Below are 57,133 nucleotides of genomic sequence, written 5' to 3' on the forward strand. Positions count from 1 at the left end.
ACATCTGGTGATATTGATGTTCTTACACATGAAGCTGGTCATGCATTCCAAGTATATTCAAGCCGTCATTTTGATATTCCTGAGTACTATTGGCCTACATATGAGGCATGTGAAATTCATTCGATGAGTATGGAGTTTTTTACATGGCCATGGATGGATAAGTTTTTCCAAGAAAATACGGATAAATATAAATTTGCCCATTTAGGTGGAGCATTGTTATTTCTTCCATATGGAGTTTCAGTTGATGAGTTCCAGCATTGGGTTTATGAGAATCCTACGGCAACACCTGCAGAACGAAAGAAAGCTTGGAGAGAAATCGAAAAGAAATATTTGCCTCATAAAGATTATGATGGCAATGAATATTTAGAAAATGGTGGCTTTTGGCAGCGTCAAGCACATATTTACAATTCACCTTTCTATTACATTGATTATACGTTAGCACAAATTTGTGCATTTCAATTTTGGAAACGTTCAAGAGAAAATCATGAAGAAGCATGGAAGGACTATGTTCATCTTTGTGAATTAGGCGGAAGTCAAGCATTTACTAGTTTAGTTGCTGAAGCAAACTTAATTTCTCCATTTGAAGATGGCTGTGTTCAGTCTGTAGTAGGTGAAATTGAAAACTGGCTAAATTCGGTTGATGACAAAAGTCTTTAATGTGAAAAGTTTATAAAAGCAAAAAATGGACTGAATCCAGTCCATTTTTTTTGTGCTTAATAATTTTGTGTGCAAGGCGCTTACGCTTTTCTAACGATAATTTGTTCATTTTCTAAATTTGCTTGAAGTTTTGTTTCGCCTGTATGGTCAATAATGAAGTCAGCTAATTTATCTTCAAGCTGATCTTGAATGACTCTTCTTAATGGACGAGCTCCGAAAGCAGGATGGTAACCAAGTTCAGCTAATTTTTCTTTTACTTGCTGAGATACAGTAAGCTCCATGTTTTGTTCAGATAATGAATTTTGCAACTCTTCAAGCATGATATGAACGATATTTAATAAATGAGTTTTTTCAAGTGATTTAAACTCAATAATGCTATCAAAGCGGTTTAAGAATTCAGGCTTAAAGAAAGAGCCGAGAGAATCCAATATACTAGCTTCCTTCAATCCTTCATTTGTTCCGAAGCCAACATGAATTTCTTTATGCTGTACACCTGCATTACTTGTCATAATGATAACTGTATCTTTAAAGCTAACTGTTCTTCCTTGACTATCTGTCAAACGGCCATCTTCAAGAATTTGTAAAAACATATGCTGAACATCAGGATGAGCCTTTTCAATTTCATCAAGCAAGATAATGCTATAAGGATTGCGGCGCACCTTTTCTGTTAACTGCCCAGCCTCCTCATGGCCAACATATCCTGGAGGTGAGCCGATAATTTTGGAAACACTGTGTTTTTCCATATATTCACTCATATCGAGTCTTAGCATTGCCTCTTTAGACCCGAATAATTCTTCAGCAAGATTTTTGGCAAGCTCGGTTTTTCCAACACCTGTAGGACCCACGAAAAGGAAGGAACCAATTGGGCGATTTTTCGCTTTTAATCCTGCTCGACTTCTACGAATGGCTTTAGCAACTTTTTTTACAGCTTCTTCTTGTCCAATTACCTTTTGTGAAAGATTAAACTCAAGGTTTTTCATCTTTTCCTGTTCATTTTCCATAAGCTTTCCGACAGGAATTCCCGTTTTCTTTTCAATGATTTCTTGAATATGACGAACCTCAACAACAGGTTTTACAGTGCGATCCTGTTTGTTTGTATTCAATGCTTTTTCTAATTTTAGTTCTTCTTCGCGAAGCTTTGCAGCTGCTTCATAATTTTCTTCTTTTAATACTTTTTCTTTCTCTTTGTTTATTTCAGCTAAACGCTCTTCAATTTGTTCAGAAGGTGTATAGTCTGAAGTAAGGTTCATTTTTGAACCCGCCTCATCCATTAAATCAATTGCTTTATCTGGAAGGAAGCGATCTTGTATATACCGATTAGATAAATGGACACAGGCCTTTAATGTATCATCTGAAAAGGAAACTTCATGGAAAGCCTCATATTTCTCCTTAAGACCTTTTAAAATTTCGAAAGCTTCATCCTCGTTCGGTTCTTGAACATAAATGGGTTGAAAACGTCTTTCAAGGGCTGAATCTTTTTCAATTTGGCGATATTCCTTTAATGTTGTAGCCCCAACTAATTGAAGTTCTCCTCTTGCTAAAGCTGGTTTTAATATATTGCCAGCATCCATTGATCCTTCTGCAGAACCAGCTCCTACTAATAAATGAATTTCATCAATGAAAAGAATGATATTTTTTCTCTCTTGTAATTCTTTAATTAGTTGTTTCATTCTTTCCTCGAATTGACCTCGAATACCTGTATTGGCTACTAATGAAGCTACATCAAGTAAGTAAACTTCTTTGTGTAGCAGCTTTTTTGGAACTCTTCCTTCAGAAATCATTGCTGCTAGACCTTCAGCAATAGCTGTTTTCCCAACACCAGGCTCCCCGATTAAGACAGGATTGTTTTTGTTTCTACGGTTCAGAATTTCAATGACACGGTTTACTTCCTCGTCTCGCCCAATTACTGGATCGATGAGGCCAGCTTTTCCGAGTTGTGTTAAGTTTCTACCGAATTGATCGATAAATCCACTATGTTTTTTGTTTTGGCTTTTGTTTTGCAATTTTTGCTGTTCAAATGCTCCATTAGCAGAGTTCATTTGTTGAAAAAACTCATTGAATGGAAGTGAATTGAAACCTGATAGACCACTGCTTAGATCAGGGTGTAAGGAGGAACTAATTTTCGCTTTTTCTTCCTGATAGCAACTTTGGCAGAGAATAAACTGTTTTTCACTTCCGTTAATATTTAGTCTAAATTGAACATTTGCTTCTTTTTCTTGGCATTTTTGACAAAGCATATTGTTACCTCCCTAAATAAATAGTTTTTGACTTTGACTATATTTGACTTTCGTAAACTTATTATACTTTGACCTTTTTTGACTTTCAAGTATTTTGTTTGAAAGATGATTGTGAATTATTGGATACTCGTCTTAGTTTGTCCACTGGTTCATATATTGATAGAAAGGGGGAGAGGTTTAAGTGAAAACAAACTGGGGAGCAGCATTGCAAATTGCTGCTGTTTATGTAGGAACGGTAGTTGGAGCAGGGTTCGCAACTGGAAAAGAAATCGTGGAGTTTTTTTCTCGCTTCGGCTTTATCGGTTTAGTTTCGATTTTGATGAGCGGCTATATTTTTATTTTTTTGGGAGCAAAATTAATGATCATTGCGGCAAGAATTCAAGCTTCCTCCTATCAAGAATTGAATGAGTACTTGTTCGGAAGGCTTTTAGGTACGGCGATAAATATATTAATGTTAGTCATGCTTCTTGGTGTATGTGCAGTTATGCTTTCTGGAGCAGGGGCAGTTTTTGAAGAGCAAATTGAAACTTCAAAGTATATTGGAATTTTCTTTACAATTGGTTTATCAATTGCAGTTATGATCATGGGAACGAAAGGAATATTTGCAGTTAATACTTTCATTGTGCCTATGATGATTGCATTTAGTTTTCTATTATTAATTTTATCGATCAAGCTTCCTAATTTTGCAGAGCAGGCATTATTTATTCCTTTTGTAGAAGATGGCTGGAAAGTTGTTGTCACACCATTTTCATACTCGGCAATGAATTTGACTTTAGCACAGGCAGTTCTAGTGCCAATTGCCTCAGAGGTAAAGGATGTACAAACGATTAAATGGGGAGGATTTATTGGAGGGGCTGCTTTAACAATTATACTAATATCTAGTCATCTAACACTTGTCATGCTTCCTGAGCTGGAAACTTACTCTATCCCAATGGCTGTCATTATGAAAACAACTGCATCTTCATTTTTCTGGGTTTATGTATTTGTTATTTATGGTGAAATTTTTACGTCTGTGATTGGAAATGTTTATGGGATTGAACGACAAGCGAGGAAATACCTATCCATTCCAAGTGTAATCATTGTTAGTGCCGTTTTTTCGGTTTGTTCTCTAATTAGCTTAATTGATTATGGGGTATTACTATCTTATTTGTATCCCTTTTTTGGATATGTAAGTATTATTTTTATTGTGTTGCTTTGGATGAAACGAAGCGAAGAAATATAGAGTATGTTTTTTAATAAGGCACTTTTAGCATATATTGTTGTTTTTGCTTTCAAATTTTGCCCGTTGATTTCCGCTGCGGGCACGCAGCGATCGCGGGGAGGGACGTGAGCCTCCTCGGCGCTTACGCCTGTGGGGTCTCACGTTTCCCTCCATTCCCGCAGAACATTAAAAAAACATCATTGAATGAACATCGCACGAAGGAAATACTAATGTATTTTCGAGGAGTCAAGTACCCTTCGCTCCAATCAACTCAGATAACTAAACAAAAATTGCACTAAAAAGCAATAAACTTTACTAATACAGCCTTCTATAAAAATATGCCAAGCCTTTATTTCCTAAGGGGTTTACAGTAAAAGGATGGGGCTATTAAGCCCCATCCTTTTATTAATACTTATTGTTCATTTTTCACAATCGTTTTTGCCATTTGTAAAAAAGCATCCTTATATTCCGCATCTTTTTGAGAGAAAATGGTTAATTTCAGCTGTTGCTCTTGATTTTTTACTAAGTAGGAAGTGACGACATCATTATCTGATTGTACTTCCATTGCGACAGCATCTTTAAAAAATTCATCCTTCGGCGTTTCTATTGTTTGAACATTTTCGTTTACAGCTTCAAGCTGTGCTTTCGTATTTTCCTGTAATGAATTCCAGTCATTATCTTTAGGAATGAGCTCGATTCGCATAAAGTGATGTCCATCCTTAGAAAGCATTACAACATCCTTATTAGGTTCTTCAGCTGTTAATTCAAAATCTGGAAGGACATACATGGAATAATGTTGGTTATCACTTAGTTGTAATAAAGCAGTTTCTTCTTTTGCTTCGCCGTTTACATTATATTTGATTGTTTGCTCTTCAGCTCGTACTGTTTCTTCTTGGCTACCTTCATTATTTTGTTCATCCACTTTTCCATCATCTGTAGTCTGTTCATTTCCGTTTTGAGTTGTCTGTTCATTATTTTGGGTAGCATCTGTACCATTCGCTTTATTTCCAGCTTCATTACTTGTGCCGCAGCCAGACAAAATAAATCCGAATAATCCAAAGAGTAAAATCCATTTAGAAAGTAATTTCATTTTGTATTCCTCCTGTAGTTACGATAGGATTTTAAGTAAATAGACGTAATTTTGCATAATTATGTTACATTTTGTACCTCTTTATCTATACATTAACATTACTCATTTCATCAGACAACTTATAAAAGGTGGATAAAAAATTAATAAAAAGGAAGCAAGACAAATAAAAATAGGTCAAAAGTTAGGTGAGATACAATAACAAGAGGCATGCTCTTTTTCCACCTATACAGGAATCCCCAAAACAGTCCTGCAACGAAAGCAGCGAAAGCAAGTATCCACTGTGATGAATAAAAATGAACAGACGTATACAAAATGGCAGAAAAAATAATTCCGACAGGAGCATTCATAAACTTTAGTATTCTCTTTTGGACAAAGCCACGCCAAAAAATCTCTTCTCCGGGAACAATAATCAAGATAAGGACGATATAATGCCATAGCTGTGATGGCGAAAATCGACCATATAACCTAGAAATTTGTTTCGTGAATGGAAGATTTAACATTTCAATGATACTATGTCCGATCCAAAATACTCCGAATAGGATTATACCAGAGATGACCCCATATGTAATATATTTAATAAATGATTCATTATCATCTAACTCTTCATTTAATATTGAATAGCTTATCAGAAATAATAGTGTTGCTGAAAAGATATACCAAAAAACGGCTTTATCTTGAAAAGTAAAGTACATTAAAATATGTGCAATGAATAATCCGATAATAAGTCGATAATCGGATGCAAGATTCTTCAATCGTACAAACCCCTTTCTAAAATCTTAGATGTCATTTGAACCTGATGATATGCAATCTACCAAACAAACCCTATTTTAACAAAAATCATCCCCTAAATGTATTAAAAAGATTACATTCTGTCGTTTTAAGATAAAAAATGTAATTTTGTTCATTCTAAATAAGGAAAGGAGGGGTCAAGTTGACGAAATCAAAACGAGAAAAAGAGCGTAATTGGACAGTGAGAAAGCAAGACCAACACCCACATGGAAAAATAAAATCACTGAAAGAACTTTCTAATGAGAAGGGATAGGAAGCTAAAACATAATAAAAAGCAGCAATTTTTGCTGCTTTTTATTAACTATTTATTGAAGGCGTTTTCAAATCGTAATATTAAAACGCGGAATCTTTAATAATGGTATAGTTTTTATGATTAACGACAGTTCTTTGTTCAAGATCAAGGTCTCTGTAGTTTAGCATATATGATAAATCTACAATAACAGAGTTTTCATTTACTTTTTCAACGATTCCTTGTAATCCTTCACGAAATTCAATAATATTCCCGACCTCTGCTTTTTTCATAAGCCTCTCTCCTTATCTAGATTATAAATTACAGTTTGCACTAAATTTTAACTCTCGTAAAGAATTATCTCTCTATTTAGCCTATTTTTTTTAATTTTATAATTAAAAAGGACTGTAATAGAAAAAACACTCGCAAAAAACTAGTGCAAGTGTTTTTAAAGAGGGAAATGAGAAGCATAAGCTGGGAGAAAAGTCGGATTCTTTTTCTCTGCACTATAAGTTTTGATTTCTTTTTATTTTTTTTGAGTAATCTTTTAATGTTTCAATGATTTCTTGTTTCGTTCCTTTATTGTCCATCCCTTCAAAGCCGTAGAAAAAATCAACTCCCATTGTTTTTTTCCATATGGGTTGCCCAAGTATATGAAGATTTCTATTATCTATTTCAAGGGAAATTTCTAATAAATAGCTTTTTTCATGTATGGCTAGGTTAAGTGATGATTTAAATCTTAGCCCGTTCGGACTAATATCCATAATATCAATAGGAGTTTCAGGAGTGTCGACATTTGCTCCATTTTCTTTTAATACTTTAATCATCCCTTGAATCGGTTTTTGAAATTGAAAGCGGAAGGCCTCTTCACGTTTGTATCTCACGACAATTCTCCCCAATAAGATAATCTATCATTACAGGCAAAACTAAAAATATCAGCAATTTGCGAACTTTTTAGTAAATTGAAACATTTATTTTTTCAATAAGTAGAAATTTACTATATATTAATTATAATAGAAAAAAATTGAAATACAATCATTACAAGGAGGCCATATGGAGGATTTAAAGAATATTCAAACAGAAATAAGTAATGTTATGGTAGGAAAAGAAAAAGAGGTTGAACTTTTATTCATATCACTTTTGTTTAATGGTCATGTTTTACTAGAAAGTGTTCCAGGAACAGGGAAAACAATGCTAGCAAAATCTTTTGCAAAAGCAATAAACGGCAAGTTTTCACGAATTCAATTTACACCAGATGTATTGCCGAGTGACGTAACTGGGATTCAATTTTTTAATCCAAAAAAGCAGGAGTTTGAGATTAAGCCTGGCCCCATAATGGCCAATATCGTTTTAGCAGACGAAATAAATCGGGCTACACCCAGGACGCAATCAAGTTTGCTTGAAGTCATGGAGGAGAGTCAAGTGACGATTGATGGTGTGACGGTTTCAGTTGATAATCCCTTTATGGTTATTGCAACGCAAAACCCTGTTGAATCACAGCAAGGTACATTCCCATTGCCAGTCGCACAAATGGACCGCTTTTTTATGAAATTGACAATGGACTATCCAACGTTACGAGAAGAAAGGGAAATCATGCAAATTTCGCGTGGTGAGAAGAAAAAGAGAGTGTGTGAAGCGGTTTTTACATTGACTGATTTCCAAAGAATAAGAGGTTTAGTTGAAGCTGTTAAGTTTACGGAGGATGTTGAAACATATCTACTAAATATCGCTAGAGAAACACGTAATCATCCATTGATTGAACTAGGGGTTAGTCCGAGAGGGACTATCGCCTTAATGAGAGCCGCACAAGGGAAGGCTTTTTTAGAAGGAAGAGAATTCGTTGTACCTAATGATATTAAAACAATGTTACCTTTTGTATTGGGGCATAGAATCTATTTAACAACTGAAGCTTCACTAACAAAAACGTCAGAAATTGTTCTCCAGGATGTTATTCAATCGGTCTCTCTCCCGGTAGAAGTAGAGGCATAATCATATGGAATGGAAAAAGTATTCAGTTGAAGATACATATCTTCATATTACTAGTATTTTAGCTGTTTTTTTAGGATTTGCTAGTTTTTATTTTCAATCATGGCTTATGTTTGGCTTTGCGACTCTACAATTAACGTTCCTTTTCCTTAACTCATTGTATTTAAAGTTTGTTGGTAAACGACTTCATTTTGAAAATGTGAAGGAACGAAACAGGTTTTTTCCAGAAGAAGAAGGTATGATGGTTTTACAGTTTGAAAACAATGGCCTCCCGATTATGAAGGGGACATTGAAAATTACCTTCGATGACATTATCTCTCCTGAGGACGGATTTGGGAATCATCAGTTTGGAAAGTATGAAATAAGTATCCCATTTTCTATAAACTATAATCAGAAAAATGTTGTAAAAATCCCTTTTACTGCAAGAAAAAGAGGGATTGCAAAAATTTGGTCAATGGAAATTACTATTCCACATTTCTTTGGGCTAGGAGAAACGGTTTTACAATACAAGCGATTATCCATGCAGGAAGTACTTGTATATCCCACTCCAACTAACGTAAAAAATCTAAATGCTTTTCTTTCTGAAAAGCCAGGGGATTCACTTGTTGCTCACTCTTTGTATGAAGACCATCTTTCTCCTGCTGGAACAAGGGAATATACGTATACAGACAGTTTTAATCGGATTAACTGGAAGGCTAGTGCAAGAATGCAAACATTGCAAACAAAAGTTTATGACAGAGTGGCAGAAACTGGGTGGACTTTATCGATTAACATTGCTAATGGTCATTCAATTGTAAGCCGGCTTGAAGAGCTTTTGAGCAGTGCGGCACAATTAGCTTATTTTTCAACAAAACATAGTATTCCATTTTCTTTATGTATAAATGTGAGAATAGCTGGTGCCGTTCCTTTTTATTATACTCCTATTGGAACAGGAAAGGAGCAGCTGCAGAAAGTACTTGAGGCGTTAGCAATGGTCAAATCGATTTCTTATACAATTCCATACGAGAATATGTTAGCCTTTTATGAACGTCATTTGCCTGTTCAACCTTATTTCATTCATGGAGGAAATCGTTCATATCAAGAAGAGCATATATTGAACCTTATGAGCGATAAGGGAGCAAAACTCCTAGAACTGAGACTTGAAGAAACAGGAGCGGTGCTTGACTATATGCATATGGCGAAGGAAGTGGTTATGAAATGATGAGAACAAACATGAGTATATTATATTTATTAATCATAGAGATTATTTTTGGTGGACTCATTATTTCTCCCTTCTTTTATTTTCTAGGGAAAGAAACGCCGCTTCTAGCATATCTCCTTATTATGATCAGTAGTTGTGCTGCTTTTCTTTTTCTACTTTACAAATTTAAAGATAAAGGGAAAATTCTATATTTTATCGTTATTTTCCCTGTGATATTAATGATTGGTTATTATGTAGCATTTCCGATAATCGTGAGCTTTTTAATCAATTTATTTGTATTTTGGAGAACGCTTTCAAATTATAATGAATACGAATACCAAAATGAAGGAAAGTGGATTTTTGCGACGATATTACTAGGTACCGTCGAAATTTTTGTTATCGGGTTGTCTTCAAAGGAATATTTAGTTCTTATTATAAATATAATGATTTTTCAAGTTGTCTTTATTATTATTTGTGGATTCTTCAAACGCTGGCTTGAGCTTGATTCACAAGTTAATGAGAAAAAGCAATTTATCATCCCTTATACCTTAATTATAGCGATTATAGTCGGAGCAGCAATGCTGCTTGCCTCTAGTATGAATTTAATTAAATGGCTTTTCTTCACGATTGTTAAGGCTTGTTTGACCATTGCCATTTTCTTTGCAAAACCATTTTTTGACTGGGCAGAATCACAAAACTGGACAGAACGAATAGATGAGCTCTCTATTGGACAAGGAGCGGAAGAAGAGGATGAAACTTTACTTCTAACAGAAGAGATGGAAATAAACAATATGTTTGACCCTGCGATTATTGCAGTCATTTTATTTTTATTGAGTCTTGTCTTTATGTTCATTTATATTTATAAACGCAAAAAAATTAGGGGAAAGAAGGAACAAGAAAACAATAACCGTGGTTATCTATCTGAAACTTCTTTTTTAAATCAAGGTCGCCAAATATTCAAAAAGAGGAAGTTAACGTCTCCCTCTAATTCGATTCGAAAAGAAATTTTTTATTTTGAGCGCTTCGCAATAAAACTTCATTTAGGAAGGGAGCCATATGAATCGCTTTCTGATTGGATGAATCGAATTGGGCTAAGAAATTTCGAAACGATTAATTCAGTTTATGAAAAAGTTAGGTATGGGGCTATGAATTATACAGAAAAAGAAGTTGCTGTATTAAAAAATGATCTTAAGCAGAAAAGGCTGGATTTAAAAAATATCTACAAAGAAAGAAGGCTTAAAAAGAATACAAGTCAAACTAGCAATCTAATAAAGTAAGTAGTAATTGTTAATAAATTATGAAAATGGTATTTTAAAGTTAAGGATAATTTTACTAAAAATTTTAAAAGGTGGTTGAGTTAAATTGGTTGAAAAACAATTTAAAGTTACGGCAGAAACAGGGATTCATGCTCGTCCAGCAACAATTTTGGTTCAGTCAGCTAGCAAGTTTAATGCAGAGGTCCTACTAGAGTATAAAGACAAGAGAGTAAATTTGAAATCTATTATGGGTGTTATGTCTTTAGGAATTAGTTTTGGTACTGAATTCAAAATAATTGCAGATGGAAGCGATGAACAGCTTGCACTACAGACCCTTGAAGAAACATTAATAAAAGAAGGATTGGCAGAATAATGGATATCATAAATGGAATTGCTGCATCACATGGCATTGCGATTGCTAAGGCATACCAATTGAGCGAGCCTAAATTGTCATTCGAAAAAACGATAATAGAGGATGTCGACCGAGAAATAAATCGACTTGAGGAGGCTCTTACGACTTCACAAGGTGAGCTTGAAGCGATAAGAAATCATGCTCAAGTTCAGCTTGGAGCTGATAATGCGGCTATTTTTGAGGCGCATTTGTTAGTTTTGCGTGATCCGGAGCTTATTTCTCCTGTTAAAGATAAAATTAAGAACGAGTTTGTAAATGCTGAATTTGCATTAGACGAGACTGCAAATGTATTTATAAAAATGTTTGAACAAATGGACAATGAATATATGAAAGAAAGAGCCGCTGACATTCGAGATGTAACAAAACGTGTACTTTCTCATTTACTCGGAGTTGAAATGGTAAATCCAAGTATGATCGATGAGGAAGTAATTATTATTGCAGAAGATTTAACTCCTTCAGATACCGCACAATTAAACCGCAAATTTGTTAAAGGCTTTACTACAAATATTGGTGGGAGAACATCCCACTCCGCAATTATGTCCCGATCATTAGAAATTCCAGCTGTTGTTGGAACAAAAGAAGCAACAGAGAGAATCAAAAATGGTGATCTTGTCATTGTTGATGGATTTAAAGGTATTGTCTACATTAATCCAACTATAGAAACAATTTCAGATTATAAAGAACAGCTACGTAAATTTGAAGAGCAAAAAATGGAATGGACAAAGCTTATTAAAGAAAAAACTGTCACTTCTGATGGACATACATTTGAAGTTGCTGCGAATATCGGGACACCTGATGATTTGGTCGGAGTGATAAGTAATGGTGGGGAAGGAATTGGTCTTTATCGTACCGAATTTTTGTATATGGGGAGAGATAAACTTCCATCCGAGCAAGAACAGTTTGAGTCATATAAAGCAGTTTTAGAAGGGATGGAGGGGAAGCCTGTCGTCGTTCGTACACTTGATGTTGGTGGAGATAAAGAGCTTCCATACTTAAAACTACAAAAAGAAATGAATCCTTTTTTAGGGTTGCGCGCCATTCGCTTATGCCTTAAGGAAGATGACATATTCCGAACTCAATTAAGGGCTTTAATAAGAGCGAGTTCGTTTGGAAATTTAAAAATTATGTTCCCGATGATTGCAACGATTGAGGAATTTCGTCAGGCTAAAGCGATTTTTGAGGAAGAGAAGAATAAACTGATCACTGAGAACATCTTCATCACTGACAAAATTGAACTTGGCATAATGGTTGAAATTCCGTCGACAGCTATTTTGGCTGACCAGTTTGCAAAGGAAGTTGATTTTTTTAGTATCGGAACAAATGACTTAATTCAATATTCACTGGCAGCTGATCGGATGAATGAAAATGTATCCTATTTATATCAGCCATACAATCCTGCAATTTTACGTTTAGTTAAATTAGTGATCGATGCTGCACATAAAGAAGGAAAATGGGTTGGTATGTGTGGAGAAATGGCGAGCGAAGAATTGGCTATCCCATTATTAATTGGATTAGGGCTTGATGAATTTTCTATGAGTGCGACGTCAATTTTAAAAGCACGAGCTTTAATTCGTCAATTGAATAAATCAGAAATGGAAGACTTGGCAAATGCAGCCATACAAATGAGTACGGTGAAAGAAGTCGTTCAAGCTGTAAAGAGTATAATTACAGATTAATATTTATTTCTTTTCCTTGAATGGATTTGGATATAGAACAAAGAAATCATTTAATGAAAGGAGAGATAAAATGCTTACACCCGAAAATACAGTTATTGGTTTTATTGGTACTGGTGTGATGGGAAAAAGTATGGCAAGCCATATTATGGGAGCAGGTTATCATTTAATTATTTACTCACGGACGAAATCGAAAGCAGAAGAATTACTTGCGAATGGGGCGGAGTGGACTCATTCACCGAAGGAAATCGCAGAGAAAGCCAATATTATTATTACAATGGTTGGTTACCCAGATGATGTGAAAGAAGTATATTTAGGTGAAAATGGTCTCATTCCAAATGGCAAAAAGAATACATATTTAATTGATATGACGACATCAACACCGTCACTTGCTATAGAAATAGAAGGAGAAGCAAGAAAAAGAGGCATGTATGCACTTGATGCTCCAGTATCTGGAGGGGATATTGGAGCGAAAGAGGCGAGGCTATCGATAATGGTCGGTGGTGACGAAGCTGCTTTTCATGTGATTGAGCCTATTTTCAAGTTATTAGGAACGAATATCGTTTATCAAGGAACAGCAGGCTCTGGTCAGCATACAAAAATGTGTAATCAAATTGCCATTGCGTCAAATATGATCGGAGTATGTGAGGCAGTCGTTTATGCAGAAAAAGCTGGACTTGACCCAGAAACCGTATTGAAGAGTATTTCTTCAGGGGCAGCTGGAAGCTGGTCATTATCAAATTTAGCACCAAGAATGATAAATGAGAATTTTGACCCGGGATTTTATATTAAGCACTTTATAAAGGATATGAATATCGCCTTACAAGAAGCTGAAACGATGGGAATGGAGACTCCCGGCTTAGCATTGGCCAAAACAATGTATGCGAAGCTTGCGGAAAATGGAGAAGAAAATAGCGGAACACAGGCACTTTATAAATTTTGGAGTTAATTATGAATAATTATGCCCCCTAGAACTAAAAATATCAGTGATTATAAGGGGGTATTTAAATGGCGAAAAGAACGAAAAAAAATGATCCACAGCAAAAAAATAAAAAAGGCTTTGATTCAGCTATGATAAATACGGAATTTGCTCATGAATTCGGCAGTTCTGATACGAATAAGATTCATAAGGATAAAGCCAAAAAAGAGAAGGCGCCAAAAAACAACGGCAAATACAAAGACTAATTTGTATTAATTTTTACCGTAATTGTTATCTACGAATGCTTCAAATAAAAAAAAGACGTTTCTCTCAGCGAGAAGCGTCTTTTTACAAGTCGTTTATTATTTAATATCCGTAATCCCAATCCACTTCATTTTCATGCCAGAAAACTGGAGAAACAGAACCAAAGTCAATGATTTTATTCTCTATTTTGCAGTTACACTGCTCACAACCACACTGTGCCTTCATTTCTTCAAATACTGATCGCTCGACATTTTCAATTACTGTCACTTTTTGATTTTCCTGAAAAAGGATAGCTGTCCCTTTCATCGGTTCATCGCACCTCTTTAAATTTTTGATGGAAACACCTTATCATGTTCTCCGTTTATGCTTACATTTTATCCTTGATATTTACAATTGTCTATGACTTTGTGATAATGTTCACAAAAATATCACTTTCATTGTTAGCCATATTTATTAATAAATACAAGGTATTTACATATATTTAGTAGTGCTAAATTTTTGAAAATATTGCGTATGATAGGAGAAACAATTAATATTATTAATTAGTTGGTCTTATTTTATCCAAAATATATATTGGAGGTTATGAAGTGGAAGTAAATTTACAAAAAGAGCAATATTATGAAGAAAGGATGGAATATGGTGGATTCTGGATTCGGTTTGTGGCCTACTTTATTGATTCTATTATAATTGGGATCCCGTTAGCCATCCTAGCTTTTATTATCTTTGTCGTCTTTTTTGGGGCAAATGATAATTTAATGGCGATTATTTCAGATCCAGATTATGTTGACTATGGGGTGACTGAAGCAGAGGCACTTTCTATATTAGGGTCTTATTTTGGTGCGTTAGGTGTTATCATGATTATTAATCTAGTTGTATGGATTTCTTATTTTGCAGGTATGCATTCCTCGAAATGGCAGGCAACACTAGGCAAAAAGATGTTAGGATTGAAAGTTGCAGATTTACATGGCAATCGGATTACATTTTGGCGTGCATTAGGTAGATATTTGGCCATGTCATTTTTATCTGGAATATTATTGATCGGATATATTATTGCGGCCTTTACAGAAAAAAAGCAATCTCTTCATGATTTTATTGCAAGTACTGTAGTTATTAAAAATTCTTAAATATAGAAATTTAAAAGGGGCTGTCCGATAAGTGCCTGGCTCTCTCCTCACAACACAATATATAGAGTAGCTTTAACTGCTTTTTATCTATATAAAGTGTTGGAGGTGCCAGGCTCTTTGTTTTCGGACAGCCCCTTTTCGTTTTACTATTTTTTGAGACACATATAATTGAAAATTTTTTTATTGAAATTTATAAAAATGAATGCAAAATAAAGAATTATTCATGTTATAGTATTAGGTATAATTGACCATTTCACGTATAGGAAGGGCGAAATTGTAGTGGACCAAAAAAAAGGAATTTTATTAGAAAGCGGCACAAATGAACTAGAAATTGTTGAATTCAGTATTGGAAGAAATAAGTTTGGAATAAACGTAATAAAAGTGAAAGAAATTATTAACCCTGTTCAAATTATTCAAGTTCCTCATGCGCATCCAAATGTCGAAGGGATTATTGAATTGCGTGGCGAAGTGTTGCCAGTTGTCAATGTTGGAACTGCCTTAGGATTTCCACCATCGGAAAATCCTCAGCAAGATAAATTTATCGTTGCTGAATTTAATAAACAAAAAATCGTCTTTCATGTACATAGCGTAACACAAATTCATCGGATTTCATGGGATCAAATCGAAAAACCGTCTGAAATGTATCAAGGTCCTGAGAGTCAAATTATTGGTGTTATTAAATTGAATGGTGAAATGATATTATTATTAGATTTTGAAAAAATTGTTGTTGAAATTAACCCGGAGACTGGAATTAATATTCAACAAGTCCAAAAGCTTGGAAAGCGTGACCGTTCGAATAAACGATTAGTCGTTGCTGAAGATTCACCATTATTACGTAAATTATTGCAAGATACGTTAAAAGAAGCTGGTTTTATCAATGTTGAGTTTTTTGAGAATGGTAGTGACGCTTTAAATTATTTAGAGAGTCTTGTGCAAGAAGGAAAGAATATTGCAGATGAGATTCAATTAATTATTACTGATATTGAAATGCCGCAAATGGATGGTCATCATCTGACAAAGCGAATCAAAAATAATTCGGCACTTTCAATGCTACCAGTCATTATCTTTTCATCACTAATTACGGATGATCTTCGTCATAAAGGACAAATGGTCGGTGCTGATGCGCAGGTGAGCAAACCGGAAATTGCCGAACTTGTGTTATTAATCGATAAGTATGTTTTATAGAATGAATGAAGAAAAAACTAGGGGCTCTCTGAAGGGCTCCTAGTTTTTTTGTTAAGTATAGTTAAAAATAGCTTTCACCTAGTTTTTTAAAGATCGGTTTTTCGTATTCCCGTTTTTTATGGATTGGATAATGGCTGTTTTCCTGTAAGCCTGTGTAAGTTATTAATATTTTTTTTGCCTGATTAAGTGAAAGGTTTGTTTTGGGATTACGGACATTTTCATTTAGTTTTCCTAAATGGGGCAAATGTTCAAAGTCAGCCTTTGAAGGAGGTAAATGAAATGAATAGCTTCCACATTCAACTAATACATCTGATTGTTGCTGGCTAAATTTAGGATTACTTGAAAAATGAAGGCCGATTTTTTTTGCTTTTCCTTCATTTATTAGTTTTTGTAAGGCTTCTTGTTTAAGTTTGTAAAGAAATTTTGGGTTTGGCGCCGTTTTTGCATGGCGGTTAACGGTAAAGATTGCTTGTGAGAGGTTTTCAACCGTTGGATGCAGGTGAGGATTGTTTCTTCTTTCCGAATTCAATGATATGTCTCCTTTCAGATAAATAGGGATATATAACTATTATACCCCTTTTTATCTGAAAATGAAAAGTCATTATAAAATGAAGTCAACTTATTTTAGCCAATTGCTTTTTTTGGATTGTGGGTTTGTTTCTTTTCAATTGTTGTATTAAATTTTTTCAGCATAAAAATTAGTACGAAAATACCAAGTAAGCTTGTAGATGTGCCTGCAGCCATCATGACAGTTGGAACCCCAACAGCTTTGGCAAACAGTGCTCCAGCAGCTGGTGCAATTAACATCGATAAGGTTTGTAAAGACATGGCAGTGGATGACACTCTCCCCATCATCTCTTTAGGTGTTTCTGATTGCAATACATATCCGTACGGCACCGCCTCTCCAGAACCTAGAAATCCTAATAAAAATGCCCCAATAATCCAAAAGAATGTTGGCATGTTAATTAAGCCCATACTTCCAAGTCCAACAGCAATGATTAATCCTCCACTAAAAATAGATGCCGAGGACATTAAATGGATTGGCCTTTTTTTCCATTTCGTCCATTGGCCTAATACTAGCGAACCAATGACACTTCCAAGGCCGACACTGCTGACAAGTAAACCAAAATTAGCTTTTGAAAATCCTAAGTGCTGGGCAATAAAAACAAATAAACCATCATAAAGAAAAATGATAAAAAAGGCAATTGAAGATAAAATAATCGAAATTTTTAATAATGGGGTTTGGATGATATGCCTAATCCCTTGTGTTAAATCACGCCAATAGCTGCTTCTTTCAGGATGAACTGTTTGTTCAGAATTTTTGTCGATCGATTCTTGCTCTTCCAATGTTGGCATCATTAATAAGAAAATGATGGCAATTAGGAATCCTGCTGCTTCAAATAAAAATGGACTTTTTACGCCAAATATGGCAATGATGCCGCCACCAAGAGCGGGGCCAATTATTTTCATTGTGTTCACAGAAAGCTGGCTTAACGTTACTGCTTCCGGGAGAAGCGGCTCTGGTATTGTTAGGCGAATCGTACTTTGTCTTGCTGGATCATACAGTGCAGCAACCGTTCCTTTTAAAAATACAAATAATAAAAGGTAATAGAGATTAGGAGCAAAAAATAAACCTCCAACAAAGACGATTCGCAAAATTAAGCAAATGACCATTACTGGTTTTTTTGGCAACCGGTCAATAAAAACACTCGCAAAAGGTCCTATGATAACCCATGGAAGCCCAATAGCAATAATGACGGAAGCAATGGCTGTTTCATCAAGTCCCCAATGGTAAGCAACAATGACTTGTAAGGCAACGAAGTCGAGCCAATTACCTAAATCAGAAAATACTTGCGCTCCAAATAAAGAACGATAAGGGCGAATTTTTAATGGCTTAAATATCCCTGCTTCCATATAATTATTTCTCCTCATCAGTAGAATTCATTGCATTTCTTCTTCTTGTTAATAGTTTTGCTATATTCCCGTTTGGATCCTGTTCTTTCGGAAGATCGTGATTTTCGATAGCATTTATTGATTCTTCAATCCATTTTAATTCACCTTCCAAGCGAATTTCCTCATATCGAATACCAAGCATACCTAGATTAGTAATAAACGAATATCCATTGGTAGGCCATTCTTTAACAAAATTTAATAGATCCTCTGTTTCTGCTTTTCTTTTTTTTAAGTGACTAATTAGGATTGAGCTATCCATATCTTCGTGCCAAGTAGCTAATTTAATAAACAATTCATCTTTAATGACCGGATAAGCAGGTGGAGATTTGAGCCAATTTTCAAATTCCTCCCATCCTTTTGGTGTAAGTTCATAAAGTTTCTTTTTACGTCCTTCTTCTTCTTGTTCGACTGGATATATATAGCCTTCTTCCTCAAGTTTTTTTAATTTTGGATAAATGCTGCCATAGCTCATGCCCCAATATAGCCCTGCTGCCTTATGTTCAAATTCCCCTTTAATATTGTACCCTGTGCTAGGCCAAAAGCTTAAAATCGCCAAAATTGTGTGTTCAACAGACATTTTTATCTCCTTTCAATATATCGAAATGATATATCAATACGATATATTGGAAAATGAGGAAAGTCAATAAAAAAAACTGAGTCCAAAAGAATCTTTTTCTTTTGGACTCAGTTTTTAGTCTGAGCTTAAAGTAAACACAGTGAGTTCAGGCTTTGATAAAAATCGAAAGGGCAATCTTGTCGTACCCATTCCTCTATTTACATATAGAAGCAGAGGGGGAGAGCCGATTTCATAAAATCCTTCATGATATTTTTCGGCAAACGGAACTTTAACGAGAGCACCGAAAAACGGGATTTTGATTTGTCCACCATGGCTATGTCCACTAAGCTGTAACTGAATACGGTAAGGAGCTGCTTCGTCTGCTAAATCAGGGGCATGTGATAAGAGAATTTTATAAGCTTCGGCTGGTACACCATGCATCGCCTTCTCAATATTTGGCTTCCCAAGCATGGCATCATCAATACCAATAATATAAATACTGCTACCATTTGATTGTTTTATTTCAAGATTACTATTTAAAAGTAAAGTAAACCCAGATTCCTCAATGGCGGTTTTATAAATATTAGAGCCATAGCCACCGTGATCATGGTTTCCATAAATCGCAAATTTTCCAAATGGGGCATTAAGTTCCTTTAATATCGAGATGACCTCGTTTATACCTTTATATTTATTCGGTGTATCCATTAAGTCGCCTGTAAAAAAAATAATATCGGGCTTTTGCAAATTAATTTTTTGAACGAGTTTTCGAAGCTGTTCACTATTATATTGAAAACCTAGATGTGTGTCACTGAATTGAACAATTTTGAAGTTGTTAAAGCTCTGAGGAATGGCTTTATTTACTATTTTATAATTGGTGATTTCTAATAACTTTGGCTCAATTTCATGTGCGTAATAATATCCTCCGCCACCAACTCCAATCATCGCAAGAAAGGAGCTGAACGCTCTCTTTAAGAACGATCTACGGGTTACTTTCTTCTTTGCCATCTATAACCAACCTATCTATACAATCTATTCTTTAATACTATCAAACTATTACGTTAAAAAGAAGTTTGAAAAACAGATTTATAAATATTTGTAGATTACATTTTTCTTCAATAAGTTATTCGAAAATTCAATAATTTATGTTAAAATAGAAATGAATAACTATTCATTTTTATTAGAAAAAAGGGGGATGTAAGTTGAAAGGAAAAGTCGTGATTATAACAGGTGGTTCAAATGGAATGGGTAAATATATGGCAAAGCATTTTGCCGAAGCCAGTGCTTCTGTAGTCATTACAGGGAGATCTATTGAAAGGCTGGAAGCAGCAAAAAAAGAAATCGAAACATTTTTTGGACAAGTGTTGACGGTTCAGATGGATGTGAGAGATGTCGCGCATGTAAAGCGGATGAAGGAGGAAACGATCGAAGCTTTTGGAAAAATAGATTATTTAATAAATAATGCTGCTGGTAATTTCATTTGTCCTGCAGAGGAATTAAGTCCAAATGGCTGGAATTCTGTCATCAATATTGTCTTAAACGGGACCTTCTATTGTTCAAGTGAAATTGGAAAATATTGGATTGAAAATGGGATAAAAGGCAGTATTGTCAATATGGTTGCAACCTATGCATGGGGTGCTGGAGCAGGGGTCATTCATTCGGCGGCAGCAAAGGCAGGTGTATTGTCGATGACAAGAACACTTGCAGTTGAATGGGGAAAGAAGTATGGAATTAGAGTTAATGCAATTGCTCCTGGACCGATTGAGAGAACTGGAGGTGCAGAAAGACTTTGGGAATCTGAGGAGGCAGCAAAAAGGACATTAAATAGTGTTCCACTTGGAAGAATTGGCACCCCAGAGGAAATTGCGAGCTTGGCCTATTTCCTTCTTTCTGAAAATGCAGCATATATTAATGGAGAATGTATTACAATGGATGGAGGCCAATGGCTGAATCAATTTCCATTTTAATTTTAGAACCTGCAGTGCATGTACTGCAGGTTTTTCTATTTTTCGATATATTAAAACTTTTAATATATTTCTGAAAACTATTTATTGTGAAAAATAAAGAGAAAAAATGCCTGAATAGTAGTATACTATAGCCGTGATGAAAGTGAACAAGTTATTAGACTTCTTCAGATTAACATTAGGAATGATGAGGAGATGTGTAAAGTGAATACGTACAGAGTGGAAAAAGATTTTTTAGGAGAAAAACATGTACCAATTGAAGCATATTATGGGATCCAGACGTTAAGAGCAGTTGAGAACTTTCCAATTACGGGGTATAAATTGAATCAAGATATGATCATTGCTCTTGCAATCGTGAAAAAAGCCGCTGCTCTCGCAAATGCTGATATAGGAAGACTATATAAAGGAAAGGCAGAAGCAATCAGTCAAGCGGCTGATGAAATTATTGCAGGGCAATGGCATGATCATTTCATTGTTGATCCGATCCAAGGCGGTGCTGGTACATCTATTAATATGAATGCAAATGAAGTTATTGCCAATCGTGGTTTGGAAATTATGGGAAAAGAAAAAGGGGAATATTTCCATTTAAACCCGAATATCGACGTTAATATGGCGCAATCAACGAATGATGCTTTCCCAACAGCTATACATATCGCTGCTTATCGAGCACTTACTCCATTATTAAATACAATGAAAGAGATGAGAGATGCTTTTGATCAAAAAGCGAAAGAATTTGATTCTGTTATAAAGATGGGGAGAACTCACTTACAAGATGCTGTTCCAATTCGCTTAGGCCAAGAATTTAAAGCATATACAAATGTAATTGAACGTGATATAAAGCGTATCGAAAATTCGAGAGAAAATTTATTAGAAGTTAATATGGGAGCAACAGCAGTTGGTACAGGCTTAAATGCAGATCCACATTATATTGAAAAAGTTGTTCAATATTTAGCTGAAATTGCTGGTATGAATATCGTTCCAGCTGAAAACCTTGTTGACGCAACACAAAATACAGATACATATACACAAATTTCTTCAGCCTTGAAAATATGTATGGTGAACATGTCGAAAATAGCTAATGATCTTCGTTTAATGGCTTCCGGTCCAAGGGCGGGTTTATATGAAATTAATTTGCCTTCTCGTCAACCAGGTTCGTCCATTATGCCAGGAAAAGTGAATCCAGTTATGCCTGAAGTGATTAACCAAATTGCTTTCCAAGTAATAGGAAACGATCATACCATTTCTCTAGCTTCTGAAGCAGGTCAGTTTGAATTAAACGTAATGGAACCTGTCTTATTATTTAACTTATTACAATCTATTTCGATTATGACGAATGGCTTCCGAGTTTTCACAAGTTTCTGTGTTTCTGGAATTACGGCTAATGAAGATCATCTTAAAGAATATGTTGAGAAAAGTGTAGGGCTTTTGACAGCAGTAAATCCGCATATTGGATATAATGTGGCCTCAGAAATTGCACGTGAGTCTATTATAAATGGAAAATCAATTAGAGAACTTTGTTTACTTTATGATGTACTTAGTGAAGAAGAATTAGATATTATATTAGATCCATACGAAATGACAAAGCCTGGAATCGCTGGTGCTTCCTTGCTTGATAAATAAGAATATAAATAAAAATGCCGATTATGCATGTCGGCATTTTTATTTTTGGGCTTTTAGAAAATATGCTATAATTATACATCAATCTTATATGGAGGAAATGGAATTATGGACGCACTGGAAATCTTAACGGATTTAGATAATGCTTTTCCTGTTTTTCAACCGATATTCAGTGCTGATGAGCATCGTATTGTAGGCTATGAAATTTTCGGTAGATATAGAAGTGAAAATGAGGTAATGAGCTTAGGTCCTCTTTTCTTGGATACAAGCATACCAGAAGAATATCGATTAGAAATTGACAATACAGTATTAAAAAAGGCGCTCGATAAAGCATTAAGCTTAGAAGATGATGTTCTACTATTTATTAACAAAGATGCAGATTTACTGATGTATGATAATGCAGAATCACTTTTAGCTTTACTTTTAGCGTATGAAGAAAAAGGAATCAATCTTAATCGGATTGTTCTTGAGTCAACAGAACGAGTTTATAAAGGTGACATGGAGCATCTCGACCATCTTTTAAATTATCTTCGGACGTATGGGATTAAGATTGCCATTGATAATATGGGCAATGAGAGAAGCCATTTAGACAGAATCGGCCAACTTGCCCCGAATATATTAAAGGTGGATTTGAATGAGCTGCGTTCAGTTGCGACTGCTCAAGTTTTGCATGATATTTTATATTCCCTTTCATTATTAGCTCGGAAAATTGGCATTACTTTATTGTTTGAAAATATTGAAATGATATACCAACTCCAATTTGCTTGGAGAAATGGCGGGAGATATTTTCAAGGCTTCTATTTACATAAGCCGTCTGAAGAGTTTATTGACAGAGATGTTTTAAAGGTAAAGTTAAGGGATGAGTGGTATGGATTTATTTCATACGAGAAGAAAAAACTAGAAGCAATCTATCGAGTAACAGATGAATTTAATGACAAGCTATTGAAAATTCCTCAAATAAAAAACAGGAAATCATTAGAATATGAAGAATTATTACATATACTTGCCGCGAATTTGGATGAATTTGCTTTTCGATTGTATATTTGTGATGAAAATGGGTTTCAAAAATCTGCAAATATTTTTAAAGAAGAACAAGCATGGAAGCTTCAACAAGAATATATAAGTAAAAATTGGAGCTGGCGTCCTTATTTCTTGGAAAATATTATGAAAATGAGGATCGCTAGGAAGGGAATTTTGTCTGATTTATATAGTGACATAGAAACAGGGGAAACGATTCGAACCTTTTCATATCCATTAAGTGATAATGATTTTTTATTCGTTGATATTTCCTATAATTATCTTTATGAGCATGAAGGATTATTGTAATTTTGTCGTATAAGGGGAAATGAAGGCAAGAAACAAGTTAAACTGTCAATATGTGCAGATATTTTACGAACTTTTTTTGCTTAAAACTCGTGAATTTGTTGTTAAAATGAAAACTATTAGCCGATGTAATGAGAGAGGGAGTTGAGAATGGGTAAATTTATCCAAAAGCCTTTGTTAATCGTTGCTGCTATTTTTTTGTTTTTTCCAACAATCTCAAGTGGGAAGACACATTTTGAAAATAATGAAGATGTGTTTCATTTTACCCAAACTGCTTTTCAGGCTCAAGTCGCCATAAGTGAACAGGAAAGAAGTTTACCAGAAATTCATGAAATATTATCACCTTATTTTACTGAAAATGCCAAGGGAAAATTTTTAAAGGAAAATCTTTTTGAAGAGAACGGGAAATATTTTACCCTTGGGACGGATTTTCCAATTTACTATATTCCTTTTTTTAGTTATGAAAAAACAGAAGTCATAACAATCAATGATAAACTATATGTATTTGAATATTTTTTGAAAAATGATGAAGGCCCTGTTTCATATGATTCTCATTATGAAGGTGTGTTACTCGAAAAAGAGAATGGACATTGGAAAGTGGCTGAGTTTTTAAACAATATTTCTCCTGAGGAAATGTTAAAGCAGGATGAGGGGAATTCGGCTGTAGCAATGCCAATAATAAATGAGGCTGAGCCTTCACATGAATTAATTCTCAAATCTGCTTGTCAAATGGGCTTTTCCATGCAGCCCTTAACGGATTTCTATCTTTATGGTTTGTCTATATTGTTTGAAAAAGTAAATAACAGTTAATCAATGAATAAAAGGGGAGAGCTTAGGATGATATCATTCATGCTCTCCCTTTTTCATTCAAATTCTTCTTAATTATTCCGCAATATTTAATGCTTCTTTTAATTTTTCTAAATTGAATCCTGTAATCACAGTTTCTCCAATGACAATTGTCGGTGTTGAATATGATTCGTATTTTTGAATTAATTCCATTTTTGCTTTTTGGTTCGTTTTGATATCCTTTACTTCAAAAGAAAAACCGTAATTAGTTAAAAACATTTTTACGATTTCACAAGGAGGACAATCTGGTTGCGAGTATACTATTATTTTTTCCATTAATGAATTTTCCTTTCTTTATACATGAATGTTCAATATTATCCATTGAGGAGATTGTAGTTGGATCATAATCATTCACTTAATCATAAAAAAAGATCTCTGTATAATCAATCGAAAAAATTGGAGAAATCATAAGAAAAAATTGCATTTTCATCACTTTTTACTTGTGTTTACATATAAAATTCCTTTATTCTTTTATTATTGGTATGAAGGGCTAAAATGCTGAATATTCCGAAATTAAACTAGAAGGATAGAAACATACCAAAAGAGAAACCTAAATGTAAGATGTTTGGTTTTTGTGAAAGGAGAAGAAACATGTCACAGCTACAAGGAATATTAACACGTTTAAAGCACTTACAAGAACAATCAAACGGTGGTGAACCGACACAACGTTTTTTTGAAGTAAATGGAGAGAGGAAATGCCAAGTAACTTATCAGCCAAAAACTGAAATGTTCGAGTTGGAAGTTTATCATGATAAGGAAAAGCCAAAACGATATCAATTTGACAATATTGATATGATTACAATTGAGATTTTTGACTTGATTCAATAAGATCATATACAAAAGAGGAGCCGAATTTTAGGTTCCTTTTTCTGTGTATAGCGTAGAGACATTATGAATGTTTTTAAACTACATACATTTTGCTGTTTCCGTTTGCCAATAATAAGCAAAAAGAGGTGAAATGTATGATGCCATTAGTGAAGTGTCCAAACTGTCATAATGAGGATGATATTGAACATGTTTTAACTGCGCAGTCAAATCAAAACGTTATTTATAAATGTCCAATATGTCAGTATGAGCTTAAAAACATTCATACGAGTAAAGGCTCTAGAACTTATTAGGAGCAAGAAACGAATAATTGTGATACACTATAATAGATAATAATTACTTTGAGGAGTTTTCGGCGATGATAAGTCTTCACAGTGGGGAAAATGTAGAAAATGATATCCGTAATTTTTTAATTCCTTCAGAACGTGTTGCACATGTTCAGATTGGAAACAGTTTAGAACATGCATTACTTGTATTAACAAAAAGTGGCTATACTGCGATTCCTGTTCTTGATCCACATTATAAGCTTCATGGATTAATAAGTACCCCGATTATAATGGACTCTATTCTTGGCCTAGAAAGAATTGAATTTGAAAAACTAGAGGAAAAACGTGTGGAGGAAGTAATGAATCGAAAGATTCCAAGATTAAATATTAATACTTCCATTAATAATTCAATTGCTTTATTAATTGATAATCCATTTCTCTGTGTAGAAAATGAAGATGGTTATTTCGAAGGTATCTTTACAAGAAGAACAATATTAAAGAAATTAAATAATGTTATGCGCAACATAAATAATAAATAGCAGCGAATGGCTCCCAATAAAGGGAGCTTGCTTTTTTTTGATGAATAAATAAATGTTATTCTATGTTGTGAATCAGCTGTCTAGCACAAGCGCTAGCGCTTTTCTTAAAAGGAGGAAAATAGTTGGAACAAGTTCTAGAAAAGGATGTAACAAATAAAAGAAAAGGGCAGACGAATAGACCGCTCGTACTTGCTTCGGTCATGCTGGCTATGTTCATCGGAGCGATTGAAGCAACGATTATTTCAACGGCAATGCCTTCTATTGTTGGTGACTTAGGGGGGTTTTCACTTTATAGCTGGGTTTTTTCTGGATATTTATTAATGAATGCTGTGACAGTCCTCATTTATGGAAAGCTGTCTGATTTATTTGGAAGAAAGCCAATATTAATTTTAGGAATTTCGATATTTCTAATTGGTTCAATTCTTTGTGGCTTTGCAAACTCGATGGTTATGTTAATTATTTTTAGATTAATCCAAGGATTTGGGGCAGGGGCAGTCATGCCAATTGCGACGACGATCGTTGGTGATATTTATACGAAGGAAGAAAGAGCCAAAATCCAAGGTTATTTATCAAGTGTTTGGGGAATCTCAGCCATAATGGGTCCTGCCATAGGTGGCATGCTTGTCGAATATGCTAGCTGGCAATATGTTTTTTGGGTGAATATTCCTTTAGGCATTTTAGCAATAATCGGAGTAGGAAAATTTCTTCATGAAAATATTGAAAAGACGAAGCCGAGCATTGATTATCAAGGAGCTATTCTTTTAACAATATCCATTTCAACCATTATGTTCTTTTTAATAGAAGGTGGTACTAGATGGTCTTGGGTTTCAAAACAAGCAATTACCATCTTGGTTATAAGTTTAATTGCATTCATTTTATTTATTTTTCAAGAAAAAAAAGCTTCAGAGCCAATGATGCCTTTTAATATTTGGAAGGAACGGTCAATCCTTATTGCAAATCTTGCCTCTTTAACAACAGGTGTCATGTTAATTGGAATCACAAGCTTTCTACCAGCTTTTGTTCAAGGTGTGATGGAACGTTCACCAATAGTAGCAGGATTTACGCTAACAGCCATGTCAATTGGTTGGCCAATTGCATCTTGGTCTGCAGGCCAACTCCTGTTAAAGATTGGCTTCAGAACCACAGCTGTTTTCGGCGGCATTTCACTTGTTATAGGTAGTATTTTATTTGTTACTCTTTCACCTGAAGCAGGTCCTCTTTGGGCAGCTGCCGGATCATTTTTTGTTGGTGTAGGGATGGGGTTAACATCAACATCCTTTATAGTTTCGATTCAGAGTACGGTGAGCTGGCAGCAAAGAGGAATTGCAACAGCCTCCAATATGTTTATGAGAAATTTAGGGAATACGATTGGTGCTGCTCTACTTGGAGGTATTTTAAATAGTAATATCATGTCCTATTTTGAAAAGAATGCGAAAAATGTTAATGAAAAGTTATCAATTGATTCTGCCAATATTCTTTTGAATGCAGAAGAAAGGAATAAGTTGGCTAGTGGAGTAAAGGAAGTTCTACAGGACGGACTTACCTTCTCGTTGCATTCTGTTTATTATGCTGTTCTTATCTTCGCTATTATTAGCTTTTTGTTCATATTGCTTTTACCTAAGAAGGAGAAAAATCCTACTTAAGATGAAGCAAGAAAGACTTGTAAATGGGGGATCATATGTCATCACTTTCTGAGTTTCATTTTCTTTCAGTCTTGGCGCAAGAAATGAATATGAGAAAAGCAGCTGAAAGATTATTTGTTTCACAGCCAGCATTATCACAGCGATTGCAAACAATTGAAAAGGAATGGGGAGAAAAATTATTTGTTCGCTCTCAAAAAGGGTTGACTCTAACACCTGCTGGAGAAATAATTATAAATTTTATTAACGAAGTCATTACGAAGGAAGAAAAGGTAAGAGAATCTATTCATGCGCTTAATGCGGAAGTGTATGGTACGCTAAAAATTGCCGTTGCTTCCATCGTCGGTCAAAATTGGCTCCCACAAGTATTAAAGAAATTCGTGACACGCTATCCCCAAGCGAAAATTTCTTTAATCACTGGCTGGAGCAGTGAAATTTTGAAATCTATTTATGATGATCAAGTTCATATTGGAATAATTCGCGGAACACCTGACTGGAAGGGTTTTAAAATTCACTTATTTGAAGATTGCTTATATCTTGTTGATACGGAAATAACACGGCCTGAACAAGTATTGGAAACAGATCGTCCGTTTATCCAATTTAAAAGTGATTCAAATTATTATCAAGAAATCCAAGATTGGTGGCTTAAACATTTTAAAACAGCTCCAAAAAGAACGATCGTAGTTGATCAAATTGAAACTTGTAAACAAATGACCTTAAATGGAATCGGATATGCTATTTTGCCTGCGATTACATTGAATGGGGCAGAACAGAATATCTTTAAAATTCCTTTATTAGATGAAAATAACCTCCCTCTAAAACGAGACACATGGCTGTTAGGATATGAATCATCTTTTAAGCTTAAACAAGTTCAGGCTTTCGTTGAAATAATAAAGGAGCATATTAATGAAGAAAGACATGAGCTATGGAGGAATGAGTAAGAAATGCATATTATTTTCTTCTAAAAAGATTATTTGATAGACTTAAAATTGAAAACATTCATTGAACATGCAATGAATGTGATTAATCTGAATTGAAAAAGGGTAAACCAAATAAGAGTGTCTTCTTTTTAATTAATGATAATTGATTTTTATTTAAATTAATTACAATTTAATATTGACTTTAAAACTTCAAACGTCTATAATCATTATTGTTAGGAAGTTACTAAATGAGAATCGATACAATAAATTCTCATTTATAATATTAATGGAGGGATTACATATGGCTGAACGCATGGTAGGAAAACAGGCACCAAGATTTGAAATGGATGCAGTTTTACCAAATAAGGAGTTTGGAAAAGTAAGTCTTGAAGAAAATATGAAAAACGACAAATGGACAGTATTATTTTTCTATCCGATGGATTTCACTTTCGTATGTCCGACAGAAATTACTGCACTTTCTGACCGTTATGATGAGTTTGAAGATCTTGACGCAGAGGTTATCGGTGTATCAACAGATACAATTCATACACACTTAGCATGGATTAATACAGACCGTAAGAATAATGGTCTTGGCGATTTAAAATATCCGCTAGCTGCTGATACAAATCATATTGTATCTCGTGATTATGGTGTTCTTATTGAAGAAGAAGGTATTGCACTCCGTGGATTATACATTATCAGTCCTGAGGGTGAATTAATGTATTCTGTTGTAAACCACAATAATATTGGCCGTGATGTTGATGAAACTTTACGTGTTCTTCAAGCTCTACAAACTGGAGGACTTTGCCCAGCAAACTGGAAACCAGGACAAGAAACGCTACACGTTTAATAGATGACATAATTTAAAAGGCCTAACGTACGTTAGGTCTTTTCTTGAATGATGTGATTTAGGGGGGAAAAGGATGAAATTACGTGAACCAATGCCAGAGTTGTTAGGTGCAACAGAATGGTTAAATGGGGAAGTTACGAAGGAGCAATTAATTGGCGAAAAGCCAACATTAATTCATTTTTGGTCTGTGAGCTGCCATTTATGTAAAGAGGCAATGCCGAATGTGAACAAGTTTAGGGACGATTATCATGATAAACTTAATGTAATTGCTGTTCACATGCCTCGTTCAGAAAATGATTTAAATATTGAAGATATTAAAAAGGTTGCAGCAGAGCACGAAATTACTCAACCAATTTTTGTTGATAGTGAGCTCAAGCTTAATGAAGCTTTTGAAAATCAGTATGTTCCTGCCTATTATGTGTTTGATAAGGATGGAAATCTTCGTCACTTCCAAGCTGGTGGAAGCGGCATGAAAATGTTAGAAAAACGGGTAAATCGAGTATTAGATGAAATGGAAAAAGCAGAATAAAATGAGTGGATCAAGCTGTAGAGCTTGACCCTTTTTTTATTTTGTCTTTTTTATTTTTTTTGAAAATCTAGAAATTTCAAATAAAATAGTGGAAAAATATTTCGAAACCCGTTATATTTAGTATTACGTTCCTTTTTTGGTAAGAGCCCCCTTGAATCTTTTTTATTTTGATGCGTACAGCTTGAGTTTTTCAAATGAAAGGAGGAAGTTGTTTGGAGACGTTTAAGAAATTGAAAAAATATTATTGGCCATATAAACATTATTTTATTTTGTCAATTGGCTTCTTATTAATTGTGACAGCGATTACTGTTGTGTATCCGATCATTTTGCAAATTACTATTGATGAAGTTGTGACGAAAGAGAAATATGAATGGATTCCTTATTTATCCCTTGGTTTCATTGGAATTATGATTATTAAAGGAATAGCGACATATATTCATCAATATACAGGTGATTTGTTTGGGATAACCTCAGTTTATAAGTTAAGGAATGCTCTTTATGAAAAACTGCAATTTTTATCTTTTCGCTATTACGATAATGCGAAAACAGGGGATTTAATGTCACGTTTAACAGCTGATGTCGAAGGGTTTCGTTTTTTTCTTTCCTTTGGCTTTTCAGAGCTTATTCGTTTCATTATTTTAATCGGGATTAGTTTTTCAGTTATGCTTTATTACTCAATCCCTCTTACACTTGTCACATTAATTACTTTACCTTTTCTAGCCGTTGTGACGTTTAAATTTGATAAGGCTGTTCATCCTGCATTTCGAAATATTCGAAAATCCTTCGGAAGATTAAATACGAAAGTCCAAGAAAACATTAGTGGGATAAATACGGTGAAATCATTATCTAGGGAAACATTTGAAATTAATAAATTTAACGATTCAAATCATGATTATAAAGATAAATTTATTTTTACTTCGAATATTTGGGCGAAATATTTCCCTTTAATGGAGTTCTTGGGGAACTTAAGTGTTGTGTTTTTACTAGCATATGGAGGCTATCTCGTCATAACAGGAAGTTTACATTTAGGTGAGCTTGTTGCTTTTTATAGTTTAGTCGGATATATTATTTGGCCAATAATGAATCTTGGATTCGTTATTAACTTGTTTTCTCAGGCTAAGGCTTCAGGGGAAAGATTGTTGGAGATTCTTGAGGCTGATAATGAGATTGAAACAAAATCAACAGCTATTGTGGTAGAGAGATTTAGGGGAGAAGTCGAGTTTTGTGATGTTACATTACGTTATTCGAAAGAGGATAAAGATGCGTTATTCAATATTTCTTTTTATGCTCATCCTGGAAAGGTAATTGGTTTAATCGGCTCTACAGGTTCAGGGAAAACAAGCTTAACTCAACTAATGACAAGATTTTACGAACCTAGTGAAGGTCAAGTTTTTATTGATGGAGTCGATGTGACAGATTACTCCTTACTTTCACTGAGACGTAATATTGGTTTTGTTTTGCAGGAGTCATTTTTATTTTCTTCATCCATCAAGGCTAATATTTCATATGGAAGACCAGATGCAACGATGGAGGAAATTGTTAACGCTGCGAAAAAGGCTCAAGCTCATGACTTTATTATGGAGCTTCCAGATGGATATGACACGATGCTCGGGGAAAGAGGAATGGGTCTTTCAGGAGGGCAGAAGCAGAGAATTGCGATTGCGCGAGCTATTTGTATTAATCCAAGTATATTAATACTAGATGATGCTACAAGTGCGGTCGATATGGAGACAGAATTCCAAATTCAATTGGCATTACAAGAAGTGATGAAGGGTAGAACAACATTTATTATCGCACATCGCATATCCTCTCTCAAACATGCTGATGAAATACTAGTTCTAGAAAATGGCCGTATTGTTGAAAGAGGTGTTCACCAATCATTATTGAAACAAAAGGGACCCTATCAACGGATTTATGATATTCAGTATCAAGATTTAGAAAATGTGATGAAATCACGTATAGGCTAGGCGGTGAGAAAATGACTGAACAAAAAAAAGAAAAGAATGATAAAGTACGATCAAGATTCCAATATTCTACAGAAGAGGCGATAGAAAAACCATTTAATTGGAAACAAATGATGCGTCTGTTTAGCTATATGAAACCATATAGAAAGAACTTGCTCCCATTATCAATCTTAATGGTTTTGCTCAATACATCAGTAAGATTAATAATCCCCATTATCATTGGTGTCTATACACTTGATAAAGCATTAATCAATAAAGATAGCAAGCTTCTAATTATTCTTGTGACGATTATTATTAGCTTGTATTTAATATCTTATGTAGCAAATTATTTCCGCATTAAATGGATGAATATTCTTGGGCAAAGTATTATTTATGATTTGCGAAAACATTTATTTACCCATGTCCAGACACTATCTCATCGTTTTTTCGATCAACGATCGGCAGGTTCAATTTTAGTACGAATTATGAATGATATTAATTCTCTTCAAGAGCTTTTTACGAATGGTGTTATTAATTTATTGATGGATATTATTCTACTTTTAGGAGTTATGGTTATTCTATTTACATTAAGCCCTCAATTAGCATTAGCTATTATGGTTATATTGCCGATTATGTTTTTTATTTCCACCTCATTAAGACGAAATATTCGTAAATCTTGGCAAAATGTTCGTTTAAAACAATCTAAATTAAACTCACATTTAAATGAAAGTATCCAAGGAATTAGAATTACTCAATCCTTTACTCAAGAAAAAGAAAATATGTCTTTTTTTGATGGTGTGAATACAGAAAATTTTGAGAGCTGGAGAGAAGCTTCACAAAAAAATGCGATGTTTCGGCCGCTTGTTGAATTGACAAATGCAATAGGTTCAGCAGTATTAATTTGGTTCGGCGTTTATTTAATTCAAGGGGCAACACTTTCAATTGGTGAATTTGTTTCTTTTGCATTTTATTTAGGTATGTTTTGGGAGCCAATTTCTCGTTTAGGTATGGTTTATAATCAATTGCTAATTGGCATGGCATCATCTGAGCGAATTTTTGAATTTTTAGATGAAAAACCGAATGTTGATGAAAGAAAAAATGCCATTGAATTACGTACTATCAAAGGTCATATTCAATTCAAGGATGTTGAGTTTTCATATGATAATCGACGCTCAGCCTTACAAAAAATTAATTTAGAAATGAAGGCGGGTCAAACAGTTGCTTTAGTTGGTCATACTGGTTCTGGCAAAACAACCATAGCGAATTTAATTAGTCGTTTCTATGATCCGACAAGTGGTGCAGTAAAAATGGATGGTCACGATTTACGTGATCTAACCTTATCAAGCTTGCGTACTCAAATAAGTATTGTTCTACAGGATACATTTATCTTTTCTGGAACGATCGGTGAGAACATCCGATTCGGAAGACCTGATGCGAGTGATGAGGAGGTTATGGAAGCTGCTAAAGCTGTAGGAGCGCACACATTTATTGAGAATCTCCCAAATGGGTATGAAACAGAAGTAGAAGAAAGAGGGAATATTCTTTCGGTCGGTGAAAGGCAGCTTTTATCCTTTGCACGAACATTGCTTGCAAATCCACGCATATTAATTTTGGATGAAGCAACTGCCAGTATTGATACAGAAACAGAGATGAAGATCCAACAAGCATTAAAGACGTTATTAAACGGAAGAACCGCGATTATTATTGCTCATCGTCTCTCAACGATTCGAGAAGCTGACCATATTTTTGTGCTTGACCATGGAAATATTATCGAACAAGGAAACCACCAAACGTTAATGGATTTACGAGGCGAATATTATCAATTAGTAAAAGCACAATTTAATATGGTGAATGCAGTGTAATGAAAACCTCCTTTAAGGAGGTTTTTTCATTAACTGTAGTTCTCCTTATTCCTTTCATTGTGCTAATATAATATAATAACTTGTATCATCTTAGCTGGGGGAATAATTTATGAAAAAAGAATTTGCTGTCATTGGGCTTGGGCGCTTCGGTGGAAGCATCTGTAGAGCATTAGCAGAAGAAGGAATGGAAGTTTTAGCAATTGATAATAATGAGGACCGCGTGAATGAATTTTCAATGATTGCCTCCCATGCAGTTGTTGGTGATACAACAGATGAAACGGTTGTAAAAAGTCTTGGAATCCGTAATTTTGACCATGTCATTGTTGCCATCGGTGACAATATACAAGCTAGTATTTTGACGACATTAATTTTGAAAGAATTGGGAGTCAAAAAAATCACCGTAAAAGCGCAAAATGATTATCATGAAAAAGTATTAAGGAAAATAGGAGCAGATCAAGTAGTTCACCCTGAGCGTGATATGGGCAAAAGGATCGCCCATAATATGGTTTCAAATAATGTGCTCGATTATCTTGAGCTGTCAGATGAACATAGTATAGTTGAAATTGTTGCGAATGAGAAACTAGCTGGACATACATTAATTGATCTAGATATTCGTGCGAAATACGGGATAAACATTGTTGCTATTAAACGAAGAAATGATATTATTGTTTCTCCACTTGCACATGAAGAAATTCAAGCAAGTGATATTTTGATTGTTATCGGTGCAGATGTAGACATCAATCGATTTGAGAAAAAGGTGATGGGGTAATCAAAAACTAAAGTATGAATTAAATTAAACGAGGATGTCCCAAAGTATAACTTTTAGGGCCACCCTCTTTTTTTTATGTTTCCGCAGAAGTCTTCGCATCTTCCACTCGAATCAACTCAGTGCAAATATTAGTATGAACTTTGACAAAAAGTCGTTCTTAACGACCTTTTAAGTCAGCCTCTTGTTTTTATTTTTTAAACTTCCATTATGATTGGCAATATCATAGGACGACGCTTCGTTTTTTCATATAAGAAAGGGGCTAAAGTATCAGTAATTTCATTTTTAATTTCTGACCACTGTGTTGTCTTTCTCTCCATTACTTTGTTTAAATGCTTCGTAATTAATGATTGAGCGTCACTTATTAAGTCGCCAGATTCCCGCATATAAACAAAACCACGAGAGATTAAATCTGGACCGGCAGAAATCTTGAAATCCTTCATATTAATGCTGACAACTACGACAACTAAACCTTCTTCGGAAAGAATTCGACGGTCTCTCAGAACAATATTTCCGATATCACCAATACCGCTACCATCAATATATACAGATCCTGAAGGGATTTTCCCAGCAATTTGGGCGCTGTTTTCACTTAAAGCAAGTACTTCTCCATTATCCATAATAAAGCAATTTTCTTCTTCTACACCACAATCAACAGCTAGCTTTACATGCATTTTTTGCATGCGATATTCACCGTGGATAGGCATGAAAAACTTCGGTTTAATGAGGCGAAGCATAAGCTTCTGCTCTTGTTGACCACCATGACCAGAAGTATGAATATCACTTAGCTTCCCATGAATAACATCAGCACCTGCACGCGAGAGTAAATCGATTGTTCTGCTTACACTAATTGTATTTCCTGGAATTGGAGATGAAGAAAATACGACCGTATCTCCAGGATTAATTTGAATTTGTCGGTGTGTTCCATTCGCAATTCGTGATAGCGCAGCCATCGGTTCCCCTTGGCTTCCAGTACATAAAATCGTTACTTCATTAGCAGGTAGTCGATTGATTTGTTGAGCATCAATAAAGGTTTCTTTCGGGGCTTGAATATAGCCTAGATCTAAGCCGATATTAATAGCTGCTTCCATGCTTCGACCAAATACCGCAATTTTTCTTCCGTTTAATACAGCAGCTTCCGTCACTTGTTGAAGTCGATGAATATTAGAAGCGAACGTCGCGAAAATGACCCTGCCATCTACTTTACGAAAAATATCGTGAATCGTTTCTCCCACACGACGTTCAGACATAGTAAAATCAGGAATCTCACTATTGGTACTATCTGATAATAAGCAAAGAACCCCTTCTTTTCCGATTTCCGCCATCTTTGTTAAGTTTGCAGGCTCCCCAACAGGAGTGAAATCAAACTTGAAATCGCCAGTATGAACGATTTGTCCAGGCGGTGTCTTCACGACAATTCCATAAGAATCAGGAATACTATGTGTAGTTCGGAAAAAAGTAACGGATGTTTTTCTAAATTTAATCACATCATCTTCTTTTATTTCATGCATAGTCGTTTGTCTCAATAAACCATGTTCCTCAAGTTTATTTCGAAGCAGTCCAAGAGCAAGTTTACCACCATAAACAGGAATATTTATTTCTCTAAGTAAATATGGAATTCCACCGATATGGTCTTCATGACCGTGTGTAATGAAGAGTCCCTTTATTTTGTCTTCATTTTTCACTAAGTAAGTATAATCTGGAATTACATAATCAATCCCAAGTAGTTCATCCTCAGGGAATTTGATTCCTGCGTCAATAAGGATGATTTCATCCTGGAATTGAACAGCATACGTGTTTTTGCCGATTTCGCCAAGTCCCCCTAAGGCAAAAATGGCGGTTTGATCATTTTTTACAAATTTCATAATTTATCAAATCTCCAATACATTAAAGTCTTCTCTTTGTTTTTCAAATTGTAAGTATGGTCCTTCTAAAGGAGTTATAAACTCAATATTATAATTCCGATCTGCTAATTTTTTTCGAATATCTCTTTCAGATTCCCCTTCAACGAATATTGTTTTTGTTTTTTCCCGAATGGCAACTTGCTTATTTGATTCTTGGAAGTATACTTTAAAAACCATCTAAATCTCTCCTTAATCCGAATAACTTTTTCTATTATATATAAAAATAACATGGTTTTCATGTTTTTCTTATTTCAGGTAGCTAATATAAGGAAGGAGCCCTTCGAAAAATAGAAGGGCTCAAAAGAATTTAAGCAATTGATTTTTTTCGAAGCATGTCTCTCCACTGTTTTAAAAGCTTCTTTCTTAGCTTCTTTAACATGGTGGATCATCTCCTTACTATCTATTTTAAACGATCCTTGTCCAAAGTAAAGTAGAACAAAGATGTTTAAACAGGAATTGTTAGATAATCTCTCTCTTTTTTAATAGTATATGTTGATATTGCCATGAACTTTCATGGAGAATTATGGGTATTAGAGGCAAATGATTGACAATTATCCATGAAGGCTTTAGTGTTTTAATACATATTGAAAAAAGGAAGAGAGCCAATGGGAAAGCTATATAGTGCATTATTATTATTAAGTATTATTTGGGGGACTTCTTTTTTATTTATAAAACTTTTACTCGTTCAAATTGGACCTGCAGGAATTGTTTTTGGCAGATGTTTGTTTGGGTTTATTACATTAGCACTCATTGTTTTTATTCGACGAGATAAAGTAAATCTAAAGAAACTTCCCTTAAATAAGTTGTTTATCGTAGGTTTCTTGAATAATGCATTGCCTTGGTTATTAATTTCTAATGGCCAGACGAAAATATCTTCAAGTCTAGCTTCCATTATTAATGCGACAACACCGATTTGGACACTTATTATTGGTTCAATTTTTTTTGCTTCTATTTTAAAGAAGACCCAATGGATAGGAATTGTATTTGGGTTTGTCGGAATATTAATCATTTCTGATCTTCAATCTGGAGAGTTACTGTCAGGGCATTTGTCAGGTGTTTTATTTATGTTAGGTGCTGCAGTTTGCTACGGAATGGGTACACATTTGACAAAAAAATATTTAGCAGATGTTTCAACATTACATATTTCTATTATGACTCTTTTTTTTGCAATGTTCTTTAGCTTTTGTTTTTTATTAGTCTCTGCACCAGAAGATTTACTTATGTTTTCAGAAATAAAGATTATTCTTCCATTTATCGGATTAGGTTCTTTAGGCTCAGGTGTCGCTTATTTGTTATACTATTATTTAGTTAAAGAGGGAAGTCCAGAGTTTGCCTCATTAGTGACTTACTTAGTGCCAGCATCAGCTATTTTATGGGGAGCATTTCTATTAAAAGAAGAGATTCATATTTCGATGCTTATCGGTCTTTTCGTTATTTTTGCTGGTGTGTTTATTACGTCAATGAAAAAGAAACAAACAAAAACAAAAGCCGCTGCCTAGATTTTTTAAGACAATAAGGAAGGGAAGGATTTATTATCTTGGGAAAAATTGTGTTCTTTGATATTGATGGGACATTATTAGATCAGAATAAAAAAATGAGTGACTCGACGAAAAAAGCGATTGAGAAGTTAAAAGAAAATGGTGTATTTGTTGCGATTGCAACGGGAAGAGCACCGTTCATGTTTGAGAATTTGCGCAAGGAAATAGATATTGATTCATTTGTTAGCTTTAATGGGCAATATGTCGTATTTGAAAACGAAGTTATATATAAAAATCCTATGCAAGCAGATGAACTCGAAAAACTATTATATTTTTCTCAAAAGAAGAATCTTCCGTTAGTTTTTATGGATGAAAAACAGATGAAGGCAACAGATCCAGATCATCCCCACATTATGAATAGTCTTGTGAATAGCTTAAAGTTTCCTCATCCCAATAAAGACATATTGTTCTATAAGGGGAGGGAGATTTTCCAAGTACTAATTTTTTGCAAGGAACAGGAAGATAATGGATACTGTGAAAGTTTTCCTAATTTCCGTTTTATTCGTTGGCATGAATACTCCACAGATGTTTTACCAGCTGGCGGCTCAAAGGCAGAAGGCATCAAAAAAATGGTCGAACGACTTGGATTTGAAATGAAGGATGTTTATGCTTTTGGAGATGGATTAAATGATATCGAAATGCTGCAAACAGTTGGAACGGGTGTTGCCATGGGTAATGCACTGGATGAAGTGAAAAAGCATGCTGATGAATTGACAACTTCTGTTGATGACGATGGCATTTGGAATGGATTAAAGAAATTATCATTAATCTAAAGTGAAAGACTGAACCAAAATGGTTCAGTCTTATTTTATCTTTGTATTGCCGTTGCGTTTTCAATCGGTTTGAATGGATCATCCTGATTAATATGATCATAAAACATGATTCCATTTAGATGGTCTATTTCATGTTGAAATACAATTGCGAGCATGCCCTTTAAGCGAAGCTTTACTTCTTCACCAGTTAAAGTTACCCCTTTTACTGTTATGCGGGCATATCTTGGAACATATCCTGGAACGGTTTCGTCAACTGATAGACAACCTTCCCCAGCGGTAAGATACGCTTGTTCAATTGAATGACTAACAATTTTTGGATTAAAAAGTGCATAACTATGTAGATTCCCTTTTTCATCATTAACATGGACGGCAATCATTCTTTTTGAAACATTTATTTGAGGGGCTGCAAGTCCGATTCCCGTACGAAGCTTGTATTTTTCAATCATTTCTGGATTTTGACTGTTAATAACGTATTCTAACAAGCTCGATAATATTTTTTTATCTTCTTCCGATGGAGGCAGAGAAACTACCTCTGCAACCTTTCGTAGTGTTGGATGGCCATCACGGATAATATTTTCCATTGTAATCATAATTTCACTCCTGAGCTTTCGCATTTCGTTATGATTCATATTTTATCAAAGTGTATGTAAAATGTTAATAAAAGAGAAGGCACATTTTGCACCTTCCCAGATAGAAATTAGAATCTTATGCAGGAACAGCCAACGATAATGAGTAGTATGAATAACACGACAATTAACGCGAATCCTCTGCCAAAGCCGCAGCCTCCGTAAGCTGGAAAACCACATCCGTATCCATATCCGCCATATCCGTACATGAAGGATAACCTCCCTAAACGTTAGATTATCGTCCACATGTCAAATTTAGATTAATATCGGACGATTAATATAGCCTATGAATTTGGGTTATTTTTTGTGTAGGCCCTTGCCTAAAGTCATAAAGGAAAAGTATTTCGAATATAAATACATCAGTGGACAAGCTTGGAAATAACGCTGGAACCTATTGTCAAATAGGAAAACTACCGATATAGTAAAAGGGTTAGTGAGGAGGTTTCAATTTGTTAAATTTGCGTAAAAACAGCTTATTATTAATTATGATGATTGCTCTTATTTTGTTAACTGGCTGTTTAAATAAACAAACACCTATTGAAAAAATGTATGAGGTCCTTGAAAAGGTAGTTTCTACAGAAAAATTGTTTGAAGAGCAACAAGATCCACTTGTCTTACTAGAAAAAAAAGAAAAAGATATTTATGAAAAGATCATTTCTTTAGGGATGAAAGAAGCTGAAGAAATTTCCAAGCTCTCAGATGAGGCTTTAGTTGTGATCGAAGAAAGAAAAGAACATATGAAGAAAGAACAAGAAAGTATAGAAGCCTCGAAAAAAGAATTTGAAACACTATCTCCATTAATAGAAGATTTGGACAAACCTGACCAAAAAGAAAAGGCAGAGCAATTATATGAAATTATGATGGAGAGATATAGTATTTACGAAGAACAATATGAGTATTATACAAATGCATTAAGACTCGATAAAGAATTATATGAAATGTTTAAAGAGGAAGATCCACAAATAGACCAGCTTCAAGAGCAAATTACAAAAATAAATGAGGAATATAATAAACTACAAAAAGCAAATGAACTATTTAATGAAAAAACAAAACAGTATAATGATTTGAAATTATCCTTCTATAAATATACAGGGATAGAAGTTAATGTAGAAGACGGAAGAAAATAGGCCATCATTCATAATGCTGGTCTATTTTTTTTTTTAAAAGTCTTGAATTTATTGTTATAATACATCTCATCTTATTATGAGTATTGTATATAACAGAATAAAACAGCGGATAGTACAGTTTACTTTATTTAAAAATATATTAAAAACGTGTAAATGTTGTAAAAAGATTAAATCAATGATTTTGGTTACTGAAATAATGAGAGAAATTGAAGTTTCTATTTTTAGTGTGTATCATTTTTGTTGCAAAAATGATTGATACACAATATGATAATTATGAAAGAAACATTACAGACGTGTTTATGTTATTTATATGTGTAATTTTCTAAAATTACTTCAATTTGGGCATCCTAGATATTATGTTAGTAACTCCTATAAATAACGTCTTTAAAAGAAAGGAAAGGGTGACACACATGGTTTCGAAAACAGTTCAATTCGATGTGAAAAAGCAACTTGAAATAGTTGAAGAGCAGTTTCAAACATTTCAAATTCTTAATGAGGATGGAGATATCGTTAATGAATCATCCATGCCTAATTTAAGTAATGAGCAACTTCAAGAATTAATGCGCCGTATGGTATATACGCGTATTCTAGATCAGCGTTCAATTTCTTTAAATAGACAAGGAAGACTAGGCTTTTATGCACCAACAGCAGGACAGGAAGCCTCACAGCTTGCTTCACAATTTGCATTAGAAAAGGAAGACTTTATCCTTCCAGGTTATCGAGATGTACCTCAATTAATTTGGCATGGTCTTCCTTTATCACAGGCTTTCTTATGGTCTAGGGGCCATTATGAAGGCGGTAACATTCCAGAAGGAGTAAATGTAATTGCTCCACAAATTATTATTGGTGCCCAGTATATTCAAGCTGCAGGTGTGGCACTAGGTATGAAAAAGCGTGGGACTAAGGCAGTTGCCATTACGTACACAGGTGATGGTGGAACTTCACAAGGTGATTTCTATGAAGGAATTAACTTTGCCGGTGCTTATAAAGCCCCAGCCATCTTTATTATTCAAAATAATCGTTTTGCGATCTCTACCCCTGTTAGCATGCAATCTGCTGCTAGCACACTCGCTCAAAAAGCGGTAGCTGCTGGAATTCCTGGAATTCAAGTAGATGGGATGGATCCACTTGCTGTGTATGTAGCTGTTAAAGAGGCTCGTGAGCGTGCCATTAATGGAGAAGGTCCTACATTAATTGAAACACTTACTTATCGTTATGGACCACATACAATGGCTGGAGACGATCCGACACGCTATCGTACCTCAGATCTTGATAATGAATGGGAGAAAAAAGACCCGCTCGTTCGTTTCCGTAAATTCCTTAATAATAAAGGGCTCTGGAATGAAGAAATGGAAAACGAAGTAATTGAAAAGGCGAAAGAAGATATAAAGGAAGCAATAAAACTTGCTGATGATACACCAAAACAAAAGGTGACTGATTTAATTTCGATTATGTATGAAGAGCTTTCATATAACTTAAAAGAACAGTATGAAATTTATAAAGAAAAGGAGTCGAAGTAAGCCATGGCGCAAATGACAATGATTCAGGCAATTACGGATGCGTTACGTACAGAATTACGTAACGATCCGAATGTATTAGTATTCGGTGAAGATGTAGGCGTAAATGGCGGTGTCTTCCGTGCAACAGAAGGACTCCAAACGGAATTCGGTGAAGACCGTGTGTTCGATACCCCACTTGCTGAATCAGGAATTGGCGGCTTAGCTGTCGGCCTTGGTTTACAAGGCTTCCGACCAGTACCAGAAATTCAGTTTTTTGGCTTTGTTTATGAAGTGATGGATTCCATATCTGGACAGCTTGCTCGTATGCGCTATCGTTCAGGTGGCCGTTATCATTCTCCAGTTACAATACGCTCTCCGTTTGGTGGAGGCGTTCACACACCAGAGATGCATGCAGACAGCTTAGAAGGACTTATGGCTCAGCAACCAGGGTTAAAGGTAGTAATTCCATCAACACCTTATGATGCGAAAGGATTACTTATCTCCTCTATTCGTGATAATGATCCGGTTATTTTTCTAGAGCATATGAAATTATATCGTTCATTTCGTCAAGAGGTTCCAGAAGAAGAGTATACAATTCCATTAGGGAAAGCAGATGTAAAGCTTGAAGGAACGGATTTATCGATTATTACGTATGGTGCAATGGTTCATGAGGCATTAAAAGCGGCAGAAGAATTGAAAAAAGAAGGATATTCTGCAGAGGTTATTGATTTGCGTACTGTTTCTCCGATTGACATTGAAACAATTATTGCATCAGTTGAAAAAACAGGTCGTGCCATTGTTGTTCAGGAAGCACAAAAACAAGCTGGTATCGCAGCAAATGTCGTTGCAGAAATAAATGATCGTGCAATTTTAAGCTTAGAGGCACCAGTATTGCGTGTGACTGCACCTGATACAGTATTCGCATTTCCACAGGCAGAAACGGTCTGGCTTCCAAACTACAAGGATATTATTGAAACAGGCAAAAAAGTCTTGAATTTCTAAATAATCATAACAGGGGAGGATAAAGATTCCCCTGTTTTGTGAATATTAAAGCTGTATAGGAGGGTGAATCCAAGTGTCATTTCAATTTAAATTACCTGACATTGGCGAAGGGATCCATGAAGGTGAAATCGTTAAGTGGTTTGTGAAACAAGGGGATAATGTTCAAGAAGATGACGTTTTATGTGAAGTGCAAAATGATAAGGCTGTAGTCGAAATTCCTTCTCCAGTCAAAGGGACAGTTGAAGAAATTTTAGTAGCTGAAGGTACTGTTGCGACAGTTGGTCAAGTCTTAATCACATTTGACGCACCAGGATATGAAAATCTTAAGTTTAAAGGTGATGCAGAAGAAGAAGAAGAAGAAAAGGTTGAGGAAGTTCTTGAACAAGAAACCTCTGCACCTGCTCCAAAGACTGATAGCGAATCTGAGCGCCGTATTATCGCCATGCCTTCCGTTCGGAAATATGCACGAGATAAAGGTGTAAATATTCGCCAAATTATTGGAAGTGGAGATAATGGTCGAATATTGAAAAATGATATTGATGAATACTTAAATGGTGGAAAACAAGTTGGAACAGAAGTCGTTCAAGAGCCGGTTAGTGCTGCACCTCAAGAAACAGCCGAAGAGAAAGCACCAGTACAAGCAATTCCGCAAGGACAATATCCAGAAACTCGCGAAAAAATGAGTGGAATCCGTAAAGCGATTGCAAAAGCAATGGTGAATTCAAAGCATACAGCACCACATGTTACCTTAATGGATGAAATTGAAGTGACAAAGCTTGTAGCTCACCGCAAAAAGTTTAAAGAAGTTGCTGCAAGTAAGGGTATTAAGCTAACATTTCTTCCATATGTCGTTAAGGCATTAACAAGTGCGCTTCGTGAATTTCCAGTGTTAAATACTTCACTTGATGACGCAACTAGTGAAATTATTCAAAAACACTATTATAATATTGGAATAGCAGCAGATACTGATAAAGGGCTATTAGTTCCTGTTGTAAAAGATGCTGATCGAAAGTCTATTTTTGCTATTTCAAATGAAATTAATGAACTGGCCACAAAAGCACGAGATGGTAAACTTGCTCCAGATGAAATGAAGGGTGCTTCTTGTACAATTACGAATATTGGTTCTGCAGGTGGACAATGGTTTACTCCTCTTATTAATCATCCAGAAGTTGCCATATTAGGAATTGGCCGAATTGCTGAAAAACCAATTGTAAGAGACGGCGAAATTGTTGCAGCACCAGTTCTAAGTATATCGTTAAGCTTTGATCATCGAATGATTGATGGGGCAACAGCGCAAAATGCAGTAAACCATATTAAGCGTTTATTAAACGATCCAGAACTATTGTTAATGGAGGCGTAAAAAATGGTAGTAGGAGATTTCCCGATTGAAACTGACTTGATTGTTATCGGTTCTGGCCCTGGAGGATATGTTGCTGCAATTCGTGCGGCACAGCTTGGTCAGAAAGTGACGATCGTAGAAAAAGCAAACCTTGGCGGTGTTTGTTTAAATGTAGGATGCATTCCATCAAAAGCATTAATCGCTGCTGGACACCGTTATGAAACAGCTAAGCATTCTGATGTCATCGGGATTACAGCTGAGAATGTAACTGTAGACTTTTCGAAGGTTCAGGAATGGAAAAGTGGAGTTGTTCGTAAACTCACCAGTGGTGTTGAAGGCTTATTAAAAGGAAATAAAGTTGATATTGTTCGTGGTGAAGCATATTTTGTTGATGCGAACACTTTACGTGTAATGGATGAAAATTCTGCACAAACTTACAATTTCAAACATGCGATTATTGCAACTGGTTCACGTCCGATTGAAATTCCGGCTTTTAAATATTCGAAAAAAGTTTTAGATTCCACAGGTGCACTCGCACTTCAGGAAATACCAGAAAAAATCGTTGTAATTGGTGGCGGTTATATTGGTACAGAGCTTGGAGGAGCCTATGCTAATTTCGGTACGAAAGTAACGATTTTAGAGGGTACTGATGATATTTTAGGTGGATTCGAAAAGCAAATGTCTGCGCTTGTTAAACGTAATTTAAAGAAGAAAGGCGCAGAAATCATTACGAATGCACTTGCTAAAGGTGTGGAAGAGTCAGAAACCGGTGTTATTGTGAAATATGAGGTAAAAGGTGAAGAACAAACGATTGAAGCTGATTATGTATTTGTAATGGTTGGACGCCGTCCGAATACAGATGAGTTAGGATTAGAACAGGTTGGCATTGAAATGACCGATAAGGGGATTATCAAAACAGATAAACAATGTCGAACAAATGTAAGTAATATTTTTGCAATCGGCGATGTTATCGAAGGACCTCCACTTGCTCATAAAGCCTCATATGAAGGAAAAATTGCAGCAGAGGTGATTGCTGGTCATAATGCTGAAATTGATTATTTAGGAATCCCAGCTGTTGTCTTTTCAGATCCAGAACTTGCATCAGTAGGGTACACGGAAAAGCAAGCGAAAGATGAAGGAATTGAAGTGACAGCTGCAAAGTTTCCTTTTGCAGCGAACGGCCGTGCATTAGCTTTAGAAGCGACTGAAGGGTTCGTAAAGCTTGTCACAAGGAAAGATGACGGACTCGTCATCGGAGCGCAAATTGCAGGAGCAAGCGCCTCTGATATGATTGCTGAATTAGGATTGGCAATTGAAGCGGGTATGACAGCAGAAGACTTAGCAATGACAATTCATGCTCACCCAACTTTAGGTGAAATTACGATGGAAGCAGCTGAAGTCGTGCTTGGAACACCAATTCATATTGTAAAATAAAGATATAAAGAGTCCCTTTTATAGGGGCTTTTTATTTTCTCATCATGATGCTTAGATTTTAAGTTAGTTACATATATTACTAAGACAAGGATAGTTTCTATTAAAAAAACTTTGGAGCAAGACATTCAGCTAACTCAGAAAGTTTATACTATCTTATTTTAATAAAATGGGTGGTGGAATGATGAGGGTCTACACTGTATTGTTATTACAGCTAATGATTTGGAGCGGGTATACGTTTATCGAATGGCTCTCGAAATATGATCTGCTTATGTACAAGGTATTGATGTTCTTTATATTTTTTTATTTAGCCATCATCATAGGCAATTACATTATAAAATCATTCAAGAAAACCTTTTTTGTAACTTCTCTAAGTCTTGCATTGTATGGTTCTTTTTATTTCACGATGTCGCTCATTACGATCTGATCAAGAAAAGCTTTCTTCCTTATTTATTAAAAAAGAGCCTATTTTGGCTCTTTTAAAGGCTTCCTTATAAATCTGCTTACAATACTATAAAAGGCAAATAAAAAAAGGAAAAAAAATGAAAACGAAAAGAAAAAAGGCAGTATTTTAAAGGTAGTCTCTTTATCGAATGGAGACTCAAACTTTACTTCCATCGGGTATAAGTCATCATCATCAGGCAGACTTATCATTTGCATGGCATATGGAAATGGCCCTCCAAATGAAATATTCTGCTTTAAAATATCTGGTTTTTCTTCAAAATACGAAAAAAAGATATATGGCGACATGAGTGTAATGATTAGGCTCAATATACCGATAAATATCATTCTTTTTTTTAACATACTCTCTACCTCATAAAGAGAAGAACAGCATTTTGCTGTTCCTCGTTGTTTTTAAGAAAAAAATTTTTTACACTTTCATATTTACTATATGAATAGGTGTATCAACCTATCCAATATATTATTTTCGAGGGTAAAAATACATAATTCTACCATTAAATAAATGCAATTCACCTTGAAGTTTCTTCGCTAAAAATTTGCTGAATTCATTCGCTTTCCCCTTATCTCCAAAGGTTGCATTTTCAGGTAATGTTATTTGGATAAAGGCTTGTTCTCGTTCTGAACCGTCTTCTTCACGAATCATTTCACTATCGACCCCGAGTAGCATTAAATTATAGCGATCATTGTTGGATTTCAAGTAAAACCATTTCCCTTTACCTTCTTGTTTTTCTTTCATTACATAAGGAAATGCTGCCTCATTGTATTTCCAATCAACCTGTCTACCTGTTTTTGCTGTAATCTCTTTAAAATAATGAAATAATTCCTTTACTTCGTCAGTAGAAATTTCTTTTTTTGCTGATGAAGGAACAAGCTTTATGTATGCACTACTTGCCATCATCCATCCCCCCATATTCCAATTATACTCTCCATTCCATTCTAGCATTGAATAAAAACGAAAAACAACTTAAACAGTGTTTTTCAAAAAAAACATTGTAAAAAGGTGAAAAAAGAGTTATAATAATATTCTAAATATTTAATTAAAAGGAGGAGTATTATGAATTTATTTGAGAAGCTCTATGATGAGCATGAAAATGTAAATGTTCGCTTTGTTGGATTTACGACCGAACACACACGTTATGATTTCGGGATTGTGTACACAAATTTATTTTTTGGAAAACCTCTCGTCATTTGTATGCAAACTGGCCGCTCTTCACTCCTCGACCCTAAGGACCTCGAAACTACTGAATATATACAAAAAGCATTCAAATTGGAAAATTATCAGCAAGCTGAAGATCTATGTGAGTTTTTTAGAGAATCTCTTCCTGGCGTATACTTTGAAACTCAATATGAATAATAAAGCAGGCTTTCGAGCCTGCTTTATTGTTTCGAAAGAAACTAATTAGTTATACTAATTAGGACAAGTAAATACGTATCAAGATGAAATTCCACGGTTAAATTAAATAAGACATACAATTTAGGCTTGAAAACGAAATAATGTTATATTATTATTTAGTTAAGGCTAATAAAATGTTTTCAATGTTGATATTATTTCACATAAAGGAGAATGAAAAGATGGGCACACTCGTATGCCAGACTTGTAATTCTACAATTGATCACTTTGATGATGAGAAAGTAACGGTTTTGTATGCAAAATGCAATTGCTGCTGCCACGATCATCAAGAAGATGAAAAATAAAAGAAATGTAATATTTGTTCAATATAAAGAGCTTTCCGAAAATGGAAAGCTCTTATTTTTGTTCATTAAACTATGATTACCAAATGGCCCGATGTTCTTTAATTACGCGCAAGTATTTAAAATCATAATCTTCAGGGCCTTGTACTGGCAATCCTGCTTCCATATTTGTTTTAATATACTGTAGGTTGTCCTTTGTAATGATTTCTCCAGGGATAAAAATTGGAATACCAGGAGGATACACCATGATAAATTCTGCAATAATTCTTCCCTCAGACTCATCGAAAGGGACAAGTTCAGTTTCAGCATAAAAAGCATCACGGGGGGATAGAGCTAAAACAGGTATATCAGGTAGCATTACTTCGGCATTTAGTTCTTCAGGATAATCTTGTCTTTCGGCTGCTAACTCGGAAAGAGCTTTAATTAAAATATTTGCCTCTTTTTCAGTATCGCCAGGTGTGATGATACAAAGAATATTATAAAGGTCAGACAATTCTACCTCAATATTATATTTTTCCCGAAGCCATACCTCAACATCATATCCACTTAACCCTAATTTTTTAACAGAAATAATTAACTTCGTTGGGTCAAAATCAAATGCAGCTTCAGTCTCTAGTATCTCTTCTCCTACACAATAAAGCTGGTCTATTTCATTTATCTTATTTCGTATGAATTGGGATAGTGAAATTGTTTTTTCAATTAATTCTTTCCCTTCTATAGCTAATTGTCTTCTCGCTACATCTAAGGAAGCTAGCAATAAATACGAAGTTGAAGTTGTTGTTAACATACTAAGGATTGATTGCACTTTTTTCGCGGATACAAGATTCCCTTTAAGATTTAAAATTGAACTTTGTGTCATCGATCCTCCAAGCTTATGAACACTTGTTGCAGCTAAATCTGCACCAGCCTGCATAGCCGAGAGAGGTAAATGATCATGAAAATGAATGTGAACACCATGTGCTTCATCTACAAGCACTGGAACATTGTATGAATGTGCAATGTCCACAATTTTCTTCAAATCAGCCGAAACACCGAAATAGGTTGGATTAATAACGAGTAATCCTTTTGCATCTGGATATTGCTCAAGAGCTTTTTCAACTGAATCGGTAGTAATTCCATGTGAAATGCCAAGGTTTTTGTCTATTTCTGGATGAATGAAAATGGGGGTTGCTCCAGAAAAAACAATCGCCGACATAACAGATTTATGAACATTTCTAGGAACGATTATTTTATCGCCAGGTCCACAAACAGACATAATCATTGCCATGATCGCACCGCTAGTCCCCTGAACGGAAAAGAATGTTTTATCTGCTCCAAATGCCTGGGCAGCCAAGTCTTGTGCCTCTTTAATCATTCCCTTTGGCTGATGAAGATCATCTAAAGGTCCGATATTTATTAAATCAATTGAAAGCGCATTTTCGCCGATAAAGTCTCTGAAATTAGGATCTATGCCAGAGCCCTTTTTGTGTCCAGGTATATGAAACTGGACTGGATCTTTTTTTGCATGTGCAAGCAAACCACTAAATAGTGGTGTTTCATTTTGATTCAATTTGTTTTAACACCTCACAATAATTAAATAACCTGTTTTAATAGTAAAAATAAAACATTTGAATTATAGCATTATTCAATAGTTATGCATAGAAAGTTTTTTACCTTTTTTATAATAGTTTGAAGTGTATAGAGGAAATTATTACATTAAAATAGAAATAAGTAATAAGTTGTATGGCTGGAGGGATATTTCAATGAATTGGAATACTAGAGTAACAGAAATGTTAAATATTAAATATCCAATTATCCAAGGAGGACTTGCTCATCTCGCATATTCTGATTTAGCTGCTTCCGTATCAAATGCTGGGGGTTTAGGTCAAGTAACGGCAATGTCTTTAAATAGCCCGGAAGCATTGCGGGAAGAAATTCAAAAAGTCAAACTCCTTACAGATAAACCTTTCGGAGTAAATTTTGCTATTGGACAGCATGGTAGACCTTTTTCACATTATTTAGATGTTGCTATAGAGGAGAAGGTTCCTGTTATTTCAATGACAGGAGGGAATCCAGCACCGATTTTCGAACAACTAAAAGGGGTTCATGTTAAAAAGCTTGTTCTTGTTGCTGCAAGAAGACAAGCAATAAAGGCTGAAGAACTTGGCGCTGATGCTGTTATGGTTGTTGGACAAGAGGGTGGAGGACATCTAGGGAGAGATGATATTGGCACATTTGTGCTAGTTCCACAAGTTGTAGATGCCGTATCCATCCCTGTTATAGCTTCAGGAGGAATTGGAGATGGTAGAGGTTTACTAGCTGCCTTAAGCCTTGGTGCTGAAGGAATTGAAATGGGAACAAGATTTATTGCAACAAAAGAGTGTATTCATGCGTCGCAAAATTATAAACAAAGATTAGTTAAAGGTAGTGAAGTGGATACCGTTATCATTAAAAGATCAATCGGTGCACCTGCAAGAGTGATTTCAAATGAGTGGACTGATAAAATTCTTGAAATAGAAAAAGCTGATGGTGGTTATGAGCAATTAAAAAATTATATAAGCGGAGAGGCTAATAGGAGTTATATTCATGAGGGAAAGGAAGAGGAAGGGTTTGCTTGGGCAGGTCAAGTAATGGGGCTTATTAAAGATATCCCTTCTGTACAGGAATTATTCGACCGTATGATTTCTGAGGGAGAAGAAATTAGGAAAAAATGGGCAAAGTAAACTTGAAATTATCAACATGTGAATAGAAATGAGGGCAAAAAGTGGAATATCAGTATCCCATTGATCATGACTGGTCAACAGAAGAAATAATTGATGTTATCTCTTATTTTCAGCAATTAGAAAAAGCATATGATAAAGGTGTAAATCGTGATGAATTCCTAGCTGCGTACCGAAGGTTTAAAGAAATTGTACCGGGTAAGGCGCAGGAGAAAAAGATTTGCGATGAATTTGAGGAAGTAAGCGGTTTTTCCTCCTACCACACTTTAAAGGCTGTTAAAGAAAAAAATTCAGATGAGATAGTCAAAATGAAATAGACTTTTTTGCTGTCATAAAAAACCTCCCATCGATGGGAGGTTTTAAGACAGTAAAAGTTTGTATAATGGAACTAATGTTTTAAAGACTGATTCCGTTTTATTAATAAATTGCTCAGGAGACATCTGAATGGTTTCTTCTTTTGATATGTGTAGACCGCATAACAGTTCCGCTTTTTTAACTTTTTGTAATCGGACAAACATAGCTTTTAGATCTTCCTTTGACAACTTATGGTGTGATTTAGCAAATGGCTGTGTATGATCGATTGACCAAACAAAATGAGCAGGTACTTCCTTATGTATTTTTTTTAGATTTTTTTCTAATATTTTTCCGTAAGCCTCTTTATTAGGCGCTTCATAAATTAGAGCGAACCAAATAAAAACGTGTGATTCCCATAAGCCGATTTGAAAATGGGGAAGCATTTTATAGCCTCTCGGATTACTAGAAAAGGCAACCCAAGTGTCATTAGGTGGGTTAACCGTACGTCTAGCGTGTTTAGCGATATGTGGGAACATTTCAACTCCAGTCTCAATGGAAAGCAAAGGTGAAAAAATTTGACTAAGCTCCTCCAGTTTAGGTCTAATATGTGTAATTAAACCATGCATCCGTTCTTCTAATCCTTCGATCTTAAAAACATCAAAGTCTTGATTTGTAAAACCTGAAAATGACATCATTCAACCTCCTTAAAGCCTCATTAAATATTTTAGCATAAGGGTGAAAAAACGAAAAATTTCTCGCATGTCGTGTAGTAAAATTAGGTAATAGCACAAATTTGTTGCAACGAAACAAGATTCCTCATAATATAATAGTAAAAATAATCAGAAGATTAAATTTCAATATTCGAAAAGGGGTGTTATTCAATGAAAAAATTAATGAACTCAATCAAACATAATGGAACGGAAAGAGAAAGGACAGCTGTCCTTCGATTAGAAATGGATTATGAACTTGCTACGTTATTTGAAGCGATGAATGAGCAAAATGAGGACGTGAAAACGAAAAGTAAACAAAAGCTAGAAAAAATTCGGCAAGAACTTTTGAAACTTCAAGCATTATAAAAAATAGACAAATGTTCGATTGCTAAAGGAGAAAAAATAAATACAATGCAAAAAGGAATAAAGTTACATTTATAATAAACGAACTCCAACATAAAATTCGGGGTTCGTTTATTAATTTTCACAGATCGGATACGATAATACTTGAAGGACCTTGATCGTTAAGCTATTGTTAATTATTAGATAATACCATCAGCACGTTATTTTGAAGGCGGAGGGTTAAAAATGACGAATTGGTTAGAAATAGATCAAAATGCAAAAAGCTGGATAAAAGAAGCAGGTGAAATGATTAAACAATCTTTTAGTCATACGCTAACAATTGAAACGAAGTCCAATAAAGACGATCTAGTGACAAATATTGATAAAAATACTGAAAAGTTTTTTATAAAAAAGATAAAAGAGAACTATCCTGAACATCGAATTCTTGGGGAAGAAGGATTTGGGGATAAAATTGAGGATTTAAACGGCGTTATTTGGATGCTTGATCCGATTGATGGGACGATGAATTTTATTCACCAACAGCGAAATTTTGCTATCTCTATTGGAATATATGAAAATGGTGTTGGGAAAATTGGTTTGATTTATGACGTAGTCCATGATGAACTGTATTATGCAACAAAAGGGCATGGGGCGTTTATTAATGAGTTACCATTGCCAAAGTTGAAAAACGCAACGATTTCGGAAGCAATTATTGGGATAAATGCTACTTGGATAGTTGAAAATCAACGAATTGATTCCTCGATCTTATCACCACTTGTAAAACATGCAAGAGGAACACGCTCTTACGGTTCAGCAGCGATAGAAATGGCTTATGTTGCTTCAGGTAGGTTAGATGCTTATATTTCAATGCGTTTATCACCTTGGGATATTGCAGCTGGACTCATTTTAGTAGAGGAGTTAGGTGGAGTGGCGACAACATTAAAAGGAGAGCCCCTAAATCTGCTTGAGAAAAATTCATTATTTATATCAAAATCAGGTCTTCACGAGGAAATTATGGGGAGATTCTTACATAACGGGAAATCGTAAGAAGCAAGAAGCGCTAGATAGTACTGAGCGCTTCTTGCTTTTCTTTATAGGGTCGGAATTTATTTCTTTGAAGTTGAATGGTGTCTAGCTCCAGCGCTTAGCACCTAGTAAACTTCCGACGCACAGGACGTGCAAGTCACGCTAAGCCTGATTGTGTTTTCTAAGGGCTAAAGCCCAAAGAAAACACTTATGCAGAAGTTGCCACAGGATGTGGCGTTTTAGTCTGTCCGCCCTCTCCCTACGATAAGTCAACATCGCGACGCACAGGATGTGCTAGCGCAGGCGTTGCCACAGGACGTGGCGAACTTAGCCTGCGATCATATTACCACATGTCGTGTTTCCTTTATCTCAGTCGAGGTCAGTCCAGTTTATACGTCGCTGACCAAGGCGCTTACGCTTTTCTTATAGCATTCCGTTTTCACGTAGTTTCTTTTTTGTTTTAAAACCGAACCCCATGACAAAAATTAATGCTAAAATGGTACCGAGAATGCCTAAAATGCTTTTTTCCGCTACAGCAATTCCAATCCCCATCATGCATAGTGCAGCCCCAATCGCAAAAGCTAATAATGGCCATTTTATTTGCTTCACAAGACGCACCTCCAATATTATGTATTTACGTAAAAGGTAAAGTTAATGAACTTTTTGACTTTGGTTAATCGCAGTTTTTAACTATTTTTTTTATATACGATATTATTTTACACAAAAAACTTTTAAGTTTCCACTGTAATTATGATATAATATCTCAGTTGTAGAGTTGAAAGAAGGCAGAGATGCTTAAGATTGCTAAATAAAGGTAGGAGGAACTTCCTTGAAATTAAGAGAAGATATACGAAATATCGCCATTATCGCTCACGTTGATCACGGTAAAACAACGATGGTTGATCAGCTTTTGAAACAAGCTGGAACGTTTCGTGTAAACGAGCATGTGGAAGAGCGAGCAATGGATTCAAATGATATTGAGAGAGAACGTGGTATCACAATTCTAGCTAAGAATACTGCAATTCAATATAAAGATACTAAAATCAATATTTTAGACACACCTGGACATGCCGATTTCGGTGGAGAAGTGGAACGAATAATGAAAATGGTTGATGGTGTATTATTGATAGTTGATGCCTATGAAGGCTGTATGCCCCAAACCCGTTTCGTTCTAAAAAAAGCATTAGATCAAAAAATAACACCCATTGTGGTTGTGAATAAAATTGACCGAGATTTTGCTCGACCAGAAGAAGTAGTTGATGAAGTGTTGGATTTATTTATCGAACTGGGTGCAACAGAAGACCAGCTTGAATTCCCGGTTATTTACGCTTCCGGTATTAATGGAACTGCAAGTTTAGATCCTTCTAAACAAGATGAAAATATGCAGTGCTTGTATGATGCCATTATTGAGCATATTCCGTCTCCAATTGATAATCGTGATGAACCTCTCCAATTCCAAGTGTCATTGCTTGATTATAATGATTATGTAGGTAGAATTGGAATTGGACGTATTTTCCGTGGAACGATTCATGTTGGTCAACAAGTAGCATTAATGAAAATAGATGGTTCAGTGAAACAATTTCGTGTAACAAAAATCTTTGGTTTCTTTGGTTTGAAGCGTCAAGAAATTCAAGAAGCATATGCTGGGGATTTAATTGCCTTATCAGGTATGGAAGATATTAATGTAGGTGAAACGGTCTGTCCAGTTGAACACCAAGAAGCACTTCCGATTCTTAGAATCGACGAACCAACATTGCAAATGACATTTTTAGTAAATAATAGTCCATTTGCTGGAAGAGAAGGAAAATATTTAACTGCGAGAAAAATCGAAGAGAGATTACGTTCACAGCTACAGACAGATGTTAGTTTACGTGTAGATAATACAGATTCTCCAGATGCTTGGATTGTTTCAGGCCGTGGAGAGCTTCATTTATCAATCTTAATTGAGAATATGCGTCGTGAAGGCTATGAGCTTCAAGTATCAAAGCCTGAGGTAATTGTAAGAGATATTGATGGCGTTCGCTGTGAGCCAATTGAGCGTGTGCAAATTGATGTACCTGAGGAGCATACTGGTTCCATTATGGAGTCAATTGGAGCCCGTAAAGGGGAAATGCTCGATATGGTTAATAACGGAAATGGTCAAGTACGTTTAATATTTAATATTCCAGCTCGTGGTTTAATTGGTTATACTACTGAATTTATGACACTTACTCGTGGTTACGGAATTATCAACCATACATTTGATAGCTACCAGCCGATGGCACCAGGAAAGGTTGGAGGAAGACGACAAGGTGTGCTTGTCTCTATGGAGAGCGGAAAATCATCAACTTATGGTATTATGCAAGTAGAAGATCGGGGAACGATCTTTGTTGAACCAGGTACGGAGATTTATGAAGGAATGATCGTTGGAGAGCACACACGTGAAAACGACATTACTGTTAATATCACGAAAGTAAAGCATGCGACAAATGTTCGCTCTGCAACGAAGGACCAAACAGCTACAATTAAAAAACCAAGAATTATGACACTTGAAGAAGCTTTAGAATATTTAAATGATGACGAGTATTGTGAAGTAACTCCTGAGTCAATTCGATTACGTAAGAAAATCCTTGAAAAAAATGAACGTGAAAAAAGTGCTAAAAAGAAAAAGCTTGCTGAAATGAGTTAATGACCTATTCAAAAAGGAGCAAAACTTCCCTCCTTTTTTGAATATAAAAGTAAAGGGGGAAGAAGTAAGATGGGGAATAGTGATATAAATGATAGTCTGTCTTTTTTTGCTGCCTTATATAAAGTTCAAGAAAACTCAACATTGGGAATGTGGCTTCTTTATATAACGATCATCGTTTTATGTATTATCGTATTTAAGCTAGGATTTGCTAAAAAGCTTCCACTAATCAAATCAGCTGTTATTTATTTGTTTTTGATTTTAGGTTGTACAATATTAACATTCTTTGCCGTGTTTCTTCCAATTACAGAGGGCCTAGTAGTAGCAGCATTAATTCTAATTGTCTACAAAATTCGTCTTAATCAACAGAAGAAGCTTGGGTAGTAAAGAATCTTAGTTTGGAGATGATCGTTATGAAATCATTGCAAGACAATTTATACAATTGGTTAACAATTAAAATTGTGAAGGATGCAAGACCAGATGATACAGCAGCAGCAGAAACCGAAAAAATGTTTGGCGATATGCTTGTTAACGAACACCACCTCACTAATATAGAAATTGAAAAAGATGAAGTCATGTATTATGTTCATTTTGATCAAAATGGCGAAAGAAAGAAATCACGCTTTCCAAGAGAACTAATTGAAGTGATGCTCGATCAGATAAATTCCGAGCCTGATAAATATATTAACTATCCAGAATAAATGAAGAGCCGCACACAATTTGGCGGCTCTTTTTCCATCTGCTAAAAGTCTATTTTACCAATCTTCTTCCGTTTTTTTGCTGCGGTATAGTCTAAAGTTACCTGTTTCAATTCTTTTTAATGTATTGGTCGTTATTCTTGAATCGCATTCATTACACATATATGTGTGAATTGGTCGGTTCCGAAGTCTTTTTGCTTGTGGAGATTCATTTTCAATGGATTCGATTTTATCACATATGACACATTTTACTCGCATGCTTGCACCTCTATTTGTAAGTCTTGCTTAATTATTGTCGTTTTATTTACTATGTTTATTATATATGATGTTTGTCCTTATATCGAATTTCTTTACGAAAAATTATGCTGTTGTTAGAATATTGGATTTAGTTATGAAGGACAACAATGTTAACGAGATGAGAGTTTTAGAAGTTGAACTACTTAATAGGTTGAGAACAGATACTTTGATTGTTTATAATGTGTAAAGTATGTGTTTTATTTGTAAGTTCATGAACATCATAATATGATGAAAACTATAGGGGGGATTGAAATGGCTAATCAGGTGGAACCAAAATTAATTAAAGCCTTGTATGATGAGCTTCAAAAGGAGCGATTCGTTACTATTGCAACAGTAGATTTTGAAACAGGTGGTCCAAATGTTAGTGCCATATCATGGGTGCTTGCCAAAAATGAAGAAACCATCTATTTT

Annotated in this window: 64 protein-coding genes and 2 pseudogenes (2 of these 66 cut by a window edge); 45 read left to right on the plus strand and 21 right to left on the minus strand. The window is 35.1% G+C overall.

The features are described 5' to 3' along the window. Positions 1-657, plus strand: the 3' portion of a protein-coding gene (locus KDN24_RS09315; protein WP_409974588.1) for a M3 family oligoendopeptidase. 1,038 nt of this gene lie to the left of the window's left edge; only the last 657 of its 1,695 coding nucleotides appear in the window; its start codon lies off the left edge, out of view; the stop codon is at positions 655-657. Positions 658-737: 80 nt separating this feature from the next. On the opposite strand, the gene KDN24_RS09320 is transcribed toward KDN24_RS09315, so the two are convergent. Beyond that, complete coding sequence (locus KDN24_RS09320) at positions 738-2,894, minus strand: ATP-dependent Clp protease ATP-binding subunit (RefSeq protein ID WP_409974589.1); 2,157 nt, start codon at positions 2,892-2,894, stop codon at positions 738-740. A 181-nt stretch (positions 2,895-3,075) separates the two neighbouring features. Here KDN24_RS09320 and KDN24_RS09325 point away from each other — a divergent pair, with 181 nt between their 5' ends. After that, positions 3,076-4,116 (plus strand): YkvI family membrane protein, encoded by a 1,041-nt coding sequence (locus KDN24_RS09325; protein WP_409974590.1) that lies wholly within the window; start codon positions 3,076-3,078, stop codon positions 4,114-4,116. 391 nt (positions 4,117-4,507) lie between these two features. On the opposite strand, the gene KDN24_RS09330 is transcribed toward KDN24_RS09325, so the two are convergent. Together KDN24_RS09330 and KDN24_RS09335 are read right to left on the minus strand one after the other, a co-directional pair. Further along, a complete protein-coding gene (locus KDN24_RS09330; RefSeq protein WP_409974591.1) occupies positions 4,508-5,185 on the minus strand; it encodes a DUF8580 domain-containing lipoprotein in 678 nt (225 codons plus the stop codon). A gap of 140 nt (positions 5,186-5,325) precedes the next feature. Beyond that, positions 5,326-5,937, minus strand: coding sequence for a CPBP family intramembrane glutamic endopeptidase (locus tag KDN24_RS09335; protein ID WP_491348390.1), 612 nt, complete (start codon positions 5,935-5,937; stop codon positions 5,326-5,328). Positions 5,938-6,116: 179 nt separating this feature from the next. On the opposite strand from KDN24_RS09335, the gene KDN24_RS09340 reads away from it, so the two are divergent. Then, complete coding sequence (locus tag KDN24_RS09340; RefSeq protein ID WP_409974593.1) at positions 6,117-6,227, plus strand: DUF6254 family protein; 111 nt, start codon at positions 6,117-6,119, stop codon at positions 6,225-6,227. 80 nt (positions 6,228-6,307) lie between these two features. Here KDN24_RS09340 and KDN24_RS09345 read toward each other — a convergent pair whose 3' ends face one another. Beyond that, a complete protein-coding gene (locus tag KDN24_RS09345) occupies positions 6,308-6,496 on the minus strand; it encodes a YkvS family protein (RefSeq protein WP_409974594.1) in 189 nt (62 codons plus the stop codon). A 213-nt stretch (positions 6,497-6,709) separates the two neighbouring features. Then, positions 6,710-7,087 carry a hypothetical protein gene (locus KDN24_RS09350; RefSeq protein ID WP_409974595.1) on the minus strand — a complete coding sequence of 126 codons (378 nt, stop codon included), beginning with the start codon at positions 7,085-7,087 and terminating at the stop codon, positions 6,710-6,712. Between the two features lie 169 nt (positions 7,088-7,256). Between KDN24_RS09350 and KDN24_RS09355 the strand changes: the two genes are divergently transcribed. From KDN24_RS09355 to KDN24_RS09385, 7 genes are all read left to right on the plus strand, one after another. Further along, positions 7,257-8,192, plus strand: a complete 936-nt coding sequence (locus tag KDN24_RS09355) for an AAA family ATPase (RefSeq protein ID WP_409974596.1) — start codon at positions 7,257-7,259, stop codon at positions 8,190-8,192. A gap of 4 nt (positions 8,193-8,196) precedes the next feature. Continuing rightward, positions 8,197-9,390: a DUF58 domain-containing protein gene (locus tag KDN24_RS09360; RefSeq protein WP_409974597.1), complete on the plus strand. Its 1,194-nt coding sequence runs from the start codon at positions 8,197-8,199 to the stop codon at positions 9,388-9,390. Next, on the plus strand, positions 9,387-10,646 hold the full coding sequence (locus KDN24_RS09365; protein WP_409974598.1) for a hypothetical protein: 1,260 nt from the start codon (positions 9,387-9,389) through the stop codon (positions 10,644-10,646). The genes KDN24_RS09360 and KDN24_RS09365 overlap by 4 nt, the downstream gene beginning before the upstream one ends. An 85-nt stretch (positions 10,647-10,731) precedes the next feature. Continuing rightward, positions 10,732-10,998 (plus strand): phosphocarrier protein HPr, encoded by a 267-nt coding sequence (locus KDN24_RS09370; RefSeq protein ID WP_409974599.1) that lies wholly within the window; start codon positions 10,732-10,734, stop codon positions 10,996-10,998. After that, complete coding sequence (gene ptsP, locus KDN24_RS09375; protein WP_409974600.1) at positions 10,998-12,713, plus strand: phosphoenolpyruvate--protein phosphotransferase; 1,716 nt, start codon at positions 10,998-11,000, stop codon at positions 12,711-12,713. The genes KDN24_RS09370 and ptsP overlap by 1 nt, the downstream gene beginning before the upstream one ends. 70 nt (positions 12,714-12,783) lie before the next feature. Beyond that, positions 12,784-13,659: an NAD(P)-dependent oxidoreductase gene (locus KDN24_RS09380; protein WP_491348391.1), complete on the plus strand. Its 876-nt coding sequence runs from the start codon at positions 12,784-12,786 to the stop codon at positions 13,657-13,659. A 59-nt stretch (positions 13,660-13,718) separates the two neighbouring features. Beyond that, positions 13,719-13,895: a hypothetical protein gene (locus tag KDN24_RS09385; protein ID WP_409974602.1), complete on the plus strand. Its 177-nt coding sequence runs from the start codon at positions 13,719-13,721 to the stop codon at positions 13,893-13,895. Between the two features lie 100 nt (positions 13,896-13,995). On the opposite strand, the gene KDN24_RS09390 is transcribed toward KDN24_RS09385, so the two are convergent. Beyond that, entirely contained in the window at positions 13,996-14,199 is a 204-nt protein-coding gene (locus KDN24_RS09390; protein ID WP_409974603.1) for a protein YkzT, read from the minus strand. A 281-nt stretch (positions 14,200-14,480) separates the two neighbouring features. On the opposite strand from KDN24_RS09390, the gene KDN24_RS09395 reads away from it, so the two are divergent. Together KDN24_RS09395 and KDN24_RS09400 are read left to right on the plus strand one after the other, a co-directional pair. Continuing rightward, complete coding sequence (locus KDN24_RS09395) at positions 14,481-15,017, plus strand: RDD family protein (protein ID WP_409974604.1); 537 nt, start codon at positions 14,481-14,483, stop codon at positions 15,015-15,017. A 279-nt stretch (positions 15,018-15,296) separates the two neighbouring features. Beyond that, the gene (locus KDN24_RS09400; RefSeq protein WP_409974605.1) at positions 15,297-16,202 is read left to right on the plus strand and encodes a chemotaxis protein; all 906 of its coding nucleotides are present in this window, start codon (positions 15,297-15,299) and stop codon (positions 16,200-16,202) included. A 61-nt stretch (positions 16,203-16,263) separates the two neighbouring features. Here the strand turns inward: KDN24_RS09400 and KDN24_RS09405 are convergent, their stop codons facing one another. The 4 genes from KDN24_RS09405 to KDN24_RS09420 form a co-directional block, all read right to left on the minus strand. Further along, a complete protein-coding gene (locus tag KDN24_RS09405) occupies positions 16,264-16,731 on the minus strand; it encodes a YkyB family protein (RefSeq protein ID WP_409974606.1) in 468 nt (155 codons plus the stop codon). A gap of 95 nt (positions 16,732-16,826) precedes the next feature. Then, on the minus strand, positions 16,827-18,116 hold the full coding sequence (locus KDN24_RS09410) for an MFS transporter (protein ID WP_409974607.1): 1,290 nt from the start codon (positions 18,114-18,116) through the stop codon (positions 16,827-16,829). A gap of 4 nt (positions 18,117-18,120) precedes the next feature. Next, positions 18,121-18,732: a PadR family transcriptional regulator gene (locus tag KDN24_RS09415; RefSeq protein WP_409974608.1), complete on the minus strand. Its 612-nt coding sequence runs from the start codon at positions 18,730-18,732 to the stop codon at positions 18,121-18,123. 114 nt (positions 18,733-18,846) lie between these two features. Then, complete coding sequence (locus KDN24_RS09420; RefSeq protein ID WP_491348392.1) at positions 18,847-19,716, minus strand: metallophosphoesterase; 870 nt, start codon at positions 19,714-19,716, stop codon at positions 18,847-18,849. Positions 19,717-19,910: 194 nt separating this feature from the next. Here KDN24_RS09420 and fadH point away from each other — a divergent pair, with 194 nt between their 5' ends. The 4 genes from fadH (at position 19,911) to KDN24_RS09440 (ending at position 24,422) form a co-directional block, all read left to right on the plus strand. Further along, a complete protein-coding gene (gene fadH, locus KDN24_RS09425; RefSeq protein ID WP_409974610.1) occupies positions 19,911-20,675 on the plus strand; it encodes a 2,4-dienoyl-CoA reductase in 765 nt (254 codons plus the stop codon). Positions 20,676-20,867: 192 nt separating this feature from the next. Next, complete coding sequence (aspA, locus tag KDN24_RS09430) at positions 20,868-22,292, plus strand: aspartate ammonia-lyase (RefSeq protein WP_409974611.1); 1,425 nt, start codon at positions 20,868-20,870, stop codon at positions 22,290-22,292. Positions 22,293-22,397: 105 nt separating this feature from the next. Next, complete coding sequence (locus KDN24_RS09435) at positions 22,398-23,615, plus strand: EAL domain-containing protein (RefSeq protein ID WP_409974612.1); 1,218 nt, start codon at positions 22,398-22,400, stop codon at positions 23,613-23,615. Between the two features lie 147 nt (positions 23,616-23,762). Continuing rightward, positions 23,763-24,422: a DUF3993 domain-containing protein gene (locus KDN24_RS09440; RefSeq protein WP_409974613.1), complete on the plus strand. Its 660-nt coding sequence runs from the start codon at positions 23,763-23,765 to the stop codon at positions 24,420-24,422. Positions 24,423-24,494: 72 nt separating this feature from the next. On the opposite strand, the gene KDN24_RS09445 is transcribed toward KDN24_RS09440, so the two are convergent. Further along, positions 24,495-24,734, minus strand: coding sequence for a glutaredoxin family protein (locus KDN24_RS09445; protein ID WP_409974614.1), 240 nt, complete (start codon positions 24,732-24,734; stop codon positions 24,495-24,497). 315 nt (positions 24,735-25,049) lie between these two features. On the opposite strand from KDN24_RS09445, the gene KDN24_RS09450 reads away from it, so the two are divergent. From KDN24_RS09450 to KDN24_RS09495, 10 genes are all read left to right on the plus strand, one after another. Beyond that, a complete protein-coding gene (locus KDN24_RS09450) occupies positions 25,050-25,286 on the plus strand; it encodes a YkuJ family protein (RefSeq protein WP_409974615.1) in 237 nt (78 codons plus the stop codon). A 137-nt stretch (positions 25,287-25,423) separates the two neighbouring features. Beyond that, positions 25,424-25,576, plus strand: a complete 153-nt coding sequence (locus tag KDN24_RS09455; protein ID WP_409974903.1) for a hypothetical protein — start codon at positions 25,424-25,426, stop codon at positions 25,574-25,576. 65 nt (positions 25,577-25,641) lie between these two features. After that, positions 25,642-26,088, plus strand: a complete 447-nt coding sequence (cbpB, locus tag KDN24_RS09460) for a cyclic-di-AMP-binding protein CbpB (RefSeq protein ID WP_409974616.1) — start codon at positions 25,642-25,644, stop codon at positions 26,086-26,088. Between the two features lie 200 nt (positions 26,089-26,288). Continuing rightward, a complete protein-coding gene (locus KDN24_RS09465) occupies positions 26,289-27,731 on the plus strand; it encodes an MDR family MFS transporter (RefSeq protein ID WP_409974893.1) in 1,443 nt (480 codons plus the stop codon). Positions 27,732-27,766: 35 nt separating this feature from the next. Further along, entirely contained in the window at positions 27,767-28,669 is a 903-nt protein-coding gene (gene ccpC, locus KDN24_RS09470; protein WP_409974617.1) for a transcriptional regulator CcpC, read from the plus strand. Between the two features lie 280 nt (positions 28,670-28,949). Then, positions 28,950-29,498, plus strand: a complete 549-nt coding sequence (locus KDN24_RS09475; protein ID WP_409974618.1) for a peroxiredoxin — start codon at positions 28,950-28,952, stop codon at positions 29,496-29,498. Between the two features lie 73 nt (positions 29,499-29,571). Next, on the plus strand, positions 29,572-30,027 hold the full coding sequence (gene ykuV / locus KDN24_RS09480; RefSeq protein ID WP_491348393.1) for a thiol-disulfide oxidoreductase YkuV: 456 nt from the start codon (positions 29,572-29,574) through the stop codon (positions 30,025-30,027). Positions 30,028-30,239: 212 nt separating this feature from the next. Further along, on the plus strand, positions 30,240-31,994 hold the full coding sequence (locus KDN24_RS09485; protein WP_491348394.1) for an ABC transporter ATP-binding protein: 1,755 nt from the start codon (positions 30,240-30,242) through the stop codon (positions 31,992-31,994). A gap of 11 nt (positions 31,995-32,005) precedes the next feature. Beyond that, on the plus strand, positions 32,006-33,832 hold the full coding sequence (locus KDN24_RS09490) for an ABC transporter ATP-binding protein (protein WP_409974621.1): 1,827 nt from the start codon (positions 32,006-32,008) through the stop codon (positions 33,830-33,832). 109 nt (positions 33,833-33,941) lie between these two features. Then, on the plus strand, positions 33,942-34,601 hold the full coding sequence (locus KDN24_RS09495; RefSeq protein WP_409974622.1) for a potassium channel family protein: 660 nt from the start codon (positions 33,942-33,944) through the stop codon (positions 34,599-34,601). 194 nt (positions 34,602-34,795) lie between these two features. Here KDN24_RS09495 and rnjA read toward each other — a convergent pair whose 3' ends face one another. Both rnjA and rpoY read right to left on the minus strand, forming a co-directional pair. Then, entirely contained in the window at positions 34,796-36,463 is a 1,668-nt protein-coding gene (gene rnjA, locus KDN24_RS09500) for a ribonuclease J1 (protein ID WP_409974623.1), read from the minus strand. A gap of 6 nt (positions 36,464-36,469) precedes the next feature. Then, a complete protein-coding gene (gene rpoY / locus KDN24_RS09505) occupies positions 36,470-36,679 on the minus strand; it encodes a DNA-directed RNA polymerase subunit epsilon (protein ID WP_409974624.1) in 210 nt (69 codons plus the stop codon). 428 nt (positions 36,680-37,107) lie between these two features. Here rpoY and KDN24_RS09510 point away from each other — a divergent pair, with 428 nt between their 5' ends. Then, positions 37,108-38,001 (plus strand): DMT family transporter, encoded by an 894-nt coding sequence (locus KDN24_RS09510; protein ID WP_409974625.1) that lies wholly within the window; start codon positions 37,108-37,110, stop codon positions 37,999-38,001. A gap of 38 nt (positions 38,002-38,039) precedes the next feature. Continuing rightward, positions 38,040-38,813 carry a Cof-type HAD-IIB family hydrolase gene (locus tag KDN24_RS09515; protein ID WP_491348395.1) on the plus strand — a complete coding sequence of 258 codons (774 nt, stop codon included), beginning with the start codon at positions 38,040-38,042 and terminating at the stop codon, positions 38,811-38,813. Between the two features lie 35 nt (positions 38,814-38,848). On the opposite strand, the gene def is transcribed toward KDN24_RS09515, so the two are convergent. Both def and KDN24_RS09525 read right to left on the minus strand, forming a co-directional pair. Next, complete coding sequence (gene def / locus KDN24_RS09520) at positions 38,849-39,403, minus strand: peptide deformylase (protein ID WP_409974627.1); 555 nt, start codon at positions 39,401-39,403, stop codon at positions 38,849-38,851. 107 nt (positions 39,404-39,510) lie between these two features. Beyond that, positions 39,511-39,648, minus strand: coding sequence for a YjcZ family sporulation protein (locus KDN24_RS09525; RefSeq protein ID WP_409974628.1), 138 nt, complete (start codon positions 39,646-39,648; stop codon positions 39,511-39,513). 240 nt (positions 39,649-39,888) lie between these two features. Here KDN24_RS09525 and KDN24_RS09530 point away from each other — a divergent pair, with 240 nt between their 5' ends. From KDN24_RS09530 to KDN24_RS09555, 7 genes and pseudogenes are all read left to right on the plus strand, one after another. Beyond that, positions 39,889-40,566, plus strand: a complete 678-nt coding sequence (locus KDN24_RS09530) for a YkyA family protein (protein ID WP_491348396.1) — start codon at positions 39,889-39,891, stop codon at positions 40,564-40,566. Positions 40,567-40,976: 410 nt separating this feature from the next. Next, positions 40,977-42,086, plus strand: a complete 1,110-nt coding sequence (gene pdhA / locus KDN24_RS09535; protein ID WP_409974630.1) for a pyruvate dehydrogenase (acetyl-transferring) E1 component subunit alpha — start codon at positions 40,977-40,979, stop codon at positions 42,084-42,086. Positions 42,087-42,089: 3 nt separating this feature from the next. Beyond that, complete coding sequence (locus KDN24_RS09540; RefSeq protein WP_409974631.1) at positions 42,090-43,067, plus strand: alpha-ketoacid dehydrogenase subunit beta; 978 nt, start codon at positions 42,090-42,092, stop codon at positions 43,065-43,067. A gap of 142 nt (positions 43,068-43,209) precedes the next feature. Then, a pseudogene (locus KDN24_RS26355) lies at positions 43,210-43,305 on the plus strand (biotin/lipoyl-containing protein); the annotation flags it as partial. A 189-nt stretch (positions 43,306-43,494) separates the two neighbouring features. Further along, positions 43,495-44,427, plus strand: a pseudogene (locus tag KDN24_RS09545) (2-oxo acid dehydrogenase subunit E2); the annotation flags it as partial. A gap of 3 nt (positions 44,428-44,430) precedes the next feature. Continuing rightward, a complete protein-coding gene (gene lpdA / locus KDN24_RS09550) occupies positions 44,431-45,840 on the plus strand; it encodes a dihydrolipoyl dehydrogenase (RefSeq protein WP_409974633.1) in 1,410 nt (469 codons plus the stop codon). A 181-nt stretch (positions 45,841-46,021) separates the two neighbouring features. Beyond that, the gene (locus tag KDN24_RS09555; RefSeq protein ID WP_409974634.1) at positions 46,022-46,264 is read left to right on the plus strand and encodes a hypothetical protein; all 243 of its coding nucleotides are present in this window, start codon (positions 46,022-46,024) and stop codon (positions 46,262-46,264) included. 38 nt (positions 46,265-46,302) lie between these two features. Here the strand turns inward: KDN24_RS09555 and KDN24_RS09560 are convergent, their stop codons facing one another. Next, positions 46,303-46,641 carry a hypothetical protein gene (locus KDN24_RS09560; protein WP_409974635.1) on the minus strand — a complete coding sequence of 113 codons (339 nt, stop codon included), beginning with the start codon at positions 46,639-46,641 and terminating at the stop codon, positions 46,303-46,305. Positions 46,642-46,759: 118 nt separating this feature from the next. Next, the gene (locus KDN24_RS09565) at positions 46,760-47,194 is read right to left on the minus strand and encodes a DUF1885 family protein (protein ID WP_409974636.1); all 435 of its coding nucleotides are present in this window, start codon (positions 47,192-47,194) and stop codon (positions 46,760-46,762) included. 159 nt (positions 47,195-47,353) lie between these two features. Between KDN24_RS09565 and KDN24_RS09570 the strand changes: the two genes are divergently transcribed. Both KDN24_RS09570 and KDN24_RS09575 read left to right on the plus strand, forming a co-directional pair. Beyond that, positions 47,354-47,653 carry a DUF3055 domain-containing protein gene (locus KDN24_RS09570; protein WP_409974637.1) on the plus strand — a complete coding sequence of 100 codons (300 nt, stop codon included), beginning with the start codon at positions 47,354-47,356 and terminating at the stop codon, positions 47,651-47,653. Positions 47,654-47,871: 218 nt separating this feature from the next. Then, positions 47,872-47,994, plus strand: a complete 123-nt coding sequence (locus KDN24_RS09575; protein WP_409974638.1) for a GapA-binding peptide SR1P — start codon at positions 47,872-47,874, stop codon at positions 47,992-47,994. A 76-nt stretch (positions 47,995-48,070) separates the two neighbouring features. Here the strand turns inward: KDN24_RS09575 and KDN24_RS09580 are convergent, their stop codons facing one another. Further along, a complete protein-coding gene (locus KDN24_RS09580) occupies positions 48,071-49,540 on the minus strand; it encodes an aminotransferase class I/II-fold pyridoxal phosphate-dependent enzyme (protein ID WP_409974639.1) in 1,470 nt (489 codons plus the stop codon). 193 nt (positions 49,541-49,733) lie between these two features. Between KDN24_RS09580 and KDN24_RS09585 the strand changes: the two genes are divergently transcribed. Together KDN24_RS09585 and KDN24_RS09590 are read left to right on the plus strand one after the other, a co-directional pair. Next, positions 49,734-50,693, plus strand: a complete 960-nt coding sequence (locus tag KDN24_RS09585; RefSeq protein ID WP_409974640.1) for an NAD(P)H-dependent flavin oxidoreductase — start codon at positions 49,734-49,736, stop codon at positions 50,691-50,693. 41 nt (positions 50,694-50,734) lie between these two features. Next, positions 50,735-51,007 carry a UPF0223 family protein gene (locus KDN24_RS09590; protein WP_409974641.1) on the plus strand — a complete coding sequence of 91 codons (273 nt, stop codon included), beginning with the start codon at positions 50,735-50,737 and terminating at the stop codon, positions 51,005-51,007. Positions 51,008-51,049: 42 nt separating this feature from the next. Here the strand turns inward: KDN24_RS09590 and KDN24_RS09595 are convergent, their stop codons facing one another. Then, complete coding sequence (locus KDN24_RS09595) at positions 51,050-51,676, minus strand: YktB family protein (protein WP_491348397.1); 627 nt, start codon at positions 51,674-51,676, stop codon at positions 51,050-51,052. Positions 51,677-51,865: 189 nt separating this feature from the next. Between KDN24_RS09595 and KDN24_RS09600 the strand changes: the two genes are divergently transcribed. Together KDN24_RS09600 and KDN24_RS09605 are read left to right on the plus strand one after the other, a co-directional pair. Continuing rightward, positions 51,866-52,060, plus strand: coding sequence for a YkzI domain-containing protein (locus KDN24_RS09600; protein ID WP_409974642.1), 195 nt, complete (start codon positions 51,866-51,868; stop codon positions 52,058-52,060). Between the two features lie 222 nt (positions 52,061-52,282). Continuing rightward, positions 52,283-53,083 (plus strand): inositol monophosphatase family protein, encoded by an 801-nt coding sequence (locus KDN24_RS09605; protein ID WP_409974643.1) that lies wholly within the window; start codon positions 52,283-52,285, stop codon positions 53,081-53,083. Between the two features lie 402 nt (positions 53,084-53,485). On the opposite strand, the gene KDN24_RS09610 is transcribed toward KDN24_RS09605, so the two are convergent. Next, positions 53,486-53,671: a YlaF family protein gene (locus KDN24_RS09610; RefSeq protein WP_491348398.1), complete on the minus strand. Its 186-nt coding sequence runs from the start codon at positions 53,669-53,671 to the stop codon at positions 53,486-53,488. 220 nt (positions 53,672-53,891) lie between these two features. Here KDN24_RS09610 and typA point away from each other — a divergent pair, with 220 nt between their 5' ends. The 3 genes from typA (at position 53,892) to KDN24_RS09625 (ending at position 56,428) form a co-directional block, all read left to right on the plus strand. Next, positions 53,892-55,730 (plus strand): translational GTPase TypA, encoded by a 1,839-nt coding sequence (gene typA, locus KDN24_RS09615; protein WP_409974644.1) that lies wholly within the window; start codon positions 53,892-53,894, stop codon positions 55,728-55,730. A gap of 69 nt (positions 55,731-55,799) precedes the next feature. Next, positions 55,800-56,111 (plus strand): YlaH-like family protein, encoded by a 312-nt coding sequence (locus tag KDN24_RS09620; RefSeq protein ID WP_409974645.1) that lies wholly within the window; start codon positions 55,800-55,802, stop codon positions 56,109-56,111. 29 nt (positions 56,112-56,140) lie between these two features. Beyond that, on the plus strand, positions 56,141-56,428 hold the full coding sequence (locus tag KDN24_RS09625) for a hypothetical protein (RefSeq protein WP_409974646.1): 288 nt from the start codon (positions 56,141-56,143) through the stop codon (positions 56,426-56,428). Between the two features lie 54 nt (positions 56,429-56,482). Here the strand turns inward: KDN24_RS09625 and KDN24_RS09630 are convergent, their stop codons facing one another. Beyond that, positions 56,483-56,683 (minus strand): YlaI family protein, encoded by a 201-nt coding sequence (locus KDN24_RS09630; RefSeq protein WP_409974647.1) that lies wholly within the window; start codon positions 56,681-56,683, stop codon positions 56,483-56,485. A gap of 291 nt (positions 56,684-56,974) precedes the next feature. On the opposite strand from KDN24_RS09630, the gene KDN24_RS09635 reads away from it, so the two are divergent. Continuing rightward, positions 56,975-57,133 carry the start of a pyridoxamine 5'-phosphate oxidase family protein gene (locus KDN24_RS09635; RefSeq protein ID WP_409974648.1) on the plus strand. It continues 297 nt past the right edge of the window, so the window shows 159 of its 456 coding nt (coding positions 1-159); its start codon is at positions 56,975-56,977; the stop codon falls past the right edge of the window.

It is taken from the genome of Cytobacillus sp. Bva_UNVM-123 (assembly GCF_046351715.2).
In the GTDB taxonomy this organism is placed as follows: domain Bacteria; phylum Bacillota; class Bacilli; order Bacillales; family Cytobacillaceae; genus Cytobacillus.

Bases quoted from the DNA above. Each gene is read 5' to 3' on its own strand.
- KDN24_RS09320 (WP_409974589.1), bottom strand. From the start codon at position 2,894: ATGCTTTGTCAAAAATGCCAAGAAAAAGAAGCAAATGTTCAATTTAGA.
- KDN24_RS09330 (WP_409974591.1), bottom strand. From the start codon at position 5,185: ATGAAATTACTTTCTAAATGGATTTTACTCTTTGGATTATTCGGATTT.
- KDN24_RS09345 (WP_409974594.1), bottom strand. From the start codon at position 6,496: ATGAAAAAAGCAGAGGTCGGGAATATTATTGAATTTCGTGAAGGATTA.
- KDN24_RS09355 (WP_409974596.1), top strand. From the start codon at position 7,257: ATGGAGGATTTAAAGAATATTCAAACAGAAATAAGTAATGTTATGGTA.
- KDN24_RS09360 (WP_409974597.1), top strand. From the start codon at position 8,197: ATGGAATGGAAAAAGTATTCAGTTGAAGATACATATCTTCATATTACT.
- KDN24_RS09365 (WP_409974598.1), top strand. From the start codon at position 9,387: ATGATGAGAACAAACATGAGTATATTATATTTATTAATCATAGAGATT.
- ptsP (WP_409974600.1), top strand. From the start codon at position 10,998: ATGGATATCATAAATGGAATTGCTGCATCACATGGCATTGCGATTGCT.
- KDN24_RS09380 (WP_491348391.1), top strand. From the start codon at position 12,784: ATGCTTACACCCGAAAATACAGTTATTGGTTTTATTGGTACTGGTGTG.
- KDN24_RS09385 (WP_409974602.1), top strand. From the start codon at position 13,719: ATGGCGAAAAGAACGAAAAAAAATGATCCACAGCAAAAAAATAAAAAA.
- KDN24_RS09390 (WP_409974603.1), bottom strand. From the start codon at position 14,199: ATGAAAGGGACAGCTATCCTTTTTCAGGAAAATCAAAAAGTGACAGTA.
- KDN24_RS09410 (WP_409974607.1), bottom strand. From the start codon at position 18,116: ATGGAAGCAGGGATATTTAAGCCATTAAAAATTCGCCCTTATCGTTCT.
- KDN24_RS09415 (WP_409974608.1), bottom strand. From the start codon at position 18,732: ATGTCTGTTGAACACACAATTTTGGCGATTTTAAGCTTTTGGCCTAGC.
- KDN24_RS09420 (WP_491348392.1), bottom strand. From the start codon at position 19,716: ATGGCAAAGAAGAAAGTAACCCGTAGATCGTTCTTAAAGAGAGCGTTC.
- aspA (WP_409974611.1), top strand. From the start codon at position 20,868: ATGTGTAAAGTGAATACGTACAGAGTGGAAAAAGATTTTTTAGGAGAA.
- KDN24_RS09435 (WP_409974612.1), top strand. From the start codon at position 22,398: ATGGACGCACTGGAAATCTTAACGGATTTAGATAATGCTTTTCCTGTT.
- KDN24_RS09440 (WP_409974613.1), top strand. From the start codon at position 23,763: ATGGGTAAATTTATCCAAAAGCCTTTGTTAATCGTTGCTGCTATTTTT.
- KDN24_RS09445 (WP_409974614.1), bottom strand. From the start codon at position 24,734: ATGGAAAAAATAATAGTATACTCGCAACCAGATTGTCCTCCTTGTGAA.
- KDN24_RS09450 (WP_409974615.1), top strand. From the start codon at position 25,050: ATGTCACAGCTACAAGGAATATTAACACGTTTAAAGCACTTACAAGAA.
- KDN24_RS09455 (WP_409974903.1), top strand. From the start codon at position 25,424: ATGCCATTAGTGAAGTGTCCAAACTGTCATAATGAGGATGATATTGAA.
- cbpB (WP_409974616.1), top strand. From the start codon at position 25,642: ATGATAAGTCTTCACAGTGGGGAAAATGTAGAAAATGATATCCGTAAT.
- KDN24_RS09465 (WP_409974893.1), top strand. From the start codon at position 26,289: ATGCTGGCTATGTTCATCGGAGCGATTGAAGCAACGATTATTTCAACG.
- ccpC (WP_409974617.1), top strand. From the start codon at position 27,767: ATGTCATCACTTTCTGAGTTTCATTTTCTTTCAGTCTTGGCGCAAGAA.
- KDN24_RS09475 (WP_409974618.1), top strand. From the start codon at position 28,950: ATGGCTGAACGCATGGTAGGAAAACAGGCACCAAGATTTGAAATGGAT.
- ykuV (WP_491348393.1), top strand. From the start codon at position 29,572: ATGAAATTACGTGAACCAATGCCAGAGTTGTTAGGTGCAACAGAATGG.
- KDN24_RS09490 (WP_409974621.1), top strand. From the start codon at position 32,006: ATGACTGAACAAAAAAAAGAAAAGAATGATAAAGTACGATCAAGATTC.
- KDN24_RS09495 (WP_409974622.1), top strand. From the start codon at position 33,942: ATGAAAAAAGAATTTGCTGTCATTGGGCTTGGGCGCTTCGGTGGAAGC.
- rnjA (WP_409974623.1), bottom strand. From the start codon at position 36,463: ATGAAATTTGTAAAAAATGATCAAACCGCCATTTTTGCCTTAGGGGGA.
- rpoY (WP_409974624.1), bottom strand. From the start codon at position 36,679: ATGGTTTTTAAAGTATACTTCCAAGAATCAAATAAGCAAGTTGCCATT.
- KDN24_RS09510 (WP_409974625.1), top strand. From the start codon at position 37,108: ATGGGAAAGCTATATAGTGCATTATTATTATTAAGTATTATTTGGGGG.
- def (WP_409974627.1), bottom strand. From the start codon at position 39,403: ATGATTACAATGGAAAATATTATCCGTGATGGCCATCCAACACTACGA.
- KDN24_RS09525 (WP_409974628.1), bottom strand. From the start codon at position 39,648: ATGTACGGATATGGCGGATATGGATACGGATGTGGTTTTCCAGCTTAC.
- pdhA (WP_409974630.1), top strand. From the start codon at position 40,977: ATGGTTTCGAAAACAGTTCAATTCGATGTGAAAAAGCAACTTGAAATA.
- KDN24_RS09540 (WP_409974631.1), top strand. From the start codon at position 42,090: ATGGCGCAAATGACAATGATTCAGGCAATTACGGATGCGTTACGTACA.
- lpdA (WP_409974633.1), top strand. From the start codon at position 44,431: ATGGTAGTAGGAGATTTCCCGATTGAAACTGACTTGATTGTTATCGGT.
- KDN24_RS09555 (WP_409974634.1), top strand. From the start codon at position 46,022: ATGAGGGTCTACACTGTATTGTTATTACAGCTAATGATTTGGAGCGGG.
- KDN24_RS09560 (WP_409974635.1), bottom strand. From the start codon at position 46,641: ATGTTAAAAAAAAGAATGATATTTATCGGTATATTGAGCCTAATCATT.
- KDN24_RS09565 (WP_409974636.1), bottom strand. From the start codon at position 47,194: ATGGCAAGTAGTGCATACATAAAGCTTGTTCCTTCATCAGCAAAAAAA.
- KDN24_RS09570 (WP_409974637.1), top strand. From the start codon at position 47,354: ATGAATTTATTTGAGAAGCTCTATGATGAGCATGAAAATGTAAATGTT.
- KDN24_RS09575 (WP_409974638.1), top strand. From the start codon at position 47,872: ATGGGCACACTCGTATGCCAGACTTGTAATTCTACAATTGATCACTTT.
- KDN24_RS09585 (WP_409974640.1), top strand. From the start codon at position 49,734: ATGAATTGGAATACTAGAGTAACAGAAATGTTAAATATTAAATATCCA.
- KDN24_RS09595 (WP_491348397.1), bottom strand. From the start codon at position 51,676: ATGTCATTTTCAGGTTTTACAAATCAAGACTTTGATGTTTTTAAGATC.
- KDN24_RS09600 (WP_409974642.1), top strand. From the start codon at position 51,866: ATGAAAAAATTAATGAACTCAATCAAACATAATGGAACGGAAAGAGAA.
- KDN24_RS09605 (WP_409974643.1), top strand. From the start codon at position 52,283: ATGACGAATTGGTTAGAAATAGATCAAAATGCAAAAAGCTGGATAAAA.
- KDN24_RS09620 (WP_409974645.1), top strand. From the start codon at position 55,800: ATGGGGAATAGTGATATAAATGATAGTCTGTCTTTTTTTGCTGCCTTA.
- KDN24_RS09625 (WP_409974646.1), top strand. From the start codon at position 56,141: ATGAAATCATTGCAAGACAATTTATACAATTGGTTAACAATTAAAATT.
- KDN24_RS09630 (WP_409974647.1), bottom strand. From the start codon at position 56,683: ATGCGAGTAAAATGTGTCATATGTGATAAAATCGAATCCATTGAAAAT.